Source organism: Nocardia sp. NPDC004260 (assembly GCF_053603155.1).
In genome coordinates, this window is sequence record NZ_JBSGEZ010000029.1 from 1 (window position 1) to 56,418 (window position 56,418).

At 68.8% G+C, this 56,418-nt stretch carries 57 protein-coding genes and 2 pseudogenes (1 of these 59 only partly in view); 31 read left to right on the forward strand and 28 right to left on the reverse strand.

Translation table 11 applies throughout. From position 1 onward, the window contains the following. The 7 genes and pseudogenes from ACWEO7_RS18450 to ACWEO7_RS18480 all read left to right on the forward strand — a co-directional run. Positions 1–810 (forward strand): annotated as a pseudogene (locus tag ACWEO7_RS18450) (lytic transglycosylase); the annotation flags it as partial. Between the two features lie 114 nt (positions 811–924). Next, a complete protein-coding gene (locus ACWEO7_RS18455; protein WP_452424706.1) occupies positions 925–1,785 on the forward strand; it encodes a lytic transglycosylase domain-containing protein in 861 nt (286 codons plus the stop codon). Positions 1,786–1,804: 19 nt separating this feature from the next. Then, complete coding sequence (locus tag ACWEO7_RS18460; RefSeq protein ID WP_452424708.1) at positions 1,805–2,941, forward strand: Mrp/NBP35 family ATP-binding protein; 1,137 nt, start codon at positions 1,805–1,807, stop codon at positions 2,939–2,941. A gap of 50 nt (positions 2,942–2,991) precedes the next feature. Then, a complete protein-coding gene (locus ACWEO7_RS18465) occupies positions 2,992–3,312 on the forward strand; it encodes a DivIVA domain-containing protein (RefSeq protein ID WP_039800550.1) in 321 nt (106 codons plus the stop codon). Next, the gene (locus ACWEO7_RS18470) at positions 3,309–3,902 is read left to right on the forward strand and encodes a DNA-3-methyladenine glycosylase I (protein WP_364435119.1); all 594 of its coding nucleotides are present in this window, start codon (positions 3,309–3,311) and stop codon (positions 3,900–3,902) included. Before ACWEO7_RS18465 ends, ACWEO7_RS18470 begins: the two co-directional genes overlap by 4 nt. A 140-nt stretch (positions 3,903–4,042) precedes the next feature. Then, positions 4,043–4,210 carry a DUF3117 domain-containing protein gene (locus ACWEO7_RS18475; protein WP_011211259.1) on the forward strand — a complete coding sequence of 56 codons (168 nt, stop codon included), beginning with the start codon at positions 4,043–4,045 and terminating at the stop codon, positions 4,208–4,210. Further along, positions 4,211–5,086 carry a putative RNA methyltransferase gene (locus ACWEO7_RS18480; protein WP_452424710.1) on the forward strand — a complete coding sequence of 292 codons (876 nt, stop codon included), beginning with the start codon at positions 4,211–4,213 and terminating at the stop codon, positions 5,084–5,086. A 9-nt stretch (positions 5,087–5,095) separates the two neighbouring features. Here the strand turns inward: ACWEO7_RS18480 and glgA are convergent, their stop codons facing one another. Further along, positions 5,096–6,250 carry a glycogen synthase gene (gene glgA, locus ACWEO7_RS18485; RefSeq protein ID WP_452424815.1) on the reverse strand — a complete coding sequence of 385 codons (1,155 nt, stop codon included), beginning with the start codon at positions 6,248–6,250 and terminating at the stop codon, positions 5,096–5,098. A 137-nt stretch (positions 6,251–6,387) separates the two neighbouring features. On the opposite strand from glgA, the gene glgC reads away from it, so the two are divergent. After that, entirely contained in the window at positions 6,388–7,602 is a 1,215-nt protein-coding gene (gene glgC / locus ACWEO7_RS18490) for a glucose-1-phosphate adenylyltransferase (protein WP_452424712.1), read from the forward strand. A 16-nt stretch (positions 7,603–7,618) separates the two neighbouring features. Here glgC and ACWEO7_RS18495 read toward each other — a convergent pair whose 3' ends face one another. The 3 genes from ACWEO7_RS18495 to ACWEO7_RS18505 form a co-directional block, all read right to left on the reverse strand. Next, positions 7,619–7,849, reverse strand: coding sequence for a hypothetical protein (locus tag ACWEO7_RS18495; protein ID WP_356966614.1), 231 nt, complete (start codon positions 7,847–7,849; stop codon positions 7,619–7,621). A gap of 227 nt (positions 7,850–8,076) precedes the next feature. Continuing rightward, the gene (locus ACWEO7_RS18500; RefSeq protein WP_355080416.1) at positions 8,077–8,277 is read right to left on the reverse strand and encodes a hypothetical protein; all 201 of its coding nucleotides are present in this window, start codon (positions 8,275–8,277) and stop codon (positions 8,077–8,079) included. Between the two features lie 109 nt (positions 8,278–8,386). Then, positions 8,387–9,019 (reverse strand): O-methyltransferase, encoded by a 633-nt coding sequence (locus ACWEO7_RS18505; protein ID WP_452424715.1) that lies wholly within the window; start codon positions 9,017–9,019, stop codon positions 8,387–8,389. Positions 9,020–9,306: 287 nt separating this feature from the next. Here ACWEO7_RS18505 and sigE point away from each other — a divergent pair, with 287 nt between their 5' ends. The 7 genes from sigE (at position 9,307) to ACWEO7_RS18540 (ending at position 14,980) form a co-directional block, all read left to right on the forward strand. Beyond that, positions 9,307–9,966: an RNA polymerase sigma factor SigE gene (sigE, locus tag ACWEO7_RS18510; protein WP_452424716.1), complete on the forward strand. Its 660-nt coding sequence runs from the start codon at positions 9,307–9,309 to the stop codon at positions 9,964–9,966. A 61-nt stretch (positions 9,967–10,027) separates the two neighbouring features. Continuing rightward, entirely contained in the window at positions 10,028–10,426 is a 399-nt protein-coding gene (locus ACWEO7_RS18515) for a hypothetical protein (protein ID WP_452424717.1), read from the forward strand. 10 nt (positions 10,427–10,436) lie between these two features. Further along, positions 10,437–11,975 carry a S1C family serine protease gene (locus ACWEO7_RS18520; protein WP_452424719.1) on the forward strand — a complete coding sequence of 513 codons (1,539 nt, stop codon included), beginning with the start codon at positions 10,437–10,439 and terminating at the stop codon, positions 11,973–11,975. A gap of 33 nt (positions 11,976–12,008) precedes the next feature. After that, positions 12,009–12,425 (forward strand): Sec-independent protein translocase protein TatB, encoded by a 417-nt coding sequence (gene tatB, locus ACWEO7_RS18525; protein WP_067804157.1) that lies wholly within the window; start codon positions 12,009–12,011, stop codon positions 12,423–12,425. Between the two features lie 51 nt (positions 12,426–12,476). Continuing rightward, positions 12,477–13,334: a hypothetical protein gene (locus ACWEO7_RS18530; protein WP_355080407.1), complete on the forward strand. Its 858-nt coding sequence runs from the start codon at positions 12,477–12,479 to the stop codon at positions 13,332–13,334. 341 nt (positions 13,335–13,675) lie between these two features. After that, positions 13,676–14,032: a hypothetical protein gene (locus ACWEO7_RS18535; protein WP_452424721.1), complete on the forward strand. Its 357-nt coding sequence runs from the start codon at positions 13,676–13,678 to the stop codon at positions 14,030–14,032. Between the two features lie 612 nt (positions 14,033–14,644). Continuing rightward, positions 14,645–14,980, forward strand: coding sequence for a hypothetical protein (locus ACWEO7_RS18540; RefSeq protein WP_452424722.1), 336 nt, complete (start codon positions 14,645–14,647; stop codon positions 14,978–14,980). Positions 14,981–15,008: 28 nt separating this feature from the next. On the opposite strand, the gene ACWEO7_RS18545 is transcribed toward ACWEO7_RS18540, so the two are convergent. The 7 genes from ACWEO7_RS18545 to ACWEO7_RS18575 all read right to left on the reverse strand — a co-directional run bounded on the left by ACWEO7_RS18545 (position 15,009) and on the right by ACWEO7_RS18575 (position 21,732). Beyond that, entirely contained in the window at positions 15,009–15,947 is a 939-nt protein-coding gene (locus tag ACWEO7_RS18545) for a glucosyl-3-phosphoglycerate synthase (protein ID WP_452424724.1), read from the reverse strand. Beyond that, positions 15,944–16,828: a dihydropteroate synthase gene (gene folP, locus ACWEO7_RS18550; protein WP_379255963.1), complete on the reverse strand. Its 885-nt coding sequence runs from the start codon at positions 16,826–16,828 to the stop codon at positions 15,944–15,946. The genes ACWEO7_RS18545 and folP overlap by 4 nt, the downstream gene beginning before the upstream one ends. Before the next feature lie 229 nt (positions 16,829–17,057). Beyond that, on the reverse strand, positions 17,058–18,827 hold the full coding sequence (locus ACWEO7_RS18555; RefSeq protein WP_452424726.1) for a long-chain-acyl-CoA synthetase: 1,770 nt from the start codon (positions 18,825–18,827) through the stop codon (positions 17,058–17,060). A gap of 4 nt (positions 18,828–18,831) precedes the next feature. Further along, positions 18,832–19,401, reverse strand: coding sequence for an LOG family protein (locus ACWEO7_RS18560; RefSeq protein WP_452424728.1), 570 nt, complete (start codon positions 19,399–19,401; stop codon positions 18,832–18,834). Next, positions 19,395–20,204, reverse strand: coding sequence for an LOG family protein (locus tag ACWEO7_RS18565; protein ID WP_450022846.1), 810 nt, complete (start codon positions 20,202–20,204; stop codon positions 19,395–19,397). Before ACWEO7_RS18565 ends, ACWEO7_RS18560 begins: the two co-directional genes overlap by 7 nt. Positions 20,205–20,398: 194 nt before the next feature. Further along, positions 20,399–21,502, reverse strand: a complete 1,104-nt coding sequence (gene dapE / locus ACWEO7_RS18570; RefSeq protein ID WP_452424730.1) for a succinyl-diaminopimelate desuccinylase — start codon at positions 21,500–21,502, stop codon at positions 20,399–20,401. A 20-nt stretch (positions 21,503–21,522) separates the two neighbouring features. After that, a complete protein-coding gene (locus ACWEO7_RS18575; protein ID WP_452424732.1) occupies positions 21,523–21,732 on the reverse strand; it encodes a hypothetical protein in 210 nt (69 codons plus the stop codon). A 101-nt stretch (positions 21,733–21,833) separates the two neighbouring features. Here ACWEO7_RS18575 and dapD point away from each other — a divergent pair, with 101 nt between their 5' ends. Continuing rightward, entirely contained in the window at positions 21,834–22,781 is a 948-nt protein-coding gene (dapD, locus tag ACWEO7_RS18580) for a 2,3,4,5-tetrahydropyridine-2,6-dicarboxylate N-succinyltransferase (protein WP_379255967.1), read from the forward strand. A 77-nt stretch (positions 22,782–22,858) separates the two neighbouring features. Here dapD and ACWEO7_RS18585 read toward each other — a convergent pair whose 3' ends face one another. Together ACWEO7_RS18585 and ACWEO7_RS18590 are read right to left on the reverse strand one after the other, a co-directional pair. Continuing rightward, complete coding sequence (locus ACWEO7_RS18585) at positions 22,859–23,245, reverse strand: PPOX class F420-dependent oxidoreductase (RefSeq protein WP_452424734.1); 387 nt, start codon at positions 23,243–23,245, stop codon at positions 22,859–22,861. 46 nt (positions 23,246–23,291) lie between these two features. Further along, entirely contained in the window at positions 23,292–24,710 is a 1,419-nt protein-coding gene (locus ACWEO7_RS18590; protein WP_452424736.1) for an acyl-CoA synthetase, read from the reverse strand. A 22-nt stretch (positions 24,711–24,732) separates the two neighbouring features. On the opposite strand from ACWEO7_RS18590, the pseudogene ACWEO7_RS18595 reads away from it, so the two are divergent. From ACWEO7_RS18595 to ACWEO7_RS18605, 3 genes and pseudogenes are all read left to right on the forward strand, one after another. Next, a pseudogene (locus tag ACWEO7_RS18595) lies at positions 24,733–24,840 on the forward strand (glucosyl-3-phosphoglycerate synthase); the annotation flags it as partial. Positions 24,841–25,104: 264 nt separating this feature from the next. Then, a complete protein-coding gene (locus ACWEO7_RS18600) occupies positions 25,105–25,956 on the forward strand; it encodes an oxygenase MpaB family protein (protein WP_452424738.1) in 852 nt (283 codons plus the stop codon). A gap of 111 nt (positions 25,957–26,067) precedes the next feature. Then, the gene (locus ACWEO7_RS18605; RefSeq protein WP_452424740.1) at positions 26,068–26,787 is read left to right on the forward strand and encodes a hypothetical protein; all 720 of its coding nucleotides are present in this window, start codon (positions 26,068–26,070) and stop codon (positions 26,785–26,787) included. 2 nt (positions 26,788–26,789) lie between these two features. Here ACWEO7_RS18605 and ACWEO7_RS18610 read toward each other — a convergent pair whose 3' ends face one another. Next, the gene (locus ACWEO7_RS18610; protein ID WP_450022858.1) at positions 26,790–27,422 is read right to left on the reverse strand and encodes a TetR/AcrR family transcriptional regulator; all 633 of its coding nucleotides are present in this window, start codon (positions 27,420–27,422) and stop codon (positions 26,790–26,792) included. 168 nt (positions 27,423–27,590) lie between these two features. On the opposite strand from ACWEO7_RS18610, the gene ACWEO7_RS18615 reads away from it, so the two are divergent. Beyond that, positions 27,591–28,454: an oxygenase MpaB family protein gene (locus ACWEO7_RS18615; protein WP_452424742.1), complete on the forward strand. Its 864-nt coding sequence runs from the start codon at positions 27,591–27,593 to the stop codon at positions 28,452–28,454. On the opposite strand, the gene pruA is transcribed toward ACWEO7_RS18615, so the two are convergent. The 4 genes from pruA to ACWEO7_RS18635 form a co-directional block, all read right to left on the reverse strand. Next, positions 28,455–30,089: an L-glutamate gamma-semialdehyde dehydrogenase gene (gene pruA / locus ACWEO7_RS18620; RefSeq protein WP_452424744.1), complete on the reverse strand. Its 1,635-nt coding sequence runs from the start codon at positions 30,087–30,089 to the stop codon at positions 28,455–28,457. Between the two features lie 120 nt (positions 30,090–30,209). Next, positions 30,210–31,331 carry a succinyldiaminopimelate transaminase gene (gene dapC, locus ACWEO7_RS18625; protein ID WP_452424745.1) on the reverse strand — a complete coding sequence of 374 codons (1,122 nt, stop codon included), beginning with the start codon at positions 31,329–31,331 and terminating at the stop codon, positions 30,210–30,212. Beyond that, positions 31,328–31,651, reverse strand: coding sequence for a ferredoxin (gene fdxA / locus ACWEO7_RS18630; protein WP_014987978.1), 324 nt, complete (start codon positions 31,649–31,651; stop codon positions 31,328–31,330). The genes dapC and fdxA overlap by 4 nt, the downstream gene beginning before the upstream one ends. A gap of 307 nt (positions 31,652–31,958) precedes the next feature. Then, positions 31,959–34,574 carry a bifunctional FO biosynthesis protein CofGH gene (locus tag ACWEO7_RS18635; RefSeq protein ID WP_452424747.1) on the reverse strand — a complete coding sequence of 872 codons (2,616 nt, stop codon included), beginning with the start codon at positions 34,572–34,574 and terminating at the stop codon, positions 31,959–31,961. 428 nt (positions 34,575–35,002) lie between these two features. Here ACWEO7_RS18635 and ACWEO7_RS18640 point away from each other — a divergent pair, with 428 nt between their 5' ends. From ACWEO7_RS18640 to ACWEO7_RS18650, 3 genes are all read left to right on the forward strand, one after another. After that, positions 35,003–35,500 carry a PH domain-containing protein gene (locus ACWEO7_RS18640; RefSeq protein WP_450022868.1) on the forward strand — a complete coding sequence of 166 codons (498 nt, stop codon included), beginning with the start codon at positions 35,003–35,005 and terminating at the stop codon, positions 35,498–35,500. Beyond that, positions 35,497–37,101, forward strand: coding sequence for a PH domain-containing protein (locus tag ACWEO7_RS18645; protein ID WP_452424749.1), 1,605 nt, complete (start codon positions 35,497–35,499; stop codon positions 37,099–37,101). The genes ACWEO7_RS18640 and ACWEO7_RS18645 overlap by 4 nt, the downstream gene beginning before the upstream one ends. A 61-nt stretch (positions 37,102–37,162) precedes the next feature. Further along, complete coding sequence (locus ACWEO7_RS18650; RefSeq protein WP_452424751.1) at positions 37,163–38,995, forward strand: APC family permease; 1,833 nt, start codon at positions 37,163–37,165, stop codon at positions 38,993–38,995. 1 nt (position 38,996) lies between these two features. On the opposite strand, the gene ACWEO7_RS18655 is transcribed toward ACWEO7_RS18650, so the two are convergent. The 6 genes from ACWEO7_RS18655 to typA form a co-directional block, all read right to left on the reverse strand. Next, the gene (locus tag ACWEO7_RS18655) at positions 38,997–39,434 is read right to left on the reverse strand and encodes a hypothetical protein (protein ID WP_452424753.1); all 438 of its coding nucleotides are present in this window, start codon (positions 39,432–39,434) and stop codon (positions 38,997–38,999) included. Beyond that, on the reverse strand, positions 39,431–39,589 hold the full coding sequence (locus ACWEO7_RS18660) for a hypothetical protein (RefSeq protein WP_169332723.1): 159 nt from the start codon (positions 39,587–39,589) through the stop codon (positions 39,431–39,433). The genes ACWEO7_RS18655 and ACWEO7_RS18660 overlap by 4 nt, the downstream gene beginning before the upstream one ends. Before the next feature lie 36 nt (positions 39,590–39,625). After that, entirely contained in the window at positions 39,626–41,095 is a 1,470-nt protein-coding gene (locus ACWEO7_RS18665; protein WP_452424754.1) for an amino acid permease, read from the reverse strand. A 189-nt stretch (positions 41,096–41,284) separates the two neighbouring features. Beyond that, a complete protein-coding gene (gene mshB / locus ACWEO7_RS18670; RefSeq protein WP_379255986.1) occupies positions 41,285–42,169 on the reverse strand; it encodes an N-acetyl-1-D-myo-inositol-2-amino-2-deoxy-alpha-D-glucopyranoside deacetylase in 885 nt (294 codons plus the stop codon). After that, positions 42,166–43,944: an ABC transporter family substrate-binding protein gene (locus tag ACWEO7_RS18675; RefSeq protein WP_452424755.1), complete on the reverse strand. Its 1,779-nt coding sequence runs from the start codon at positions 43,942–43,944 to the stop codon at positions 42,166–42,168. Before ACWEO7_RS18675 ends, mshB begins: the two co-directional genes overlap by 4 nt. A gap of 870 nt (positions 43,945–44,814) precedes the next feature. Next, positions 44,815–46,713, reverse strand: a complete 1,899-nt coding sequence (gene typA, locus ACWEO7_RS18680; RefSeq protein ID WP_355080358.1) for a translational GTPase TypA — start codon at positions 46,711–46,713, stop codon at positions 44,815–44,817. Positions 46,714–46,943: 230 nt separating this feature from the next. Here typA and ACWEO7_RS18685 point away from each other — a divergent pair, with 230 nt between their 5' ends. Together ACWEO7_RS18685 and ACWEO7_RS18690 are read left to right on the forward strand one after the other, a co-directional pair. Next, complete coding sequence (locus tag ACWEO7_RS18685) at positions 46,944–47,120, forward strand: hypothetical protein (protein WP_452424756.1); 177 nt, start codon at positions 46,944–46,946, stop codon at positions 47,118–47,120. Positions 47,121–47,172: 52 nt separating this feature from the next. Beyond that, positions 47,173–47,460: a 4a-hydroxytetrahydrobiopterin dehydratase gene (locus ACWEO7_RS18690; RefSeq protein ID WP_452424758.1), complete on the forward strand. Its 288-nt coding sequence runs from the start codon at positions 47,173–47,175 to the stop codon at positions 47,458–47,460. A gap of 186 nt (positions 47,461–47,646) precedes the next feature. Here the strand turns inward: ACWEO7_RS18690 and ACWEO7_RS18695 are convergent, their stop codons facing one another. Beyond that, entirely contained in the window at positions 47,647–48,981 is a 1,335-nt protein-coding gene (locus tag ACWEO7_RS18695) for a mannosyltransferase (protein ID WP_450022591.1), read from the reverse strand. A gap of 215 nt (positions 48,982–49,196) precedes the next feature. On the opposite strand from ACWEO7_RS18695, the gene ACWEO7_RS18700 reads away from it, so the two are divergent. Both ACWEO7_RS18700 and ACWEO7_RS18705 read left to right on the forward strand, forming a co-directional pair. After that, entirely contained in the window at positions 49,197–49,997 is an 801-nt protein-coding gene (locus ACWEO7_RS18700; protein ID WP_355078659.1) for an Rv1157c family protein, read from the forward strand. 129 nt (positions 49,998–50,126) lie between these two features. Beyond that, positions 50,127–50,504: a hypothetical protein gene (locus ACWEO7_RS18705; RefSeq protein WP_452424760.1), complete on the forward strand. Its 378-nt coding sequence runs from the start codon at positions 50,127–50,129 to the stop codon at positions 50,502–50,504. 75 nt (positions 50,505–50,579) lie between these two features. On the opposite strand, the gene ACWEO7_RS18710 is transcribed toward ACWEO7_RS18705, so the two are convergent. The 3 genes from ACWEO7_RS18710 to ACWEO7_RS18720 all read right to left on the reverse strand — a co-directional run bounded on the left by ACWEO7_RS18710 (position 50,580) and on the right by ACWEO7_RS18720 (position 53,430). Continuing rightward, positions 50,580–51,293: a DUF1906 domain-containing protein gene (locus tag ACWEO7_RS18710; protein ID WP_452424761.1), complete on the reverse strand. Its 714-nt coding sequence runs from the start codon at positions 51,291–51,293 to the stop codon at positions 50,580–50,582. Between the two features lie 177 nt (positions 51,294–51,470). Further along, positions 51,471–52,598: a hypothetical protein gene (locus ACWEO7_RS18715; protein WP_452424762.1), complete on the reverse strand. Its 1,128-nt coding sequence runs from the start codon at positions 52,596–52,598 to the stop codon at positions 51,471–51,473. A 229-nt stretch (positions 52,599–52,827) separates the two neighbouring features. Further along, on the reverse strand, positions 52,828–53,430 hold the full coding sequence (locus tag ACWEO7_RS18720) for a CHAP domain-containing protein (RefSeq protein WP_452424764.1): 603 nt from the start codon (positions 53,428–53,430) through the stop codon (positions 52,828–52,830). A gap of 197 nt (positions 53,431–53,627) precedes the next feature. Between ACWEO7_RS18720 and ACWEO7_RS18725 the strand changes: the two genes are divergently transcribed. The 4 genes in view from ACWEO7_RS18725 to ACWEO7_RS18740 are tightly spaced (each overlapping or abutting the next) and all read left to right on the forward strand, a layout consistent with a single transcriptional unit that may run on beyond the window. Then, complete coding sequence (locus tag ACWEO7_RS18725) at positions 53,628–54,278, forward strand: ABC transporter permease (protein WP_355078669.1); 651 nt, start codon at positions 53,628–53,630, stop codon at positions 54,276–54,278. Beyond that, positions 54,271–55,470 carry an ABC transporter ATP-binding protein gene (locus ACWEO7_RS18730; protein ID WP_452424766.1) on the forward strand — a complete coding sequence of 400 codons (1,200 nt, stop codon included), beginning with the start codon at positions 54,271–54,273 and terminating at the stop codon, positions 55,468–55,470. The genes ACWEO7_RS18725 and ACWEO7_RS18730 overlap by 8 nt, the downstream gene beginning before the upstream one ends. Further along, a complete protein-coding gene (locus ACWEO7_RS18735) occupies positions 55,467–56,231 on the forward strand; it encodes an ABC transporter permease (protein ID WP_452424767.1) in 765 nt (254 codons plus the stop codon). Before ACWEO7_RS18730 ends, ACWEO7_RS18735 begins: the two co-directional genes overlap by 4 nt. Further along, positions 56,228–56,418 carry the beginning of a glycine betaine ABC transporter substrate-binding protein gene (locus ACWEO7_RS18740; RefSeq protein WP_452424769.1) on the forward strand. Its footprint extends 784 nt past the window's final position, so the window shows 191 of its 975 coding nt (coding positions 1–191); the start codon lies at positions 56,228–56,230; the stop codon falls past the right edge of the window. Before ACWEO7_RS18735 ends, ACWEO7_RS18740 begins: the two co-directional genes overlap by 4 nt.

Here is a 56,418-nt window from a genome sequence, read left to right on the forward strand (position 1 = left end):
TCGGGGGGTTTGGATCTGCGGGATCCGGCGCAGGAGTTGCGGGCGGTGTTGCGGTACAACAACTCGATGGCGTATGCGGCGAATGTGTTGAGCTGGGCTCGGGCGTATCGGTCGGGTGGTTCGCCGACGCAGGTGCGGGTGTCGCCGGATCTGGTGGCGCCGGGGTCGTTGCCGCCGGTGGGACCGGGCACGGACATGACCGCGGTGCGCACCACCACCCCGACCACCGATCCGGCCGGACAGTATCGAGCGCCCCGGCCGCGGCCGCAGCCGACGCAGGTGATGATCACGCTTCCCGGTCTGCCGCCGATCCCGTGCGGGATCTTCTGCCCGCCTCCAGCGCCGGTGAATCCCTGTGTCGGGCAATCGGTTCCCGCTCCGATGCCCTTCCCGGACCTACCCGGGACCGCCCGCGTACCGCTCGCACCGCAGCAGCCTTACGGCGCCGCACCGGCCGAGCCGCGCAACCCGGGTTCCACCGATCCCGCCGGGGCGGACAAACCCGCGGAGGCCGCCACAGCGGGACAACCCGCCCCCGCAGGGCAACCCGGCACACAGGACCAGCTCGCCGCCGGATGCGGACAGCCGGACACCACGCTCGCCACCGCCGAACCTGCCCCCATCCCGGGTGACCTACCCGCCCGCGAGAACGAGTCTCGCGCCGAATCCGAACCCGCCACCACCACACCACCCGCACCGGAACCCGAATCGGCGACCGCCGCCGAACCCACACCCACGCCGCCGCCCGGAATCACCCTGCCGTTCGGCATCGTCATTCCCCTTCCCGCGCCACCCGCGCCCCAGCAGTGATTCAAACCTGACATCAGATCACGAAGCAGTAACAAACAGATCTCGGATGCGGTACCCTTCCTCTTGGTTCCATAACAACGGGCTCACAGCGAGCCATGGGAGGGTCACCACACCGTGGGGCGTCATCGAAAACAACCGCCTGCCACCGTTCGACGGAGTTCCGTCATCGCGTTGACCGGATTGGTTCCCGCAGGGCTCGTATCCGTCACGGCCGCCTCCGAGGTAGGCGAGGCAGCGCCTCTCGCGACCGCCGTCCATACGCCGGAAGGCCAGGACGTTCAGGGCGCCGCGCAATCGGTGGTCGAGCCCGTCGCGGGGACCGAATTCCTCGCTCACGCAATGGCCAAGGCCGCGCCCACAGCGACGCCCGTGGTGAAAACCGTTGCGCTGCCCAGTGGTCGGCAGGCCGCCGCCATGCAGGCCGGGCCGCTGGGCGTCCCCGGCATCGCCGTCGCCGCCTATCAGAACGCGGAACGGGTCCTGGCCGCCGAGAACCCGGTGTGCGGCATGCCGTGGTCGCTGCTGGCCGGTATCGGCCGGGTCGAGTCCACCCACGCGTACGGCGGCAAAGCCGACGCCGACGGCAACCCGCTCAGCCCCGTCTACGGCCCCGTGCTGGACGGTTCGCTCAACGGCAACCACGTCGTCCGGGATTCCGACGACGGCGCGCTGGACGGCTTGGACGGCTACGACCGCGCGATCGGCCCGATGCAGTTCCTGCCCGACACCTGGAAGCGCTACGGGGCCGACGGCAACGGCGACGGCATCGCCGATCCGCAGAACCTCTTCGACGCCGCGCTGACGGCGGGGAGGTACCTCTGCGACGGCGGCCTGAACATGCGCGACCTGGCACAACAGTCCAAGGCGATCCTGCGCTACAACCACTCCATGGCGTACGTCGCGAACGTCATGGCATGGGAGACCTCCTACAGCACGGGGGTCGCACCCCGGGCCGGAGACCTGCCCAAAATTTGACACGCCTAAAATTTCGGCCATGCCAGTGGTTACGGAATCGGATGTGCGGGGTGCCCTCGCGAAGGTCGACGACCCGGAGATCCGCAAGCCGATCACCGAGCTGGGCATGGTGAAAAGCGTCGTCATCGGCGCCGATAGCGATGTCCACGTGGAGATCTATCTGACGACGGCGGGCTGCCCCCTGCGCACCGAGATCACGCAGCGGGTGAGCAAGGCCATCGCCGACGTGCCTGGTGTGGGCGCCGTCAGCGTCGACCTCGACGTGATGGACGACGAGCAGCGCACCGCACTGCGCAAGCAGCTGCGCGGCGACTCCGCCGATCCGGTCATCCCCTTCGCCCAGCCCGGCTCGCTGACCCGCGTCTACGCCGTCGCCTCCGGAAAGGGCGGCGTCGGCAAGTCCAGCGTGACGGTGAACCTCGCCGCGGCCATGGCCGCGCGTGGCCTGTCGGTCGGCGTGCTGGACGCGGACATCTACGGTCATTCCATCCCGCGCATGCTCGGCACCGACGCCAGGCCGACGCAGGTGGAGCGGATGATCATGCCGCCGGTCGCGCACGACGTGAAGATGATCTCGATCGCGCAGTTCACCCAGGGAAACACCCCCGTGGTCTGGCGCGGCCCGATGCTGCACCGGGCGTTGCAGCAGTTCCTCGCCGACGTGTTCTGGGGCGACCTCGACATCCTTTTGCTGGATCTGCCGCCGGGCACCGGCGACGTGGCGATCTCCATCGCACAGCTGATCCCGAACGCCGAGATCCTGGTCGTCACCACCCCGCAGCCCGCCGCCGCGGAGGTGGCCGAGCGGGCGGGCGCGATCGCGTTGCAGACCCGGCAGCGCATCGCGGGCGTGGTGGAGAACATGTCCTGGCTGGACCTGCCCGACGGCACCCGGATGGACCTGTACGGCTCCGGCGGCGGGCAGGCCGTCGCCGACCGGCTCACCCGCGCCGTCGGTGCGACCGTGCCGCTGCTCGGCCAGATCCCCATCGAACAGGCGCTGCGCGAAGCGGGCGACGAAGGCACTCCGATCGTGCTGCGCGATCCGGACAACCCGGCCGCCAAGGCCCTGCTGGAGGTCGCCGACAAGCTCGCCGTCCGCCGCCGCGGCCTCGCGGGCATGTCGCTCGGCATCGACACCACCCGGCATTCGTAGGGGGCCACGCCTGAGCCCGCCTGTCGGTGCTCGCGAATAAGCTCGGTCCCATGCTCACCATGCTGTTGTACGTGCTGATCGTCGGCTTGGTCGCCGCGGTGCTGTTCCTACTGGCCAGTGCGGTGTTCGGGCGTGCGGAGGAACTCGGGCCGCTGCCGGAGGGTACGACGGCCACCGTGCTGCCGGTGGAAGGGATCACCGGGGCGGACGTGCGCGCGTTGCGATTCCAGCAGGTGGTGCGCGGCTACAAAGCCGGAGAGGTGGATTGGGCGCTGGCCCGGCTGGCCGCCCGGATCGATGAACTCCAGCACCAGCTGGCCGAGGCGCAGGCCGCGCGATGGCAGACGCCGATCGCGCCGGAGTCGAAATGAGCGCCCTCGCCGACGACGGACTGATCCGCTGCGCGTGGCCGCTGGATTCCCAGCTCTACCGGGACTATCACGACTACGAGTGGGGCAAGCCCCTGCACGGCGACGACGCCTTGTTCGAGCGGCTCTGCTTGGAGGCGTTCCAATCCGGGTTGTCCTGGCTGACCATCCTGCGCAAACGCCCGGCCTTCCGCGCGGCGTTCGCCGATTTCTCGATCGCGCGAGTCGCGGAGTTCGGTGACGACGACGTCGCCCGGCTGATGGCCGACGCGGGCATCGTCCGCAACCGCCTCAAGATCGACGCGGCCATCGCCAACGCACGCGTCGCGCGTGACCTCGACGTCGGCTTGGACGAGTTGCTCTGGTCGTTCGCCCCGCTGCCGCGCCCGCGCCCCCGCTCCGGCGCAGAGGTGCCCGCCACCACGCCCGAATCCACCGCTATGGCAAAAGAATTGAAACGGCGTGGATTCCGGTTCGTCGGACCGACCACGGCGTACGCCCTGATGCAGGCGACCGGAATGGTCGATGATCATGTGGCCGACTGCTGGGTGGGCAGCGCCCGGCCCGAGACGGGCCGACCGGTCACTTTTTGAACTCAGCTATCCGTCCCTATCGGCGATAGGGAAGAATGGGACGGGTGTAGCTCGCCAAACGCCGGCGAGCTCGCTGGTTGGTGACAACTGGAGTTCCAAGAAAGTGCGCAAGGACCGCGCAGATCTGGAGGGAGCAGAGGATGGCGGCCATGAAGCCCCGTACCGGGGACGGTCCCCTCGAGGCAACCAAAGAAGGGCGTGGAATCGTAATGCGGGTTCCACTCGAGGGTGGCGGGCGTTTGGTCGTCGAGCTCACGCCGGACGAAGCAGCGGCGCTCGGTGACGAACTGAAGAGCGTCACGAGCTGAGTGGCCCCGGCTGAGCACTCGGCCCTCGCCGACGCGGCCGACGTCTTGGCCTGCCCGGAATGCCTGCGGGCGCACCGGGACGCCGCGTCGCTCGCGCTCGAACCGCGGGATCGAGCACTGCGCTGCGGTCGCGGCCACAGTTTCGACGTCGCCAGGCAGGGTTACGTCAGCCTGCTGACCGGTGCGTCGACCAAGATGACCGGGGACACCGCGGCCATGCTCGACGCCCGCGCCGCCTTCCAGAGCGAGGGCCACTTCGGGCCGATCGCGGACGCTGTGGCGCGCGCCGCCACGGCGCGCCGGATGGACGGTCCGGTGCTGGAGGTCGGTGCGGGCACCGGCTACTACCTCGCCCGGGCACTCGACGCCGCTCCCCCGGCTGTCGGCATCGGGCTGGACGTGGCCAAACCCGCCGTCCGGCGGTGCGCCCGCGCGCACCCGCGCGCCGCGGCGGTGCTGGCCGACGCGTGGCGCGGGTTGCCGGTCCGCGACGGCGCGCTGGCCTGCGTGCTCTCCGTCTTCGCTCCGCGCAACCCCGGCGAGATCGCCAGGGTGCTCACCGAGGACGGTCGCTTCGTGGTCGCCACACCCACCGAGCGCCATTTGGGCGAACTGATCGAGCCGCTGGACATGGTGCGGGTCGACCCCGACAAGAACAGCAGGCTCGACGCCGCGATGACGGGACATCTCGAACCCGTGGACCGGACATTGATCGAGTATCCGATGACGCTCGCCAGAACCGATGTCGAACATGTGGTCGGCATGGGTCCGTCCGCGCATCACGCGGCCGCGGGAGCGGAGCGTCTCGCGCGGCTGCCGGAGACCGTCGAGGTCACCGCGTCGGTCGTCGTCGGCACCTACCGCCGGGCGGCCTGAACGCCCGGCTCAGCCTTTCCTGACCTCGTCGTAGACCGCGACCGTGCGCGCCGCGATGCGTGACCAGTCGAATTCGGAGATCGCGCGCTCGCGCCCCGCGGCGCCCAGCCGGGCGGACAGCTCCGGATCGCCGGCCACTTCGTTCACGGCGGCGGCGAGTCCGTGCTCGTAGTCCTCGGCGGCGCCCGCGTCGTAGTGCACCAGTCGGCCGTTGCGGTCGTCGACCACCTCGGGGATGCCGCCCACGTCGGAGGCGACCACCGCGGTCGCGCAGGCCATCGCCTCCAGGTTGACGATGCCCAGCGGCTCGTACACCGACGGGCACACGAACAGGGCCGCCGCGGCGAGAATCTGCCGGATCCGCTCGGTCGGCAGCATCTCGCGCACCCAGAACACCCCACCGCGCCGCTGTCGCAGCTCCTGGACCGCCGCGGCGACCTCCTGCGCCAGCTCCGGCGTGTCCGGCGCACCCGCGCACAGGACGAGCTGGATGTCGGGGTCGAAGTCGCGGGCGGCGGCCAGCAGGTGGCCGACGCCCTTCTGGCGGGTGATGCGGCCGACGAAGGCGACGAGGGGAAGGTCGGCCCGCACGCCGAGTTCGGCGAGCACCGACGGCTCATCGCCCGCCGGGGGGCCGGGATGCCAGACCGCCCCGTCGATGCCGTTGTGCACCACGTGCACACGGTCCGGGTCCACCGCGGGGTAGGCGTCGAGCACGTCGTGGCGCATGCCCTCGCTCACCGCGATGACGGCGTCGGCGTGCTCGACGGCGTTGCGCTCCGACCAGGACGAGAGCCGGTAGCCGCCGCCGAGTTGCTCGGCCTTCCACGGCCTGCGCGGCTCCAAGGAATGGGCGGTCAGCACGTGCGGGATGCCGTAGAGGGCCGCGGCCAGATGACCGGCCAAGCCGCTGTACCAGGTATGCGAGTGCACCACGTCCACATCGCCCACCGCGTCGGCCATCCGCAACTGGGCGGACATCATCTGCAGCGCGGCGTTGGCGGCGTAGAGCGACGGATCCGGTTGGTGGACCACGGCATCGGCGCGGTCGACACCCATGCAATGCACGGTCACCTCGCACAGTTGACGCAAATGCGCCGTCAACTGCGTGACGTGCACCCCGGCCCCGCCGTACACCTCGGGCGGATACTCGCGGGTCAGCATCGCGACGCGAAGCCGGTCCCGTTCGCCGGAATCCACCGGCGAACCTCCGCCACTCGTGCCGAAACTCACCGATCCAAACTAAACGTTCGCGTCCGCGGCGGCCACTCACGGGCGCTCCACCCGGTAGTTTGGCAGGTGTGAGGAGCCAGCCGCACGTACTCGGAATCGTGCTCGCCGGTGGTGAGGGCAAGCGACTCTTTCCACTCACGGCCGACCGCGCCAAGCCCGCCGTCCCGTTCGGCGGCGCCTACCGTCTCATCGATTTCGTACTCAGCAATCTGGTCAACGCGGGTTTTCTGCGGCTGTGCGTGCTCACCCAGTACAAGTCGCATTCGCTCGACCGGCACATCTCGCAGACCTGGCGGTTGTCCGGTTTCGCGGGCGAGTACATCACCCCCGTGCCCGCCCAGCAGCGGCTGGGACCGCGCTGGTACACCGGCAGCGCGGACGCGATCCTGCAATCGCTGAACCTGATCTACGACGAGGACCCGGAATACATCGCGGTTTTCGGCGCCGATCACGTCTACCGGATGGACCCGGAGCAGATGGTGCGCCATCACATCGATTCCGGCGCCGGCGTGACCGTGGCAGGCATCCGGGTGCCGCGCAGCCAGGCGAGCGCGTTCGGCTGCATCGACAGCGACGAGTCCGGCCGCATCACGCAGTTCCTGGAGAAGCCCGCGCATCCGCCCGGCACCCCGGACGACCCGAACGTCACGTTCGCGTCCATGGGCAACTACGTCTTCACCACCAAGGTGCTGGTGGACTCGATCCGGGCGGACGCGGACAACTCCGACTCCGACCACGACATGGGCGGCGACATCATCCCGGCCCTCGTCGCGGCGGGGCAGGCCGGTGTCTACGACTTCGCCGACAACGACGTGCCGGGCGCCACCGACCGCGACCGCGGCTACTGGCGCGATGTCGGGACCATCGACGCGTTCTACGACGCGCACATGGACCTGGTCTCGGTGCATCCGGTGTTCAATCTCTACAACCGTCACTGGCCGATCCGCGGGGCGGCCGAGAACCTTCCTCCCGCCAAGTTCGCCCAGGGCGGGCTGGCGCAGGAATGCATCGTGGGCGCGGGCAGCATCCTGTCGGCCGCCACCGTCCGCAATTCGGTGCTCAGCGGCAACGTCATGGTCGACGACGGCGCCACCGTCGAGGGGTGCGTGCTCATGCCCGGCGTGCGGATCGGGCGCGGCGCGGTGGTGCGGCACGCCATTCTGGACAAGAACGTCGTCGTCGGCGAGGGCGAGATCATCGGGGTGGACCTGGCGCGCGACCGCAGCCGCTTCGCCGTGAGCAACGGCGGTGTCGTCACGGTCGGCAAGGGCGTCTGGGTGTAGTACCGCCTGGACTGGGCTAGGGCGCGCCCGGCTCGGGCGCGGGCGAATTGATGCAGAACGGCGCGCAAGGACCCGGGGTGCGTGGCACGGTGGATTTCGAGGCGCCACCGAAATCGGCGGTACTCACCAAATAGACCACCAGCACGGCGAACAACAGCACCGCGGCGAAAGCGATCATGGTCCGGCCCCAGTGAATCGGCTTCGGACGACGCTCGTCTTCGTCCCAGAGAAACATCATCATCACCATGCCGCACCCGCCTCCGGATCCACTCGGAACATGACTTCCACCAGTATCGGGGATCTTCGGTCTTTCGCGGCATCATGCGCCGAACCGTGCTCGTTCGGTGGCTGTTTCGCGCATGCCGCCGGGTGGTGCGGTTGCGATGAGAAACGGCACCGCGGCCAGGGATTCCGGAAAAGCTTCGGCAGCAGGCCTATTCGGCCGGATTACGCGCGCGGGCGACGGCGGCGGGATTACGGGGCCGGCGGGGCGACGTTCTGGGTGCAGAACGGCTCACAGGGACCGGGCGTCGGCGTGGTTTTCGCCGGGCCGGTGTCGAAATCGGTGTTGCTCACCACCACCATCACCAGCACCGCTCCCAGAATCACGAGCAGCAGGGCCATCATCGTCGGCCGCAACCAACTCGTGCGCCGTTCGGTCACGACTTCCCCCATAGCCGCTACTTCGAGGGGTGTTAGTTCACGCATAACTGTTTTCCTCACTGAGTTCTTTCTCAGCGCATACCCCGGATTCCGGGGTGGAATCAGACTGCCGCGCGAATCGCTAACCGCGTGAGGCACAGAGCAATCCGTCGCCGACCGGAATCAGCACACAGGTGAGTTCCGGATTCTCCGCGATGGCGCGGGTGGCGGCGCGCACCGCCTGTGTGGCCGGATCACGTTGCGCCGGATCGGGTACGCGCCCGCCCAGCAGCGCGTTGTGCAGCAGGATGGCGCCGCCGTCGCGCAACAGCCGCACGGCCTGAGCGACGTACTCCGGGTGCTCCAGCGGCGCGGCGTCGATGAAGACCAGGTCGTAGGCGCCGTCGGCCAGCCGGGGCAGCACGTCCAGCGCCCGCCCGTTGATCAGGCGGGTGCGCGCTGGCGGGACGTCGGCGGCGCGGAACGCCTCCTTGGCCGCGCGCTGATGTTCCGGCTCCCAATCGATGGTGGTGAGCGTGCCGTCCTCGCGCATGCCGTCGAGCAGCCACAGACCGCTGATGCCCGCGCCGGTGCCGACCTCGACCACCGCGCGCGCACCGAGCAACTGCGCGTACATGCTCAGCAGCGCACCCACCGAGGGCGGCACGGGTATCGCGCCGAGTTCGGCGGCCCGTTCCCGCGCGCTGACGAGGATTTCGTCTTCCACGACGGATTCCTCCACATAGGCGAGATTCCGCTCCAGATTCGATGCCACGGGTATGAGGCTAACGCCGGGCGGGTGATCTCGGCGTTCCGGACAACACGCGCCGCCCGCCATTTCCGCCGCCGGTTTTCTCAGGTGACCCTCAGCATCTCCATAACCCGGCCATATCAGGACCAGAAAGAGTATGGGCAACGCAAGACCACCGACCGTGCCTTAACACGGGAGCGGGAACAACGACATACCGGTTGTCGGTTGTATCCGTACGTGACGGACCGTAGACCCGGCCCCGAGCGAGTTCCCGACGTTTGCGGTCCCTAGTAGGAGGTAGCCCCATCCACATGGTCGATGCGGCGCGCGAATACGCCACCCTGCCCGAGCAGATCCTGCCGGTCGAGGCCGAGTCCGCCGAGGACGCGGTCGAGCTGACCGGGACTGCTGCCTTCGATGCCACCGGTGACCGGACGGCGATGCCCACGTGGGACGAACTCGTCCGCGAGCACGCGGACCGGGTCTATCGCCTGGCCTACCGACTCTCCGGCGACGCACAGGACGCGGAGGACCTCACCCAGGAGACGTTCATCCGGGTGTTCCGTTCGCTGTCGAATTACCAACCGGGCACCTTCGAGGGATGGCTGCACCGCATCACCACCAACCTGTTCCTGGACATGGTGCGCCGCCGCAACCGGATCAGGATGGAAGCGCTGCCCGAGGACTACGACCGGGTGCCCGCCGAGGGCCCGGGGCCGGAACAGGCCTACCACGATGCCCGGCTGGATCCCGACCTGCAATCGGCCCTGGATTCGCTCGCGCCGGAGTTCCGCGCGGCCGTGGTCCTGTGCGATATCGAGGGGCTGTCCTACGAGGAGATCGGCGCTACGCTCGGCGTGAAACTGGGCACTGTGCGCAGTCGGATCCACCGTGGACGCCAAGCCCTGCGCGACTACCTTGCGCATAATGGAAGTGAGCAGCGGTTCGCCGCTGACGCGAACATAGGGTGATTCGTCGGAAGCCGGTATCGCCCGAACATCGGTCGATGTCGGTTGGAAGGGTGAGCACCGAATGAGTGGCGACTTCAGCACGTCCGGTCGTCGTCCGCCCCGTTTTCGCCCCACCGAGCATCTGGCGAGCGAGGCGATCGCGGCGTACGTGGACGGTGAGTTGCGGATGAACGCCTACCTGCGTGCCGCTCAGCACCTCTCGCTGTGTCCAGAATGCGCGGCCGAGGTCGATGCCCAGCAACAGGCGCGCATCGCACTGCGGCATGCAGACCAGGTCGCGATTCCGACCGGGCTGCACGACAGCCTGACCAGGATTCCCCTCGCGGAGTTGCCGGGCGGCGCGTCCAGTGGTCGGACGCCCTCCTCGACCTCCGGTCAGTCCGGGCGTAACGAAGCGGTTTTCGGGTTTCTGACCGATTCGTTCACCGCGACCCGGTGGACCACGTGGTGGCGCAAGTAGAGTTTCCCGAGTGACCACCGAATCGACGAATTCCGGATCGGCCGACACCTCGGATTCGGCGGCCAACCGCGGGAATCTCCGTCCACCGGACGCGCCCGTGCTCGGTCCGCGCCCGGTCTACCGGCCCCATGTCGACACGCACACGGCGCGGGCCTTCCGCAGACCGTCCGGCCTGTCCGGTTCGTTCGCCGAGCCGCTGCCACTTCGTAAGGCGGGCGCGGCGCCGCAATCCGGTCCCGAACTGCAGAACCGTCCGCCCGACGCGGTGCTGGCCGAGGCTTTCGGCCGTCCAGAAGGCTCCAGCGAGCTCCTGCAGCGCGATCCCGACGCGGCCGGTGGCCAGGCTCCCGCCGCCGGACCGGCCGATCCATGGCGTGACCCGGAGGCGGTCGCGCGCCTCGGAGCCCCCGCGGTGCCCACACCCAAACCGCAGGCGCTGCCGCGGGCCGAGAAGCTCAGCGCCCGCGAAGTGCTGTTCGGCTCCCGTGTCGCGCCCAAGGCGCTGGCCATGCTCGCGCTCGTCGCACTCGTCATCGGCCTGCTCGGCGGGCTGGTCGGCCGCCTGACCGCGGAAACCGCCTCGACGCTCACCTCCCGCAAGGTGGCCCTCGAACAGGGCGGCGACGGCACCCGCCCGCACGGCCTGATCGCACAGGTCGCCAACGCCGTGCTGCCCTCGGTCGTCTCCATCCGCGTGACCGTCGGTGAGAACGGCGCGACCGGCTCCGGCGTGGTGATCGACGGCGGCGGCTACGTCGTCACCAACAACCACGTCGTCTCGATGGCCGCCCAGGACAAGACCAACCGATCCGCGATCCAGGTGCAGTTCTCCGACGGCACCAGGGTGCCCGCCCAGATCGTCGGCCGCGACCCGAAGACCGATCTGGCCGTCCTGAAGGTCGATGTGAAGAATCTCACCGTCGCCCAGCTCGGCAAATCCGGCAACGTGCAGGTCGGCGACGACGTGCTGGCCATCGGATCGCCGCTCGGCCTGAGCAAGACGGTCACCTCCGGCATCGTCAGCGCCTTGCACCGCCCGGTGAAACTGGAGGGCGAGGGCAGCGACACGAAGGCCGTGATCGACGCCGTGCAGACCGACGCGTCGATCAACCCGGGTAACTCCGGTGGCGCTCTGGTGGATATGGACGGCCGCGTCATCGGCATCAACACCGCCATCCGCAGCGAGACCGGCGGCTCGGTCGGCCTCGGCTTCGCCATCCCGGTCGACAAGATGATCGAAGTCGCGCAGACCTTGATCCGCGACGGCGTCGTGCACCATCCGACCATCGGTCTGAGCGCGCGCACCAAGCAGGTTGCCAACGAGGTCATGAGCGGCGCGGCGGTGGCCGATGTCGCGCCGGGCGGCCCCGCCGCACGGGCCGGGATCGTCGAGGGTGACGTGATCGTCAAGGTCGGCGACCGCGAGGTCACAGGTCCGGACGAACTGGTCGTCGCGGTGCAGTCCCGGAAGATCGGCGAGACGGTGAACGTGCAGTTGATCCGAGATGGCAGGCAGGTGGACGTGCCGGTGACCCTGGAATCCGACTGAACCGCTGGTCGGAGCGCCAGGTAGCCTGGTTACGTGTTCAGCAACATCGGCTGGAGCGAGATGGTCATCCTGCTCGTCGCCGCCCTCGTGATTCTCGGCCCGGAGCGCTTGCCCGGTGCCGTGCGCTGGACCACGCGCAGCCTGCGGCAGGTGCGCGATTACGCGAGTGGCGCCACGTCCCAGCTGAAAGAGGAGTTGGGGCCGGAGTTCGAGGATCTGCGTAAACCGCTGGCCGACCTGAACCAACTGCGCGGTATGACGCCGCGGGCGATGGTGACCAAACATCTTCTCAACGGCGATGATTCGCTGTTCCGGGATTTCGACAGCGCGCTGCCCGATCCCAAGGACCTGTACAGCACGAACAGCGGGATGCCGGACTATCCGATGCCCAAGTTGGATAAGCCGTTGGAGCGCAACGAACGTCCTCCGATCGACACCGACGCCACCTGAACGTCAAGAAGACTAGACGCATTGAGCTGTTCAGCTGTCTAGACTTCGCACATGTCGGCCGATGACGTGGCGCGCGTGTTCGCGATCGAGGACAAGGTCGAGCGACTGAAGGCGGCCACCGACGGGGTGGCGGCGGCCCAGCAGACCATCAACGAACTGACCAGGATTCGGCGTGCCGTGATCCGGGAGCTCCACGCCGAAGGCTGGACGTTCGCCAGAATCGGTGCGGCGGCCGGGCTTTCCCGAGCCCGTATCCACCAGGTGAGTACGCAGGGACCCGCGCCGGAAGGACTGTTCTTCGGGCACGGCTCGCTCACCGTGCTCGTCCCTGAGGTGCGTGCGGGGCGGGTGATCGGCGCGCCGGATCCCGCGGCGCCGCAACGATTGGCCGAGCTGCTACGCGAACTCGGTTTCAGCGTTGCGGTCGAGCATTTCCTACCGGGCCGTCCGGTCGATCTGCGGCGGGACGGCTTGATCGTGTTGGGCGGGCCGGAACTGTCCCCGAGCTTGCGTCAGTTGGTCGCCGCGGACCCACGATTGCGCCGCGCCGTGGCCAGAATGGGTGACGCGCGCCGGGGCATCGAGGACCGGGCGGCCCGGCGGGTCTACCGGCCGGGCGGACCCGAACCGCACGACATCGCCTACCTGGGCAGGCTTCCCAGGCCCGACGGGCGGGGCAGCGTACTGATGATCGATGGCATGCATCCGCCGGGCTCGCTCGGCGCGATCCGGCTGCTCGCCACCCGGCTGGCCACCCTGCACGAACGAGCGAGCAATCACCTGTTCTCCGTGCTGATCGCCTGTCGCTTCGACCGCGCCACCGGCGAACCGCTGGAGGCCGAGTTGCTCACGCCGGTCTACCGCCACGATCCCGAGAACAGGTCGCCCGCAACGGGTCTGCGCCGCTGATCCGCGACTGGGCAAAGGCGCTGCGGATCCGCCCCGAGCTGCCCGGCGCGTCGGACATACTGACACAACGGGTTTCAGCAAATATCTGGTCATCATGACCGAGCGCAGAACGCGCGCAATCAGTGCAGCAGCGGAAATGACTCGAGCCGCCGAACGGGTAGCACTGCCTCCGCTGATCACCTGGTCACAGCGGCTCCGTCGATTCAGGAAAGCAGCCGCACATTATGTGTCCCAGGTCACCACCCCTCTCCCGAGTGTGTTCATACGCGGATGATTGAATAGCTGGACGATAACCGCTCTCCGAGAAACGGCCGCGTGAGGCGTCCGGCAAGGAGGAAATCGTGAATCCGCTATTGCTGATCGGCGGGGCCGTCCTGGCGGTGGGCCTGGTCGGCCTGATCATCAGTGTGCTGCTGCGGCCGACCGGGTCGAAGGCTCATGTGACCGTCGCCGATCTCCAGGCCCGGCTCGCGCGGGAGCAGTCGGCTCCGTCACCCGAGGCGGACGGCCCGGTGGACGGTGAACCGGAATCCGGCTCGCCGGATACCGCCGACGCCGAGTCGGTCGATCCCGGGCGCGAGGAACGCGAGCAATCCGGCGCCGATGCCGACGAGCCCGGCGACGCAGCCGCGGATTCGGCGCCCGAGGACGAGGCGAACCAGGTACTCCTGCCGGATCATCGTCGCCGCAACCAATAGCCTCCGGTTAACCAGCGACCGGCACAGCGGAAATTCACCGATTTCTCGGGCTCAACGCGCTGCGGCCGGACCACATGCGCGAAGCACCGGCTCCAAGCGCGCGGTACTCGGGTAATTGCTCACCCTGCTGTCGCACGCGTCGGTCACGTCGGCACACGTAGTAGAACGATCAGCGCCGGACCCCGGGAGCTCGGAGCCGCGTCGACCGGTCCCGCGTCCACGGCCACAGGTCGTCGGATACGCCGAGGCAGTCGTTCTGACGTCGGGGCAAAAGTGCGGAACAGCGACGGGAACTCGACGCGCGGACGAGACGGCCATCTCCCTCGTCGCCCAGGTTCCGGCCGAGCGCGGCGGCACTCCACTTCCCCGACGCAGCGCATCGAGGGGACCCATCCACCGCTGATCAGGCGGGTTGGACCGCCGGTCGGCGGGAATAACCGGCCACAGAGCCGCACATACCGGTCGGCGCCGCGTCCAATCCCACTTGCACGACGCGCTCACTCGGCCCACACTTGATTTGCTGAAAATTAACTGCACGTTGGTGACGGTGCGTTGCGCTTCGGCCCCGCCACGTTCTGCCCCGGCCCGCCCCACCGAGAGGAGAAATGCGCCGTGACCGCCACCCAGATCGCCGTCCTCTGCTCGCTCGTCGGCGCGGCGAGCCTGCTCGCCACCGTCGGGTTGCTGCACGGACCGGCGAACCGGCGGCGCCGGGTCGGCGTCACCGAGCACGTGATCGCGGAACAACTGCCCGTCCCCGCGCTCCCGGTCTGTCCGATCGGCAGGCCGCAGCGACTACCCGTCGAGCCGTTGACGGTGGCGGAGGCGCACGAACTCATGCAGCGGCACCGGATCTGTGAACCCTCCGAGTGCGTCTACAAGTACGCGGCCTTCCGGACTCTGATCGAGGCGGGATACATGCGCGACCCGCATGCGGAAGGGGCCTGACCACATCCGCATGCGGCGCGAGAACGGATCAGGCCGCGGCGCAGGCGGGCCGGAGGGTGTTCATCGGCGGGCGGTCCAGCAGGGAGACCTCGGTGCGGTGCGCGGTGAACTCGTCGCCGACCAGCGGGAACTGGGTCAGTGCGGCGCCGGAGTCCTGGATACCGCTGCGACCGAGCACGGTGCCGATGATCTGGCGGCTCATCACCCCCAGGTCGGCCAGCGGGCGGTTGCGATGCGTGCGCACACCCAGGTTGACCTGACCGATCGCGGACATGCCGAGCCGGTCGTAGGTGTCGAGCAACAGCCCGATCTCCACCCCGTAGCCCGGGGCGAACGGCACCGAGGTGAGCAGTTCGCGGGTGCCCGCGTACTCACCGCCGAGCGGCTGCAACACCTGCGACAGCTCCGGTCGCAGCGCGGCCAGCAGGGGCCGGGCGACCAGTTCGGTGACGCGGCCGCCGCCGTGCGCGTCCACCGCGCCGCCTTGCCGCAACGGCCTGCGGTAATACGCTTTGGCCAGGTGCATGTCGTCCACCGTGAGCAGCGGACCGAGCAGCTTCGGCACGAAGGCGGGATCCGGGTCGATGAGGTCGGAGTCGACGAAGGCGATCAGATCGCCGCTGGTCACCGCCAGCGAGCGCCACAGCACCTCGCCCTTGCCCGCAACCGGCTCCAGCTCCGGAACCGCCTGCTCGCGGCTGATCACCTCGGCGCCCGCGGCGCGGGCCCGCTCCGCGGTGGCGTCGGTCGAGCCGGAGTCCAGCACGATCAGCTCGTCCACCAGCGTGCCGAGCAGCGGCCGGATGCTGGCCACCACGTCGGCCACGGTCCGTTCTTCGTTCAGCGCGGGCAGCACCACCGACACGGTGCGCCCGGCTTTCGCGGAGACGAGTTCGTCCACGCGCCAGTTCGGGGTGTCCCAGGTATTGGTCGTCGCCCAGGCGGGCTCACGGTGTTGAAATGTCATGCCAGACCTCGCAAGGTTCGCGCGGGGGGCCGGATGCCCTGGATAGCGGCGATCATGTCCACGACCCGCCGGGTCGCTGCGACTTCGTGGACACGAAAGACTCTGGCGCCTGCCGCCGCCGACCACGCTGTCGCCGCCAATGTGCCCTCCAGCCGTTCGGAAAGACCGACACCTAGAGTCTCCCCGATGAAATCCTTGTTGCTCAGCGCCATCAAGACTGGCCATCCGGTTTTAACAAGAACGTCGACTCGGCGCAACAGTTCGAGACCGTGATAAGTGTTTTTGCCGAAATCATGCGTCGGATCGATCAGGATCGAATCCCGGCGCACTCCCGCGGCGAGCGCTTCCTCGGCGGCCCGCACCACCGTTTCGGTGACCTCCTCCACCACGTCGGTGTAGCGGACGCGGTGCGGCCTGGTGCGCGGCACCGCGCCACCGGTATGGCTGCACACCACACCCGCACCGTGCGCGGCGGCCACCGGAACGAGATCGGGGTCGGCGCCGGCCCAGGTGTCGTTGATCAGATCCGCCCCCTCGCCCACCGCCGCCAGCGCAACATCGGCGCGCCAGGTGTCGACGCTGATCAGTAGCTCCGGGTACTTCGCGCGAATGGCCGCGACGAACGGCACCACCCGGCGCGTCTCCTCGGCCGCGTCCACCGAATCACCCGGCCCGGCTTTCACCCCGCCGATGTCGACGAGATCGGCGCCCTCGTCCACCGCGCGCGCCACGGCATCCATGGCCGCCGCATCGGTGAACGTGGCGCCGCGGTCGTAGAACGAGTCCGGGGTGCGGTTCACGATCGCCATCACGAGCGCCCGATCCGTCGCCACCGGCCGCCCGCACAGCGTGGGAAGCGGCGCCGCGGTCGAGCTGAACATGTCGCTCTCCCGCCTCTCCGCGAATCAGGCCGTACAAATCAGGAGACAGGGATCGCGGACAGGTCGTGTCGCCGGGGCATGGGCGGACCCGACGAGTAACCCGTGTGCTCGCGAAACCAGTGGTCTCCTAATTCTCAGACCGTACCAGTCGAGTGCCACAAGATCAGCCCGCAGTCCTGCGGCGGAGGTGGGGGAACCACCGCCACCAGGCTCTTTGCGGAGATGGCCGTCAGCTCTTCGGGGCGCGGCCCGCGGCTACGTCGGCGGCGTAATCGGCGTAGGCGGGGATGTATCCCTCGGTGCGGCCCGCGAGCACGTACAGCGTGCTGTCGGGATCGTCGGCGTAGCCCTGCTTACGCAGGTCCACCTTGCGGCTCTTGAACGTCGAAGTCTGTTCCAGCTCGTGCACGATGCGAATGAACAGCGGCACGGCGTAACCCGGCAACTGGTCGTAGGCCAGCTTCGCCACCGCCGCACCGTCGAATTCCGCGCCCGGATGCAGCGTCACCGCGGCCATGCCCGCCTTGCCGTCGGTTCCGGGGATGTCGACGCCGTAGACCACCGCCTGCTCGATCGACTCCGCCTTGCTCAGCGCGCCCTCCACTTCGGTGGTCGCCACGTTCTCCCCCTTCCAGCGGAACGTGTCGCCGAGCCGGTCCACGAACGCGATGTGGTGCCACCCCTGGTCGCGCACCAAGTCGCCGGTGTCGAACCAGACGTCCCCGGATTCGAAGCCGTCGCGCACCAGCTTGGCCTCGGAGGCGGCCTTGTCGGTGTAACCGTCGAACGGGGAGCGGTCGGTGACCTTGGCCAACAGCAGGCCGACGCCACCGGCGCCGACCCTGCGCAGGCGGCCGTTCTTGTCCCGCTTCGCCTTTCCGGTCTCCTCGTCGTACTCCACGACGGCATACGGCAGCGGACCGAAACCCGCCGTCCGGTCCACGCCGAATGCGTTGACGAAGGCGATGTTCGCCTCGCTCGCACCGTAGAACTCCACGATGCGCTCGATGCCGAACCGGGACTTGAACTCGTCCCACAATTCCGGACGCAATCCGTTGCCGACGGCGAGCCGGATCAGGTGCTGCCGGTCGGTCGGCTCGGCCGGCTGGTTGATCAGGTAGCGGCACAGTTCGCCGATGTAGATGAACGCCGTGGCCTGTTCGCGAATGACCTCGTCCCAGAACCGGGACGCGGAGAAACTCCGGCCGAGGGCGAACGTGCCGCCCGCGGCCAGGACCGCGGACAACGCGACCGTGAGCGCGTTGTTGTGGTAGAGCGGCAGGCAGCAGTACAGGGTGTCGTTGGCGCGCAGGCGGATTCCCAGGCCACCGAGTCCGCCCATGCTCTTGGTCCAGCGCAGATGGGTCATGACGCTGGCCTTCGGCAACCCGGTGGTGCCGGAGGTGAAGATGAGGAACGCCCGCTCGCGCGCGGTGACCTCCGCACAGCTCGGCGGGTCGCCGTCGTCGGCGTCGCGGGCCGCGTCGCGGAGTTCGTCGGCCGCGAGCACGTTGGTGGGCGGTTCGGGCAGCGAGTCGATCGCCTCGGCGCACTCCGCCCCCACCACGTTCAGCACGCTGTCGAGCAGGCCGAGGCTGTGCGCCAGCACCTGGTCGCGCTGATGGTGGTTGAGCAATCCGACGGTGGCCCCGAGCTTGACCGTCGCCAGCACGACGAACAGGGTTTCCGGCCGGTTGGTCATCAGCACGCCTACCACGTCGCCGCGCCGCACCCCGCGCCCCGCGAGCACGCTCGCGTACCGGTTCACCTCCGCGTTGGCCTCGCCGTAGGTGTAGCTCGCGCCCTCGAACCGCAGGAACAAGCGGTCCGGATGCCGGTGGGCGTTGCGCTGGAAATACAGCCCGACAGACGACTTGGAATCCGGCGTCACGAGCATGTTCAACGCGTTGCGGAGCATGCCGGGCGCGTCCAGGGCCATCGCGGGGAGATGCCGGGCGAGGTCGACCAAACTCACCGTCGAGCGGGCATCGGTGCTCACGTCTTCAGCTCTCCTCAGGGGGTAGGCGCGCCTCCAATGCCGCGAAAGCGGACGGGAGATCGGTCACCACGGTAATCCGGGACAACGCTGTCTGGGGCACGAACTTCCGCTCGTACAACTCGTCCAGCCAGGAGAACAGCCCGCGAAAGAATCCATTGGGATCCAGCACAACAACGGGTTTCTCGTGCTGTCCCAGGTAGCCGCCGGTCCAGGTCTCGAAGAACTCCTCGAGTGTGCCGATGCCGCCGGGCAGGGTGAGGAAGGCGTCGGCGCGGTCCTCCATCACCTGCTTGCGCTGGCGCATGGTGTCGGTGACGACGAGTTCGTCGGCGTCGACGTCGGCGACCTCCCGGTGCACCAGGTGCTTGGGGATCACACCGATGGTGTTCGCGCCGCCGGCGCGCGCCGCGGTGGCGATCGCGCCCATCATCGAGACGTGACCGCCGCCGGACACCAGTTGCCAACCGCGCCGGGCGATCTCGGTGCCGACCCGGGCGGCCAGCGAAAGATAGTCCTGGTCGGTCGTGCTCGCCGAACAGTAGACACAGACGGCGAAAGGCCGCTCGCTCACCACTGATCCTCCGTCCCGATCGCGTCCTCGGCGCCGCCCGCTATCGCGGCCGCCTGAATGATGTTCACGACCTCCTCGACGCTGTCGGTCACGTGCAGCAGTCCGAGGTCGCCCGGAGAGATCTTGCCGGACCCGCCCAGCGAATCGCGCAACCAATCGACCAGCCCGGACCAATACCTGGTGCCGAACAGGATGATCGGGAACCGGGTGATCTTGTGGGTCTGCACGAGCGTCAGCGCCTCGAACAACTCGTCGAGCGTGCCGAAGCCGCCGGGCAGGCAGATGAACGCCTGCGAGTACTTCACGAACATCGTCTTGCGGACGAAGAAGTACCGGAAATTGATGCCCAGGTCGACCCAGTCGTTGAGGCTCTGCTCGAACGGCAGCTCGATGCCGAGACCGATGGAGTAGCCGCCCGCCTCGCAGGCGCCTCGGTTGGCCGCCTCCATCGCGCCGGGACCGCCGCCGGTGATCACCGCGAAACCCGCCCGCGCCAGCGCGGCGCCGATGGCAAGTCCGGCCTGGTACTCCGGGTGGTCGGCGGAGGTGCGCGCCGAACCGAAGACCGTCACCGCTCGGGGCACCTCGGCGAGAGCGCCGAAGCCCTCGACGAACTCGGCCTGGATGCGCAGCACGCGCCATGGATCGGTGTGCACCCAGTCCGTGTCGCCGCGCCTGTCCAGCAAATTGCGGTCGGCGGTGCTGACGCCGTCGGCACGGTCGCGGCGGAACATGATCGGTCCGCGGAACTTCGGTGTCGACTTCGGCTGGTTGGCGACCTCACGGTCCGCGGCGTCGGTGGACATGCGTTCCACGCTACCGCCCGGCAAGAGCGTCTCACGGGCTGGACGGGAGAAGTCGTCCGACGTTCAGCCGGACGCGGGCGGGGCGAGACGCAGTCGCAATCTCGGCGGCCCGGGCGCACGGCACCGCGCGAATCGCGCGTGCGGCGAGCTGTGCCGAAGGCAGGAAGGCCCAAGACTCGTGTGCGCGCAGCCGGTCAGTCCCCAGTGCCGCTCAGGTAGCTGCGCAGCATGGCGGTTACGGCGGTGATCTGGTCGACCGGCACGTGCTCGTCGCGCTTGTGCGCGAGGTTGGGATCGCCGGGGCCGAAGTTGACGGCGGGGATGCCGCGAGCCGCGAAACGCGAGACGTCGGTCCAGCCGTACTTCGCGCGCACACCGCCGCCGCCGTGGCGCTGTACCGACGCGATCAGGTCCTTGGCCGCCGGAGCGGTCAGCCCCGGCAGCGCGCCCGGCGCCGAGTCGGTCACTTCGAAGGACAACTCCAGCCCGGCGAAGACCTCGCGCACGTGCTCGACGGCTTGGTCGACGGTGCGGTCGGGCGCGAAACGGAAGTTGACGTCCAGTTCGGCGGCGTCCGGCACCACGTTGCCCGCCACGCCGCCGGTGACCCGGACCGCGGACAGTCCCTCGCGATAGACGCAGCCGTCGATATCCACTTCCCGGGCGCGGTAGTCGGCGAGCCGCTGCAAGACCGGGGCCAAGCGGTGAATCGCGTTGTCGCCCAGCCATGCTCGCGCCGAGTGCGCGCGCACGCCCGAGGTGCTCAGCCGCACGCGCAGCGTGCCCTGGCAACCGGCCTCGATCCAGCCGCCGGACGGTTCGCCGAGCACCGCGAGGTCGCCGCTGAGCCAGTCGGGCAGGTCGCGCTCGATGTGCCCGAGGCCGTTGAACTCGGCGGCGATCTCCTCGCCGTCGTAGAAGATCAGGGTCAGGTCGTGCACCGGGTCGGCGACGGTGGCGGCCAGATGCAGGAAGACCGCGTCGCCGGATTTCATGTCCACCGAGCCGCAGCCGTAGAAGACCTGTTCGCCCGTCGGGCCCACCGCGAACCGGCCGGGCACGTTGTCGGCGATCGGCACGGTGTCCAAGTGCCCGGCCAGGATCACCCGGGTCGGCAACCCGCGGTGGGTGCGTGCCAGCACCACGTTCCCGTGCCGGAGGATCTCGAAGCCCGTCGTCTGCTCCAGCAGTGCCCGCTCCACCGCGTCGGTGATGGCGGCCTCGTCGCGCGAGACGCTCGGGATGTCGACGAGGGCGGCGGTCAGTGTGATCGGGTCCGCATGCAGGTCGATGGTCACGCGCTTCACCCTACGACCGCTCACCCGCCACGCCCGCACGCCAGTCCGCACCGGTCGGTGCGCCGCCCCTCGTCCGGGAACAGTCGTTGGTCGCGGCCGCACTCGGCCCGGACGCTCTTCAGCGCGGGAAAGGTGCGTGAGGTGGCGCGGGCCCGCGCGGACCACTCGGTGGACGCGGTGGTCGTCGTGAACCGCTGACCGTGCGGCAACGGCAGGTCTGACCGGTGCACTCGGCCGACCGGTCCCGGAGTTGCACGCGTATCGAGCCCGGTGATCGCGGTCTCCGGAGCAGCCGCACCATTGCCGGTCGCGGGTCGGTAACCTCTAGGCCGTGAGTATCCAGGGAGCAGCAGCAATCGGTATCGCCAACGTGACCGCGGACGGGACCGTGCTGGACACGTGGTACCCGAACCCGCAGCTGGGCGAGTTCGCCGAGACCGGCAGCAAGCGGCTGGACGAGGCGCCCGCGGAGTACGCGGCTCTGCTCGGCTTCGACGACGCCCGCGGAGTCGACGTGATCGCGGTGCACACCACGATCGCCGACCTGTCCGCCGCCCCGGTGGACGCGCACGACGTCTATCTGCGCCTGCACCTGCTCTCGCACCGCCTGGTCAAGCCGCACGAGGTGAGCTTGGACGGCCAGTTCGGCCTGCTCACCAACGTGGTGTGGACCAACCACGGCCCCGCCGCCGTAGAGGGCTTCGAGGCCACTCGCGCCAAGCTGCGCGCCCGCGGCCCCGTCACGGTGTACAGCGTGGACAAGTTCCCGCGCATGGTCGACTACGTGCTGCCCTCTGGCGTCCGCATCGGCGACGCCGACCGGGTCCGCCTCGGCGCGCACCTGGCCTCCGGCACCACCGTCATGCACGAGGGCTTCGTGAACTTCAACGCGGGCACCCTCGGCGCGTCCATGATCGAGGGCCGCGTCTCCGCGGGCGTCGTGGTCGGCGACGGCTCCGATATCGGCGGCGGCGCGTCCACCATGGGCACCCTGTCGGGCGGCGGCACCACAGTCATCTCCATCGGCGAACGGTCCCTGCTCGGCGCGAACTCCGGCCTCGGCATCCCCCTCGGCAACGACTGCGTCCTGGAGGCCGGCCTCTACCTCACCGCGGGCACGAAGGTCACCACCCCCGACGGCACCCTGGTCAAGGCCGCCGAACTCGCAGGCCGCGACAACCTCCTCTTCCGCCGCAACTCCACCACCGGCGCCGTCGAAGTAGTCCCCCGCAAGGGCACCGGCATCGAACTCAACGCCGACCTCCACGCCAACGACTGAACCGTTCCGCGAGCGGCCCATGGAGGAGAATCCTTCTCGCACTTCCGCGCAACCATGTGCCACTCACGGAGTTCGGATCAGGCCGAAGCCGCTTCCGAGAGCCCGAAGGCGATGACTCGCTGGGGATGGATGCGGATCATTTCGCGGGAGACGCCGGGGATGTACGGGTCGACGTCGGTGAGTGCTTCGGCGGTGCCGCGGATCTCGAGGCAGCGGACGCGCCACGGTTGGACCGACGCGACGTCGTCGACGACGAAGGCGACGTGGTCGTTGGTGGCGAGGTTGCGGAATTTCCACGAGTCGCCCATGTTCCAGCCCGCGATGTCGATGGTGCCCAGGTCGGCGTTGTAGCGGAAGCCGACCGGGTTGTTCTGCGGGGTGCCGTCGGGCCGGACGGTGGCCAGCCGGCCCAGCCGCTGGGTGTGCAGGTAGTCGATGTGTTCGGTGGTCAGAGTCGCAGTCATGCGCCGACCGTAGAACCTCTACCTAACTCGAGGTCAATCCCCGCGGTCAGCCCAGCTTCTTCTTCTGCACCTTGCCCATGGCGTTGCGCGGCAGCGCGTCGACCACCCGGATCTCGCGCGGGCGTTTGTGTACCGAAAGTTCTCCGGCCACATGATCGATCAACTCACGCTCGGTCGCGGCGCCGCGCAGCACGACGAAGGCGGTGATGCGCTGGCCGAGATCGTCGTCGGGCAGGCCGACCACCGCGGCTTCCGCGACCGCAGGGTGACCGAGCAGCACCGTCTCGACCTCGCCCGCGCCGACCCGGTAACCACCGGACTTGATCAGATCCACCGATTCCCGGCCGACGATGCGATGAAAGCCATCCGGGTCGATGGCGGCGACGTCGCCGGTCCGGAACCACCCGTCCTCGGTCCAGGTCCGCGCGGTCGCCTCCGGGCGATTCAGGTAACCGTCGAAGAGCATCGGTCCGGACACTTCCAAGCCCCCGATGCTCTCGCCGTCGTGCGGTACCGGAGCGCCGGACTCGTCCCGGATCCGGGTGCGCACACCGCGCACCGGCAATCCGACCCAGCCCGGTCTGCGCTCACCATCGGCCCGGGTGGACAGCGTGATCATGGTTTCGCTCATGCCGTAGCGCTCGACCGGCGCGTGCCCGGTCAACTCGCGCAGTCGCTCGAACACCGGCACCGGCAGCGGCGCGCTACCGGAGACCAGCAGCCGCGCGTCGGCCAATTGCTTCGCCGCGTCGGGGTCGTCGACCACCCGCGACCACACGGTGGGCACGCCGAAGTACAGCGAACCCTTGGCCGCCGCGTATGCCTGTGGCGTCGGCTTGCCGGTGTGGATCAGCGGACTGCCCACGCGCAGCGGACCGAGCAGGCCGAGGATCAGCCCGTGCACATGGAACAACGGAAGCCCGTGCACCAGCGTGTCACTCGCGGTCCAAGCCCATGCCTCGGCCAGGGCGTCCAGACCCGCGGCGATCGCGCCGCGACTGAGTAGCACACCTTTGGGCAGGCCGGTGGTTCCCGAGGTGTACAGCACGAAAGCCGTGGTGGCCGGGTCGGGTTCGGGATAGGTGTGCCAGGACCTGGCGTGCCGCCGCACCGGCACCACGGGTAGGTCGGCGCCCTCCGTCGCTTTCCCCAGCCACGCCTGAGCGCCCGAATCGGCCAGGATGTGCGCCCGTTCCGCGGTTCCGGAGTCCGGGGGGACCGGAACCACCGTGACGCCCGCGATCAGGCAGCCCACCACCGCGAGCACGGTTTCCACGGTCGGCTCGGCGAACACCGCCACCCGTTCCGCGCGCGCGACGCGTTCGGCCACCGAAGTGGCGGCGCCCAGCAGATCGCTGCGCGAGAGGGTGGCGCCGTCGATGGTGACGGCGTCGGGGATGTCCGCTCCGCCTGCGACGGCGAGCGGGTTCAGGGAGCTGAGCAGCAGCGGCGGACCGAACGGCATTCGCTCACGCTACTTCGGCGGATCAGCGGCGGCCGGGCGCACCGTGTCGGTGGTGCTGCCCGCGCTGAACGAAGAACGGACCGTGGCCGACGTGGTGGCCAGCATCCGGCCGCTGCTCGGCACGCTGGTGGGGTCGTGGACATGATCGCCGCTATCCAGGGCATCCGGCCCCCCGCACGAACCTTGCGAGGTCTGGCATGACATTTCAACACCGTGAGCCCGCCTGGGCGACGACCAATACTTGGGACACCCCGAACTGGCGCGTGGACGAACTCGTTTCCGCGAAAGGTGTCGCGGCATCCCACGCCGACCGGCGTCGAATGTGACGGTTGACACTCCCGCTGACGTGGTGAGAACGTTGGTGCATAGCTTTCTCAGCACTGCGAGGTCGACGATGACGAGGCCACTTCCCGCGACGCATCGTCCCGAATCGCCGGACTCCTTCGACATCGGGCGATACCTCGACGGCGTGGCCGGCCTGTTCGGCGGCGTCGCGAACGTCATCATGCAGCTGAGCGCTCCGCCGGTCGGTTACGGCGTGCTGGAGAGCACCGTCGACAGCGGAAACGTCATGTTGCATCCGGTCAAACGGCTGCGCACCACGTTGACCTACCTTTCCGTAGCGATGCTCGGCACCGACGAGGAACGCGCGGCCTACCGAGAAGCGATCAACGTCTCGCATCGTCCGGTCCACTCCACCGACTCGAGCCCGGTGCACTACAACGCCTTCGATCCCACATTGCAACTCTGGGTCGCGGCCTGCCTGCATTGGGGAGCGCGGGATCTGTACGAGCGCATGCACGGCCCGATGGACGAATCGACGGCCGACGCGTTCTACCGTCTCGGCGCCCGGCTCGGCACCACCCTCCAGATGCCCGCAGCGATGTGGCCTCCCGACCGCCGCGCCTTCGCCGAGTACTGGAGCGCGAATCTCGCCGCGACCAGCATCGATCCGACGGTCCGTGCCTACTTCGACGACCTCATCGACCTGCGCATGCTGCCGCGACCCGCGCAGCTGGCTTTCGGGCGCCTGCACCGCTTCTTCGTGACCGGATTGCTGCCCCGGCACCTGCGCGACGAGATGGGAATGACCTGGACCGACCGCGACGAACGCGTACTCGGCCACCTCCTGCGCGCCGTCGGGGCCGCCGAGTCCCGGCTGCCCCGACCGATCCGCGCATTCCCGCTGAACGCCTATCTCCTGGATATGCGCATCCGGCGTCGACTCGGCCTCCGTCTCGTCTGAGCCAACCCTCGTTTCATTCCAGTTACTGGTGGGCAATCGCATCTCGTATTGCTGATCGTGCCTGCACAGCGCCGTCCGACACGACGTGACGCCACCAGCCAGGAGGAGACGATGGGCTACCGAACGACGTTGACCGCGCTGATCGCCTGCGGGTTCCTGGCACTGGCCGCGCCGGTCGCCCGGGCCGAGGAATCCGCCGAAACCGAAGTGGCCGCGGTGCCGCCGCGCACAGCGATCTCCGTACGCACCTCGGTCGGCATCGGCTGGGGAACACCGAACGAACACGAGTCACGCTCGAGTCTGTCGCTGTCCAAGCTCTTCCTGGCCGACTACGCCCTGCGCCACGGCGACGGCTCGGCCGAGGACCGCATGCTGGGAGAGCAAATGATCCGCTACTCAGATGATGGAGCCGCGACCGTGATGGAGGCCAAGTATCCACAGGCCATCGCGGCCATCGCCGCCGAATACGGCCTCGCCCAGACGGTGCCGGGACCCAGTTGGGGCGCGGGGGCGACCAGCACGGCGAACGTGTCCGACTTCCTCGCCACCAAATTGCGCACCGATCCCGGATCACCGATCTTCGGATGGATGGCCGCAGCGGGATCGACGGCCCGAGACGGCACCGAACAGAACTGGGGCACCGCACGATGGCCCTTCGTCCAGGGCAGCAAATGGGGCTGGTCGGATTTCGGCGAGCCGGAGGTCGCCTCGACGTCCTACGGCCCCGGTTTCGCGGTGACCGCGCACACCCACGGCACCGCGGCCGAGCAGACCGCGGATGTCATGGCCGCGCTCGGGGCGATGCTCTTCGGCCTTCCGCAGCACCGCTGAAGTCAGCGCACCCGGAACGACACCACGACGTGATCGCGGGCGAACTGCCGGATCGACGCGTCGTCGCCGAGCGGTATGACGGTCTGCGGGGTCAGCGCCAGTGACAGCGCGGTGCGAGCGATCATCTCGGCCAGCGGCTCCGGATCGTATTCCGGCAACTTGCCTTCCCGCTGCAACCGCGTGACGAACTCGGCCAGGTAATCCCGGCCGAGTTCGATGACCGGCGCGCCCTGGGTGGTGAGGTACGGCAGCACGAGTTCGGGCTCGGTGGCCAGCAGCCGGTGGATCAGCTGGTTTCCTCGCAGGCCGTTGATGAACGCGGCGAACAGTTCGACGATCTGGTCCTCGGCGCTCGCGTCGCGATCGACCTGACGCTGGAGCGCGGCGTCGACCTCCTCGATGAAGTCGCGCGTCTGCCGCAGTCCGACGGCCCGGATCAGATCGGATTTGCTCGCGAAGCGGCGGTAGAGCGTGGCCAGCGACAATCCGCCGCGACGCGCCACTTCCACCATGCTGGTGCGCTTGATACCGAAGTCGAGGAACGCCAGCAGCGCCGCGTCCAGTACCCGCGCCTGGTTGCGATCCTCCGGGGCAGCGCTGCGCACCAGCGGCAGCAGCCTGGTCAGCCTGGCCATACCTCAACCCTATCCGCGACAGCGACACGATGACACTTTCAGCATTGCACGCCATCACCGCCTCCCCTCGGCGATTGACAGCCCACCGAGTCGATGAGAAAGATAAGACATTATCTTCTCATCGACCGATTCTCTGGGATCGGGCGAACACGAAAGACGAGGTCGACGATGACCGCGCCGCTGCGCACCGCCGAGCACGAACCGGATCCGAGCCAGACCCTCACCCCCGAGACGGTCGCGGAGTACGTCGACGGCGTCGCCGCCTTCCTCGGCGGCGCGGCGAACGTCATCATGCAGTTGAGCCTGCGCCCGGTCGGCCGCGGCGTGCTGGAGAGCACCGTCGACAGCGGCAAGGTCACGCTGCATCCGATCAAGCGGCTGCGTACCACCCTCACCTACATCGCCGTGGCGCTGCTCGGGTCGGATGACGAACGCCACGCCTACCGGGAAGCCGTCAACGTGTCGCACCGGTCGGTGCGCTCCACCGCCGCGAGCCCGGTCAAGTACAACGCCTTCGACCCGAATCTCCAGCTGTGGGTCGCCGCGTGCCTGTACTGGGGCATCGATGACCTCTACACCCGGATGCACGGCCCGATGGACGACGCGACCGCCGACGCCTTCTACACCTACGCCGCCCGCCTGGGCACCACCCTGCAGATGCGGCCGGAGATGTGGCCGGCGAATCGCGCGGAGTTCCAGCGGTACTGGGACGAGAACCTGAAGCGGCGCGGCATCGAGCCGGAGCTGCGGGACTACTTCAACGGCCTGGTCGACCTGAAGATGATGCCGCGACCGGTGCAGGTGGTCTTCGCCGGGCTACAGCGCTTCATGGTCACCGGTCTGCTTCCGCAGCACCTGCGCGACGAGATGGGCATGGCCTGGACCGACCGCGACCAGCGGCGGTTGGACCGGCTGCTGCGGATCCTCGGAGCCGTGCACGGCCGGCTGCCCGCGGTGGCACGCATGTTCCCGCTCAACGCCTATCTGTTCGACCTGCGCAGGCGCCTACGGCAGGGAAAGCCGCTGGTGTGATCACCTCTCCATGTGCGGGTAGCGGAAGTCGACAGGCGGCACGAAGGTCTCCTTGATCGTCCGCGGCGCGACCCAGCGCAGCAGGTTCAACGGGGAGCCGGCCTTGTCGTCGGTGCCGGAGGCGCGTGCGCCACCGAACGGCTGCTGCCCCACCACCGCACCCGTGGGCTTGTCGTTGACGTAGAAGTTGCCCGCCGCGAAACGCAGTGCGGCGTCGGCCTGTTCGATAGCGTATCGGTCCTGCGCGAACACCGCTCCGGTCAGCGCGTAAGGCGCCGCCGACTCGACTTCGGCGAGTATCGCACTGTAGGAGCCGGGTTCAGCGTCGTCGTAGACGTACACCGAAAGGATCGGGCCGAAATACTCGGTGGCGAACGATTCGTCGTGCGGATTGTCGGTCAGGAATACGGTCGGCCGGACGAACCAGCCTTCGCTGTCGTCGTAGGTTCCGCCGACCGGGATGGTGACGCCCGCGTCCGCGGCGCGCCGGATGGCCGCCGCATTCTTGTCGTACGCGCGCCGATCGATCAGCGCTCCACCGAAATTCGACAGGTCCGCGACGTCGCCATAGCTCAGCCGGTCGGCGTCGTGCAGGAACTCGTCGCCCATCGCGCGCCAGACCGACCGCGCGATGTAGGCACGCGAGGCCGCCGAGCACTTCTGACCCTGATACTCGTAGGCGCCGCGAATCAGGGCGGTGCGCAGCGCGCCGGGGTCGGCCGAGGAGTGCGCGACAATGAAGTCCTTGCCGCCGGTCTCCCCCACCAGGCGCGGATAGCCCTGATACCGACCGATATTCGTGCCCACTTGCTGCCAGAGGTACTGGAACGTCTTGGTGGAACCGGTGAAATGGATTCCCGCCAGCCGCGGATCGGCCAAGGCCACCTCCGACAGTTGCACCCCGTCGCCGGTGACCATGTTGATCACGCCGGGCGGCAAACCCGCCGCCTCCAACAGCCGCATCGTGTGGAACGCCGACAACGTCTGCGTCGGCGACGGCTTCCACACCACCGTGTTGCCCATCAGCGCGGGCGCGGTGGGCAGATTCCCGGCGATGGCGGTGAAGTTGAACGGTGTGATGGCGTAGACGAACCCTTCCAGCGGCCGATAGTCCATCCGGTTCCACACCCCGGCGCTGGAGCTGGGCTGTTGCTCCAGGATCTCCCGCGCGAACGCGACGTTGAACCGCCAGAAGTCGACCAGCTCGCACGGCGCATCGATCTCGGCTTGCTGGGCCGACTTCGACTGCCCGAGCATGGTGGCCGCGGCGATCGTCTCCCGCCACGGCCCGGCCAGCAGGTCCGCGGCGCGCAGCAGCACCGCGGCGCGCTCCTCGAACGGCAGCGCCCGCCAACCCGGGGCGGCGGCCATCGCGGCGTCGATGGCTCCGTGCGCTTCCGAGTGGGTGGTGTCGGTGTAGGTCCCCAGCACGTGCCTGTGCCGATGCGGTGTGACGATGTCGTGCCGTTCGCCGAGGCCGGGGCGATGCTTGCCGCCGACGACCAGCGGCACGTCGACGTGTTCTGCGGACAGCGCGGCAAGCTTGCCGAGAAGTAACTCCCGTTCGGGGCTTCCGGGCGCGTAGGAGTGCACCGGCTCGTTGCCGGGCGTGGGGACAACCGTGACAGCGTCCATACCTCAGGCTAGCTCGCCCGGCTGGGCGGGCGCGGACGCCGACACGCCCCGCTGTGCCTGTTGTGCGACCGCGGCCTCGAGCGATTGCCGCGCTCGCGCGCAGCGGCGACGAAGGTGGTGTCAGCCCGCGGCAAGCCGTTCGGCCGCCGCCGCGATCCGCTCGTCGGTCGCGGTCAGCGCGATCCGCACGTGCTCGCTCGCGCCGGGGCCGTAGAAGTCGCCGGGCGCGGCGAGGATGCCGCGATCGGCCAGCCATTCCAACGTGGTCCGGCACGGCTCACCACGCGTCGACCACAGATACAGGCCCGCCTCGGAGTGATCGATCCGGAAACCCGCGGCCTCCAGAGCCTTTCGCAACACCTCGCGGCGGACGCGGTACCGCTCGCGCTGGCGCGCCTCGTGCGCGTCGTCGCTGAGCGCGGCGGTCATCGCGGCCTGGATCGGGTACGGCACCATCATGCCCGCGTGCTTGCGCACTTCGAGCAGTTCCGCGACCAGCTCCGGGTCGCCCGTCACGAATCCGGCGCGGTAGCTGGCCAGGTTGGAGGTCTTGGACAGCGAATGCACGGCCAGCAGGTTGGTGTGGTCGCCGTCGCATACCTCGGGGTCGAGCAAGGAGACGCCGCGACCCTCCCAGGTCAGTCCCAGGTAGCACTCGTCGGAGGCGACGATCACGCCGCGCTCCCGCGCGAAGGCGACCACCTTGCGCAGATGTTCGATGCCGAGTATCCGGCCGGTCGGGTTGGACGGCGAGTTCACGTAGATCAGCGCGGGCGTCTGCGGACCGAACCGGGTCAGTCCGTCCGCGCGCAGCACCTGCGCGCCCGCCAGCAGCGCGCCGACCTCGTAGGTGGGGTAGGCGACCTCGGGGATGACGACCAGGTCGCCCGAGCCGAGCCCGAGCAGCCGGGGCAGCCCCGCGATCAGCTCTTTGGTGCCGATCGCGGGCAGCACGGCCGCGGGCTCGAGTCCGGTGATCCCGTAGCGCCGCTTCAGCGCGTCGACCGCGGCCGCGCGGAGCTCGGGGGTGCCATGCGTGGTCGGGTAACCGGGGACCGCCGCGACGGAGTTCAGCGCCGTCCGGATCAGCGGGTCGACCGGGTCGACCGGAGTGCCGACGGACAGGTCGATGATCCCGCCGGGGTGGGCGGCCGCCTTCACCTTCACCGAAGCGATGGTGTCCCAGGGAAAATCGGGCAGCAGACTGCTGACCCGGCCACGCGGTGACACGTCAGGTCTCACTCACTCGCCATCGGGGGCAGTTCCTTGATGAACGGCGGGTCGTAGTCGACCTTGCCGACCTTGGTCGCGCCGCCGGGCGAGCCCAGCTCATCGAAGAAATCGACGTTGGCGTTGACGTATCCGCTCCACTGGTCCGGGGTGTCGTCTTCGTAGAAGATCGCCTCCACCGGGCACACCGGCTCACATGCACCACAGTCCACGCATTCGTCGGGATGGATGTACAGCATGCGACCACCCTCGTAGATGCAGTCCACGGGGCATTCCTCGATGCATGCCTTGTCCTTCACGTCAACGCACGGTTCAGCGATGATGTACGGCACTGCCGCTCTCCTAGTCTGTCCTCGCCTGCGGGATAGTCCGCCCGGCGAAACCCTATCCCGGCAACCACACGTTACTACTGGTCAGCCTGCCCTAACTTCGGGGATCGCGCACGCCGACGCGAGGCCCGATTCGACTCCGCCACCCGATGTACGCGCTGGGGAGCGCGTTGTGGGAGGTAGCGGCGGAACGTGCCACGGCGGGTGCGGCATTGCGCCGGTCCGGGCTGCCCGCGGCCGACCGGAAATCCGATCGCACCGCGGGCTGGAACCTATCGCCGTCGCCGGACCGCCCGGCGCGGCTCCCTCGTCAGTCGACCAATACCGCCTGAAGCCCCGGAGCGCCGGACAACCGCTTGTGCTTCGGGACGCCGTAGGTCGTCGTCCGTTCCCGGGCCGGTCGTCCGATGCCGGAGGCGATCTCCACCAACTCGGCGACCGTCTTGGCCGAGCCGTGCTGCGAGCCCGCCATCCGGGAGATGGTCTCCTCCATCAACGTGCCGCCCAGATCGTTGGCGCCACTGTTGAGCATCACCCGCGTTCCGGTGATGCCCAGCTTGACCCAGCTGGTCTGGATGTTGTGGATCCGGCCGTGCAGCATGATCCTGGCCAGCGCGTGCGCGGCGCGGTTGTCCCGGTTGGTCGGCCCGGGCCGCGCGGCGCCCGCCAGGTACAGCGGCGCGCTCTGGTGCACGAACGGCAGCAGCACGAATTCGGTGAAACCGCCGGTCTCGTCCTGGATTCCACGCAGCACCCGCAGATGCCCGACCCAGTGCTTCGGGTTGTCCACGTGGCCGTACATCATGGTCGAACTGGACCGGATGCCCACCTGGTGCGCCGTGGTGATCACCTCGATCCACGCCGAGGTGGGCAGTTTGCCCTTGGTGAGCACCCAGCGCACCTCGTCGTCCAGGATCTCCGCGGCGGTGCCGGGGATGGTGTCCAGGCCCGCCTCCTTCAGCGCGACCAGCCACTCCCGGACGCTCTGGCCGCCGCGCGAGGCGCCGTTCACGATCTCCATCGGGCTGAAGGCGTGCACGTGCATCGACGGCACCCGCTGCTTGACCGCCCGCACCAGATCCGCGTACCCGGTGACCGGCAGGTCGGGGTCGATGCCGCCCTGCATGCACACCTCGGTGGCACCGTCGACATGCGCCTCCCAGGCCCGGTCGGCCACCTCGTGCGTGCTCAGGGTGAACGCGTCCGCGTCGCCCTTGCGCTGGGCGAACGCGCAGAACCGGCACCCGGTGTAGCAGATGTTGGTGAAGTTGATGTTCCGGTTCACCACGTAGGTGACGTCGTCGCCGACGGTGTCGCGGCGCAGTTGATCGGCCAGCGCGGCGACCGCGTCCAGCTCCGCGCCGTCCGCCGTGGCCAGCGCCAGATACTCGGCGTCGCTGAGCCCGGCCGGATCGCGTTCGGCGGCGCGCAGCGCGGCGAGCACGTCGGAGTCCAGCCGCTGCGGAACGGCGACGGCGAGATCGCGGGCCTGTTCACGAATGGTGTCCCAGTCGCCGAAGGCGCCTACGATGTCCTGCCCGAGGGCAGCGTCGCTGCGGGCCTCGGTGTTGCGGCCCTCGGTGTCGATGGCGGTGTTGAGGTCGACGCGTCCGGCCGACTCCCAGGACTCGTCCGGCTCCTGCCAGGGCAGGCCGACCGGGATCGCGTCCGGATTCGCCAGCCCCGTCACCGGGTCGGTGAGCGCGGCCACGTGCGCGCCGATCCGCGGATCGACCCACGGATTGCCCGCTCGCACGTACTTCGGGTGCGCGGAGGTCCGCTCGACCAGCTGATAGCCCGCCGCCTCGGTGATCTCCCGCAACGTGTCCAGGTTCGGCCATGGCCGCTCCGGGTTCACGTGGTCGGGCGTCACCGGCGAGACGCCGCCCCAGTCGTCGATGCCCGCCTCGATCAGCGCGCGGCACTCGGCGTGCGAGACCAGGTTCGGCGGCGCCTGCACCGGCACGTCCGGCCCGAGCAGCACGCGGGTGACCGCGATGGTGGCGAGGAATTCCTCCAGGCCCGCGTCCGGCACGTCCCGCATGGCGGTGTCGTCCTTGGCGCGGAAGTTCTGCACGATGACTTCCTGGATGTGTCCGAAAGCCTTGTGCTGCTTGCGAATCGCCATGATCGACTCGGCCCGCTCCGCCATCGTCTCGCCGATGCCGACCAGGATCCCGGTGGTGTAGGGCACCGAGAGACGTCCCGCGTCGGTGATCGCCCGCAGCCGCACGGCCGGGTCCTTGTCGGGGCTGCCGTAATGGCAGTTGCCCTTCTCGGTGAACAACCGGGCCGAGGTGGTCTCCAGCATCATGCCCATGGACTGCGCCACCGGCTTGAGCCGCGCGATCTCCTCCCACGACATCACGCCCGGGTTCAGGTGCGGCAGCAGGCCGGTCTCCTCCAGCACCATGATCGACACGGCGCGCAGGTAGTCCAGCGTGGAGTCGTAGCCGCGCTCGTCGAGCCACTGCGCGGCTTCCGGCCAGCGATCCTCGGGCCGGTCACCCAGCGTGAACAGCGCCTCTTTGCAGCCGAGGGCCGCGCCCCTGCGTGCGATGTCGAGCACCTCGTCGGGTTCGAGGAACATGCCCTTGCCCTCGGCGCGCAACTTGCCGGGCACCGTGACGAAGGTGCAGTAGTGGCACTTGTCCCGGCACAGCCTGGTCAACGGGATGAAGACGTTGCGGGAATAGCTGATCGTCTTCGGACGCCCCGCGGACGCCAGCCCGGCGTCGCGCACCCGCGCGGCGCTGCGACAGAGATCGGCCAGGTCGTCACCGGTCGCGTGCAGCAGCACCGCGGCCTCGTCCACGTTCAACGTGACACCGTCGCGGGCCCTGCGCAGCGCCCGGCGCATGGCCGATGGACTGGGCGGCGCGGATGGGACGCTCGGGTTCGGTAGGTCGGTCACGCCCTCGATCATGCGCTACACATCCGGAACTGTCTCCCTCCAGTGCTGGTTGCGACGAAGCGGACGAGTCACGGCTCCGCTCGCCACGGAGCCCACACGGGGACGTGGAGCACCGTTGAGCGTTGACAACTGTCCGGTACCCGAGGCTATTCCGGGGCACCCGAGCCGCGCGGCCCGCGCTCGGTCCTCGATCGTGGCCTCGGTGAGCGCCGCCGATTCGACTCGTTCCGGCACACGAGGCCCTCGCAGGTGAGGCCGGGCGCCAACTCATCGGCAACCGCCCGAGGCGCCCGAAACGGTTGTCGTACAACGAGGCTCGTTCCACGGTAGGAAGCCCCCTGCGGCCCTCGCGCTCACCCGTCCGACGGGTCCGCGCCCTCGCGGTGCGTCGCTCACCATCGACCCAACGGCGACCGCGTGATCGTGCAACGATTGGCGGCATGTCGCAGCCGCGCACGATCATGGCCGATCCGGCCTGGCGCCCCAGTCCGAAGGCGAAGCTCCTGTGGACTGTGCAGGCCGTCCTGACGTGGGTGATCCCGTTCGCGGCCCTGCTGGTGTGGGCGGTGGTCGACTCCGCGCATCGCGGGTGGCAGCTGGGATTCTTCCTGGTCGCGCTCGTGCCCGCCGCGCTGAACATCGGTGTCGCGCCGTGGTGGCGGTACGCGGTGCACCGCTGGGAGGTCACCGACGAGGCGGTCTACACCCGGGTCGGCTGGCTCACCCAGGAGAGCCGGGTCGCGCCGATCTCCCGCGTGCAGACCGTCGACACCGAACGCGGTCCGCTCGAACGCCTGCTCGGATTGGCGACCGTCACCGTGACCACCGCGTCCTCCGCGGGTGCGGTGCAGATCAGCGCGCTCGACCTTCCGGTCGCCGAGGAAACCGTGGCCCGGCTCACCCGGATCGCCGCCCAGCACCGTGGAGACGCGACATGAGCCCCGAGACGACCGGCGCCGAGCAGGACGGGCCGCCCTGGCAGCGGCTGGACAAGCGGATGCTGCTGGTCCATCCGATCACCGAAGTGGTGAAGTTCATCCCGGTGCTGATCGGTTCGGTGATCCTCGGGACCAGCAGCGGCAACCACGTGTGGAGCATCATTCCGCTCGCGTTGATCGTCGGGTTCGCGCTGACCCGCTGGTTCACCACGACGTATCGGGTCGGGCCCACGCACGTGGAGTTGCGCACCGGGCTGCTGGAACGCAAGAAACTGTCGGTGCCGCGGTCGCGGATCCGCTCGGTGGACATCGAAGCGGACCTGCTGCATCGGGCCCTCGGCCTGGCGGTGCTGGCGATCGGGACCGGCCGGCATGCGGAATCGGGCGAGAAGTTCAAGCTCGACGCCCTGGATGCCCGCGTCGTCCCGCCGTTGCGCGCCGCGCTGCTCGCCCATACGGCGGCCAGGGTGGGTCCGGGCGAAGAACGAAAAGAGCCGCGGCAGAACAGCTCCGATGGTTTCACGGCCCCGCGTACCCGGGCGCGGGAGATCGGGCACTGGAGTCCGGCGTGGGTGCGCTACGCCCCGTTGTCGCTGACCGGGTTCGCGATCATCGCGCCGATCGTCGGCTTCGCGCTGCAATACGGGCTCGGTGAGATCGTTTTCCGGTCCGACGCGGTGCACGACGTGGAAGACGGCGGCGTGCTCGTCCTCGCGCTCGCCGCGGCCGCGCTGCTGGGCGTCATCGTCGTCGTGGTCAGCGCTGCCGCGTGCGCGCACTATCTGACCACCTATTTCGGGTTGCGCGTCCGCGACGACGGCAAGACCTTGCAATTGCGCCACGGCCTGTTCACCACCCGCCAGATCACCCTCGACCGAGCCCGGCTGCGCGGAGCGACAGTCTCCGAACCGCTGCTGCTGCGGCTTGCGGGCGGCGCCGAACTCGAGGCGATCATGACCGGGCAGAACCCCCGGCAGCGAATCCTTCCGCAGGCCCCGCGTAGCGCCGTGGAGCACACCCTCGGCCATCTGCTCGCTCCAGAGGAAGTGCGAGACAACGAGTTTCCCGTCCGGCCGGAGGCGAGGCCCACCGGTTCCGGCGCGGCGGACGCGCACACCGTTCCGGCGCCGGGCAGCGCCCCGCTGACCGCGCACGGCCCGGCCGCACGGCGACGCAGGCATACCCGCGCGCTCGCGCCGGTCGTGCTCATCGCCGCGGCGATGGTCGTCAACTTCCTTGCTGGACAGCGCTATTCGCCGTGGTGGTGGCTACTGCCCGGCCTCACGCTCGCACTCGCACTCGCCCTCGCAGAGGACCGCTACCGCGGCCTTGGACACGCGGTACTTCCCCGCACAACCACCAGCCCCACCTGGCTGATCACCCGGGCCGGATCACTCGACCGCGACCGCGACTGCCTCGAGGCCCCCGGCATCATCGGCTGGACAGTGCGTCAAACCTTCTTCCAACGGCGCGCCGGGGTCGCCACGGTCGTCGCGGCCACCGCGGCGGGCAAGAAGCGCTACTCCGTGGTCGACCTTCCCGCCGACCGAGCATGGGAACTCATCCAAGCCGTCACACCAGGGCTGCCCGGGACCCGCTGAACCCACCCCCAAGTGTCGCTGATCGGTTGCCGAGCGGCGGCGGAGTTCAATGGACGCTGTGGTGACCAAGACCGAGCCGCACCATACGGAGCCGCGGATCGCCGACCGCCGGGTTCGGCAGATGCAGCGAGCGGACAAGTTCCGTTTGACCGCGGTGGGCGGGCTCGCCGCGCTCTCCCTGGACGCGTTGTCCAGCGTGGCCTACGGACCAGAGGCGATCGTGCTGGTGCTGGTCGCGGCGGGCGCGGCGGCCGTCTCCTGGACGTTGCCGGTTGCCTGCGCGATCGCCGCACTGTTGCTGGTGCTGGTGCTGTCCTACCGGCAAGTGATCGCCGTGCACCCGGACGGCGGTGGCGCGTACGCGGTCGCCAAGAAGCAGCTCGGCAGGCCCGCCGCGCTGCTCGCGGCCGCCAGCCTGGTCGTGGACTACGTGCTGACCGTCGCGGTGAGCCTCGCCGCCGGCGCGGCCAGCCTGGCCAGCGCCTTTCCCGCCCTGGCCCACGAACTGCTACCGATGACACTGATCGGCCTCGCGGCGCTGACCGTGATCAACCTGATCGGAGTGGCGGAATCCGCACGGGTGCTGATGGGGCCGACGATCCTGTTCGTCGTCCTGATCGGCGGTGTGATCGTTGTCGGGCTGCTGCGGCCGGAGCCGGTCGCGTTGATCGGCGGCGACCCGGGTCCGCTCGAGCCGGTCGAGGCGCTCGGAATCGTCTTGCTGCTCAAGGCCTTCGCGGCGGGATGCTCGTCGCTGACCGGTGTGGAAGCGATCGCCAACGCCGTGCCCGCTTTCCGCACCCCCGCGGTGCGCCGCGCGCAGCACACCGAGGTGGCGCTGGGCATCCTGCTCGGCGCGATGCTGCTCGGCCTGGCCGTGCTGATCCGCGAGCACCACGTCACGCCGCGCCCGAATGTGACCATCTTGGCCCAGCTGGCGGCGGCCGCGTTCGGCACCGGCTGGCTGTTCTATCTCACCAATCTCGCGGTCACCGCGGTGCTGCTGCTCGCGGCGAACACCAGTTTCGGCGGGCTCCCTGTGCTGCTGGCGCTGCTGGCCAAGGACCACAGGGCGCCGTCGCTGTTCGCGCTGCGGTCCGAGCGTCCGGTCTTCCGGTACGGGGTCACGGCACTCGCGTTATCGGCCGGGCTGGTGCTGCTGGCGGTCGATGCCGAAACCCATCGGCTGCTGCCGGTTTTCGCGATCGGCGTCTTCATCGGGTTCACCATCAGCCAGACCGGTCTGGTGCTGCACTGGTGGCGAGCGCGCGACCGCGGGTGGCTGCCGCGCGCACTGCTGAACGGATTCGGCGCGACGCTCACCGCCGTCGCGGGCGTCGTCCTGCTCGCGGAGAAGTTCACCGAGGGCGCGTGGCTGCTGCTGCTCGTCATTCCCGCGCTGGTGGCCCTCTTCTTCCGGATCGAGAATTACTACGCCGGCGTCGCGCGACAGCTGCGACTGCGGGAAATCCCGCCGCCGCCGCGACCGGCGCCGGAGGCCAAGGAGCTGGTGGTCGTCCCGGTGGTCACCATGAGCGAGGTGACCTATCGCGCCTTGGAAGCCGCGCTGCGCATGCGGGGCGAAATCGTCGCGGTGGCCGCGGACATCGATCCGGCCACGACCAAACGGCTCTGCGCCCAGTGGAAGGAGTGGGATCCCGGCGTGCCGCTCGTGGTGCTCCCCTGCCCGCATCGCAGCCTGGTGTCCACGCTCGTCGGCTACGTCCGCAAGCAGACCGCCGCCGGGCTCGGTGTCACCGTGCTGCTGGCGCATGTCGAAGCCCGGCACTGGTGGCAACGCCCGCTGCACAATCCGCGCGGACCGGTGCTCACAGCCGCGCTGCGCGTTCGCACCGAGGCCGTGATCGCGACCCTGGCGGTCCGGCTCGCGTGAGTCAGCGGCGGCCGAAGACGTGCGCGTTCGCCTGGATGTAGAGATAGGCCAGCGGCGGCAGCAGCCCGGCGAACAGCAACAGCGCCGTCCGCCAATCACTGCCGAGCAGAATGTCACCGCCGGGCCCGGCGCTCGCGCAGACCAGGAAGCCGAACGCCCACGCGACTAGCGGAAGGCCCAGCAGCGCGGGACGCCGGGTCACTGTTCGCGCACCCGCGACGAGCAGGACGTTCACCACTCCCGCCACCGCGGCGGAGACCGGGAAAACGACCGAGCCCAGATAGATCGGCAGGTAGAGCACCTCGAGCGCGAGGGTGAGCAGGGCGTCCACGATCAGGATCACGAGGATCGCCGAGCCGACGAGTCCTACGGGGATCCGGGTGGCGCCGGATGCCACGGGAGCGCGATCGCCTGCGTGGTCGTCGATCTTCGCCGTCACGGCACCGGCGGGTAGCCGAGGAGGGTCAACAAGTGGCTCTGCATGTCGGCGAACGCGTACAGCACCGTCATATACAGGTCGTGCTGCTCCTGCCAGTGCGGCCGCATGCTGTCGACGAACGCCGCGATCGCGTTCTGGACCTCCCAGTTGTACATACTGCCGAGTCTATTCCGGCGCGATCGGGCGCACGATCAGTTCTCCCGGTCGGCAGGCAGGGCGGCGACCACCGGAGGTTCGCCGGTCGGGTCGCCACGCTCCGCCGCTATGGCCAGCACTCGTTTACGCGCGGCGAACCAGCCGACGATCAGCGCGGGGACGATCAGGGCGATGGTCGCGACGGTCCACGTCCCCACCGGATAGTCGAACCCCGTCAGCACGACGACGAAAAACAGGAACACCAGCGTGAGCAGACCGGTATAGGGCGCGCCGAACATGCGGAAGGCGGGCCGCTGGATGCGTCCCCGGGTCGACCAGCGCCACAACTGCAGCTGGCACAACACGATGGTGGCCCAGGAGGCGACGATGCCCAGCGACGCCATGTTCAGCACGATCTCGAACGCCTGATCCGGGACGAGTCCGTTGAGCGCGATGCCGACCAGCGCGATCAGGCTGGTGAGCAGGATGCCGCCGTAGGGAACGCCGTTGCTGCCCATCACCCCGGTGAATTTCGGCGCGCTGCCGTTCATCGACATCGATCGCAGGATGCGGCCGGTCGAGTAGAGGCCGGCGTTCAGGCTGGAGAACGCCGCGGTCAGCACCACGAGATTCATCACGCTGCCGATGCCAGGGACGCCGAGCATGGTGAAGAAGGTGACGAACGGACTCTCGTCGGCCGTGTACCGCGTGTACGGCAGCAGCAATCCGAGCAGGACCAGCGAACCGACGTAGAAGACGGCGATCCGGAGGATCACCGAATTGATCGCCCGTGGCATGACCTGCTCCGGATGCTCCGTCTCCCCCGCCGCGGTGCCGACCAATTCGACGGCGGCATAAGCGAATACGACACCGGACACCACCACGACCAACGGCATGACGCCGGTCGGGAACAGGCCGCCGTGATCGGCGATCACGCTCGTCCCGGTCGCGGCGCCCCGCACGGTGAAGCGGCCGAGCAAGAAGATCGTGCCGACGATCAGGAACGCGCTGAGCGCGAAGACCTTCACCAGCGCGGCCCAGAACTCCATCTCACCGAACCACTTCACCGAGATCAGGTTGACGCCCAGCACGAGGACCAGCGCGATCAGCGCGAGCAACCATTGCGGAACGGCGGAGAACCCGGACCAATAGTGGAAGTACTGCGCGATCGCGGTGGTGTCGGCGATGCCGGTCATCGACCAGTTCAGGAAGTACATCCAGCCCGCGACGAACGCCGCCTTCTCACCGAAGAACTCGCGCGCGTAGGAGACGAACGACCCGGACGACGGCCGGTGCAGGACCAATTCGCCGAGCGCGCGCAGGATGAGGAACGCGAAGAACCCGCACACGCCATAGACCAGGAACAACCCGGGTCCGGCACTGGCCAGCCGCCCACCGGCGCCGAGGAACAGGCCGGTGCCGATGGCGCCGCCGATCGCGATCATCTGTAGCTGGCGCGGCTTCAGACTCTTGTGGTAGCCGTGGTCCTCGATGCTGAGGTGGGCGTTGTCGCCGCGCGCTGTCATGAACCGACGGATCCTCCGTTTCGATGTGCCGAGATCACGCCGAACCGTACCCGCCGCCCCGATACCGCCAACCGCCAGCCCTGGGGGTACAGGACCTCGCCGCCCGGACAAGTTCCGAAGAGGGCGGGCGAATTATGTGAAATGTCCGGCAATTGCGGGTAGCGTCCGCACTGCCGTCGGCGGGATCCGTCATTCCGGTGCGGCGAACAAATCGTGCTCCCGCCCGTCCGGACCGAGCGGACCGCGCCGACCCCGCACCAGGATGAAGTGCTCCTCGGGCAACACCGGCTGAGCGATACCGTTCGACAAGGCGAATTCCCGGCCGGACGGCGCGACCGTGACCTGTGTGGCATGCGCCCGCAGCGCGGCGCGCTTGGCCGAAAGCACCTCGGAGACGTCGATCGTGGTGGTCACCGCGTCGCTGGGCACACTCGCGAGTTCGCCCTCGGCGGGCAGTCGCCAACCGGGCGGCAGCGCGCCGGGCAGGCCAGCGGCCGTGCGCCGGGCCAGCGCCGCGGTGTGCAGACGCAGCATGTCGGCGTCGGTGACGGTCCAGTAGTACTTCGGGACATCCCAGCCCTCGCCCGCGGCGGCGTGCACCGCGGCCGTGGTGATCTCGTGCGCCCGGATGTGGTCCGGATGGCCGTAGCCGCCGTTCGGGTCGTAACCGACGACCACGCGCGGCCGCAGACGAAGGACGACGTCCGTGAGAGCCCGCACCGCCTCGTCTCCGGAGCGCACGAAGACGCGCGGCTTGTTCGCGGCGGGTGTGCCCGCCATCCCGGAGTCACGCCAGCGTCCCGCGCCCCCGAGCAAGTGCGGCGGCCCCGCGTCCAGCGCGTCCAGCGCGCGGGTCAGCTCGAGAATGCGATAGCCGCCGAGCTGGTCGGCGTGATCCGCCGCGAGCAGCGCCCAGTCGTCGCCGATCACCTCGCCCTCCTCACCGAGGGTGCAGGTGATCACGGTGACCGGCACGCCGCGACGGCGGTAGTGCGCGATCGTGCCGCCGGTGGTGATGGACTCGTCGTCCGGGTGGGCGTGTACCAGAAGCAGCCCACCGGTCCCCGCGGTCACGGGATCCTGCGCCACATGGACGCGTCGCCGAAGATGCCGACCTGGATCGCGCCGCTGAGCGAGGCGCCGTCCAGCCGAGGACCGGACGCGGCGACGGCGTTGTCCTGCACGATCGGCAGCACGGTCGCCATGGCCCACAGTTTGGGTTCGGCTTCGGCGAGCACCCGTCCCACGTCGCCGCCGCGCAGGGCGTCGTCGATCGCAGGTTGCAGGGTCGGATCGCACACACCGGACAGGTTGCTCGGCGCCCGCTGCGCCGCCTCGGCGATGGCCTGCGCCGGGCCGGTGACCCCTGGCAGCGCGGGCGGCGGGCAGCCATACCTGGAAGCAAGCACGGTCGCCGGATCGGAACCGGCCACCTCCCAGCCGACGATCGCGTCGACCGTGCCCTCCAGCAGTTCCTTGCCGTACAACTCGTCGGCGGCGACACTGCGCACCGTGGCGTCGATGCCCGCGCTGCGCAGCTGGTCGGCGGCGGTATTGGCCACGGCCAAGGCGGTGGCGTCCCGGTCGACCGCGCCGATGCGCACCGCCAGCGGCTTGCCGTCCTTGCCGACGGTGCGCGGCTGCGGGGCGGGCGAGGTCGGGGAAACCGCGGGCGGCGGCTCCGGCGCCCGGCCGTACCCCGCGGCGGCGAGCAGCGCGAACGCCTCCTCCGCCGACGGACGCGGCGGAGCGGTCGGTGCGTATCCGGGATCGGATGGTGCGAGCACCTGCGCGCGCGCCGGTTCCACCCAGTTGCCGGTCTGCGCGCCGACCGTGGCCAGCAGGGCAGGGTCCAGCAGGGCCAGCACACCCGAGCGGACCCGGGGATCGCTCAAGTCGCCCTTGCGTCCGTTGAGCGCCATCTGCAGCACTCGCGACTGCGGCATGATCGTGGTGCGCACGGAGGGAATCGCCCCCAGTTGCGCCTGGGTCGCCACGCCCCCGTGGACCAGCGCCATCTGCACGTCGCCGGTGCGCAGCGAGCCCGCCAGCTGCGCGGTCGTGCCGCCACGGCGGAGCAGGATCTGGCCCGGCATCGCCGGTGTGCCCCAGAAGCGGTCGTTGCGTTCCAGCAGCATCTCGTCACGGCCCGGGTCCGCCGAGCGGATCCCGAACGGCCCCCCGGACACTCGGACACCGTTGACCTGCCCGTTCATCCCCCTGGCGAACCCGCCGGGCGCGTCCTTGAGCAGATGAGACGGCAGCAGATCGGTGAACAGCTCCCGCCAGCCGGGGTAGGGCTGCGTCATCACGACGGTGACCGTCTTGCCGCCCGCCGACGAACTGACGTCCGAGATCATCCGGTAGCCGGCCGGGTCGACGACGCCCGGCTCGGAGATCATCTCCTGCCACAGGTAGCGGAAGTCCTCGGCCGCGATCGGCGCGCCATCCGACCAGGACGCCTCGTTGCGCAATTTGTAGGTGATCGTGAACGGTTCCTGCGCGGTGACTTCGGCGGAGACCAGCAGCGACGAATCCGGCACCCAGGCCGTCGCCCCTGGCCGCGCCGGATCGAGCACCGGCCGGAACGGACTCGGCAGCACCAGGGAGGCGATCGCCGAGGTCGCGGCGGACTGGTCCGAGCGCAGATGTGGATTGAACGCGGTGCCGATGGTGTCCAAAGCGACGACGACGGTCGTCTCCGCGGGCTTGACCGGTGTGGTCTTCGGACTGTCGGTGCTCTCGATGGGCGGCGGCGGATTCGCCGCACAGCTACTGATCAAGGTCAGCACTGCCACGGCCGGCAACAACGTGCGCCACGCTGCGCGTTTTCCTGCGCCCACTTTCACGCTCGGGAACTCTACCGTACGGTCGAGGCCGTTCCCAGATTCCTGCTGACCAGCGCGGAAACAACGCGGTCGAACGGATATGCGTAGTGTGGAAACACAGCGGCGGCGCAGGGCCGTGACATCACCCATACATACCGTGTCGAACCTCGGCAAATATTCGGCGTACCGTCGCGGAACAATAGGCTGCCGCACCCGAGGCACTACAATCCGCATGCGCATCCGTGTCGTTTGCGCAATCACACGCGCCGCCGACTCGGACATGAAGTGAACATTTGCGCCGACACGCCGAACGGGAGACGAATTCTATTCGTCTACGCACCATCCGGCCGACACGGCGACAACTCACACATGTGCTGGCACAACCACTCGCCGAGGCCCCTGGAGAGCCGGGAAAGCTCATCGCGTGCACGGCTCTGGATGACCACGGGTGCCGACAATATAAAGCAGGCGCACGACACAGCCAATTATTTTCACCCCCCACCACTACCCGCATGACGGAAAGTGGTCGAAAATTATCAAAATTTTCCCACCAGCCGTCGCCGCAGGAACATATTCCACGCGACCGAACTGATTTCGGACCTGCATACCGAGGGCTGAGCCGGTCACGGATCGAAATTACAGACAACGCAACCGATCAGCCCTCGAATATGTGGCACCCGACTTCACCACGGCACGCATCACAGGGCCGTCTCGAATTTCTTCCCATTGCACCATGCCTGGTGATGCCGAGGAATTGCGATCACACCCGAGGCGAACGCGAGGCTCGCGGTACACCCGCACGATGCGAGCGCCCGCGACTGCCCGACCAGCGGTCCGGCCCGGTATTCGGTGTCACCCGCGGTGACACCGAATACCGTGGCAGACAAGTTATTACAGCGCCGCGCGGTCGCGCGCCTTGCGCCGGGACAGTTCCCGTGCGCGCTCGTTCTGCCCGAGGACCACCTTGCGCACCCGGACCACCTCCGGGGTGACCTCCACGCACTCGTCGGCGGCGCAGAACTCCATGGCGCCTTCGAGATCCAGCTGCAACGGCTTGGCCAAGGTCTCGATCACGTCGGCGGTGGAGCTGCGCATGTTGGTCAGCTTCTTCTCGCGCGTGACGTTGATGTCCAGATCCTCCGCGCGCGGATTGACGCCGACGACATGCCCCTCGTAGGTGTCCGCGCCCGGCTCCACGAAGAACTGCCCGCGGTCGGCCAGCTGGATCATCGCGAACGGCGTCACCGAGCCCGACCGGTCGGAGACCAGCGAGCCGGTGTGCCTGGCCCGGATCTCGCCCGCCCACGGCGCGTAGCCGTGCGACACGGCGTTGGCGATGCCGGTGCCGCGGGTCTCGGTGAGGAAGTCGGTGCGGAAACCGATCAGGCCACGGGAGGGAACGATGAACTCCATCCGCACCCAGCCCGCGGCGTGGTTGCTCATCTGCACCATCTTGCCCTTGCGTGCGGCCAGCAACTGGGTGATCGCGCCGAGGTACTCCTCGGGGCAGTCGATGGTCAGCTCCTCGTACGGCTCGTGCACCTTGCCGTCGACCTGCTTGGTGACCACCTGCGGCTTGCCGACGGTCAGCTCGAAGCCCTCCCTGCGCATGGTCTCGACCAGGATGGCCAGCGCCAGCTCACCGCGGCCCTGCACCTCCCAGGCGTCCGGGCGCCCGATGTCGAGCACGCGCAGCGACACGTTGCCGACCAGCTCCTGGTCCAGGCGCGCCTTCACCATGCGGGCGGTCAACTTGTGCCCCTGCACCCGGCCGACCAGCGGCGAGGTGTTGGTGCCGATGGTGACCGAGATGGCGGGCTCGTCGACGGTGATGCGCGGCAGCGCGACCGGATCATCGATGTCGGCGAGGGTGTCGCCGATCATGATGTCCGGAATGCCCGCGATGGCGACGATGTCGCCCGCCACGGCCAGCTCGCCCGGCTTGCGCTCCACGCCGACGGTCTGCAGCAGTTCGGTGATCTTCACCTGCTTGACGCCGTCGGCGTGCATCCACGCGACGTTCTGTCCCTTGCGCAGTTCGCCGTTGTGGATGCGGACCAGCGCGAGACGACCGAGGAACGCCGAGGCGTCCAGGTTGGTGACGTGCGCCTGCAGCGGCGCGGACGCATCACCCTTCGGCGCGGGAATGTATTCCAGCAGCACGTCGAACAGCGCGTCGAGATTCTCCGCGGCCGGGGCGTTGCCGTTCTCCGGACGCTCCTTGGACGCCTTGCCCTCACGACCGGAGGCGTACAGCACCGGAAGGTCGAGCGCGAGCTCGGCGGCCTCGGCGGCGGCGTCGTCGAGATCGGAGGCCAGGTCCAGCAGTAGGTCGTGGCTCTCCTCGACGACCTCTTCGATGCGGGCGTCGGGGCGGTCGGTCTTGTTCACGACCAGGATCACCGGCAGCGACGCGGCCAGCGCCTTGCGCAGCACGAACCGGGTCTGCGGCAGCGGCCCCTCGGACGCGTCCACCAGCAGCACCACGCCGTCCACCATGGACAGGCCGCGCTCGACCTCACCACCGAAGTCGGCGTGGCCGGGGGTGTCGATGACGTTGATCACGGTGACCGAGCCGTCCGGGTGATGCCGGTGCACCGCCGTGTTCTTGGCGAGAATGGTGATGCCCTTCTCGCGTTCCAGGTCGCCGGAGTCCATCACACGATCGACGGGCTCGGCCCGCTCGGCGAAGGCGCCCGACTGGCGCAGCATGGCGTCGACCAGGGTCGTCTTGCCGTGGTCGACGTGAGCCACGATGGCGACGTTGCGAAAATCGCGTGCAGACGACACGCCTGAATCCTCCTGCTGTTCGGTGTTGGAGCCGACGGTGCTCGGTGTCCGGCGTGCACGGACCTTCCGTGATTACGCAGGCTGCCGCCTCCGGGGCCTGACGCACACGCCCGGCTCCCTGCGAATAGGTGGAGAATCGAAACTCACCAGGCATCGCGGCGAGCTATACCCTACCGGCAGTCGGTTCGAGGCACCGTTTCAGCCTTTGTACTAAGGGTATGCTAACCGCCGTGGGCAAGGTCAAAGCCAAGAAGGTTTCGAGCCTGAAACCGAAGAAGAAGTGCTGTCGGAAGAAGACGCGCTGCGTGAAGTGCCCCGTGGTCATCATGCGGATGAAGAAGTTCGAAGCGGCCGGTGTCACCGGCAAGGATCTGAAGAAGGCACTCAAGCAGGCGCGCGCTGCCTGACCCCCGCCGCCACCCTTTCCGGGGCGGCCCGAGGCGAGTAGTAAGGAGTGTTATGGCGCAGCAGGCACTGCTCTCCGAACCCGAAATCGCCGAAGCTCTCACCGAATTGCCGGAGTGGTCCAGGTCAGGGGACAACCTGACCCGCACCGTCGAGGCGGCCACCTTCCCCGCGGGCATCGAACTGGTGCGCCGCGTCGCCGAAGTCGCGGAGGAGGCGAACCATCATCCCGACATCGACATTCGCTGGCGCAAGGTCACGTTCAGCTTGTCGACGCACTCGGCGGGCGGGCTCACCGCGCTGGATGTAGCACTGGCCCACGAGATAGACCGGCTCTGTTGATCGGCAGCGCCTGCGGCGCTGCGTGTTCGCGGCCCTCTTGTGGCTCGCGAACGGCACATGCTCGGTCTCGCTTCGCTCGAAACCCGGAGTCGGGCCGTCGTATCGCGTTCCAGCCAGAAGGTCGAGTCTTCGCTGATCGCCGCTCGAGGCTGACCACAGCAGAGTCGGGCGAGTGCGGGCGAGTACTTATGCGGTGCGCGCGGGGCCCTCGGTGGTTGCGCGCGTTTCTTCCCCGTCGGCCGATCGCGTGTACCTGGCTCCGAAGCGGATCACCCAGAGGTAGAACGCCAGGACGCCGAGCACGTCGACGGCGCCGAGCCAGGCCAGTACGCCCGGGCGCGAGATGGTCCAGATCGAATCCTGGAAGAACGACAGCACCCACGGCACGCCGACGAGCATGGTCACCAGCCAGTACCCGGCGATCACCCGCGCGCCGGGCGCCCGGCGCAGCGGCCCGTACACCACCCAGAGCACCGTCGGCAGCAGCCACACCCAGTGATGCGACCACGAGATGGGCGAGACCATCAGTCCGAACAGTTGCACCACGATCAGCGTGCCGAGCCGGTCGTCCGCGCCGAGCGCGCGCCAAGCCAGGAACGCCAGCACTGCCACCACGAGCACGGCCGCGATCCACCACGGGCCGGACTCCACGTCGTAGCCGAGGATGCGGCTCAGTGTGCCCCGCAGCGACTGGTTCCACACCGACCCCACCGGACCGATCCGGTCGGCGTCACCGAGCAGTGTGCCGAAATACCGACGCGCCTCGACCGGCGCGATCAGGAAACTCAGCCCTACGGTCGCGCCGAAGACCACGGCCGACCACGCCACCGTCGCCCACCGCTTGCGCGCGACGAAGTACAACCCGGTGATCGCAGGCGTCAGTTTGATGCCCGCGACTATTCCGACCAGTCCACCGGACAGCCACCACCGCGAACTGCGAACCGCCAGCATCCCGCCGAGCACCAGGAAGACATTGACCTGGCCGTAGTCCATCGTGGTCCGGACCGGCTCCAGCCACAGCCCGAGCGCGGTCCACCCGACGGTGGCGGCCCGCCACTGCGGCGTGCGCAGCCGCTGCGCGCCGAACAGCAGCTCGAGACTGATGTGCACCACCGCGTACAGCGCCGCGGCGATGGCCAGCAACCAAGCCACCGCGACCAGGGTGAACGGCAGATAGTGCAGCGGGAAGAACACCAATGCCGCGAAAGGCGGATAAGTGAACGGCAAGGGGAAGTCCGGAGTCTTCTCCGCATAGGTGAAGTCGTAGAGCTGATCGGTCAACAACGCGGCCGACCCGCCGACGTAGACATGCAGGTCGACGAGGTTCATCCCATTCGGGGACAGCAGCATCCAGAGCAGCCGGGCCAGCACGGACAGGCCCAGCACCGACACGGCCCATCGGAGGTGACGATTCAAATCGCTGGCTTTCGGCTCGGGTGCGGTGCGTCGGTAGGCGCGCCCGGAGTTCGATGTCGAGGCGACAGCGCGGACGGCACCGATTAGATTAGCCGCAGCGCGAATCCGGTCGGTTCCACCCTCGAACCACCGATAACATTTGCATCAACTTTCACATCAGTAACATCTGGGCGCGGTATCTTCTGCTAACACTGATCGTCCACGGCGCTTTCCGGACGCCGCAGCTGTACACATAGCCGCAATGTCCCTAGAGTGACCCCCGAAACGATGGCTTTTAGCAATCGAACCCAGATGTACCCGAGGTAAGGACGGCCAGACCAGTGCTTCGCACCCGAGGATCGCGGATCGCATTGTCCGCACTCGCCGTCGCGGCGAGTGCCACGCTCGCCGCGCCGACGACAGCAATCGCGGCCCCCGCGACCGCCCCCGTGGCGACTACGAACAGCGTTCCCATGGTGCCCGAGGGCGTTCCGGTGGACGCGCTGGCCGCGCTCGCCCCAGCCATCGTCGGCGCCGTCGCGGGCCCCGCGGATATCGCGAGCCCGGCCGGCGTCGCGGGTCCGCAGTCGGCCATCCTCGATCAGGCCCGCAGGCTGCTGGCCACCTTGAACCTTCCGCCGCAGATCAAGTCGACGCTGGAACGGATCATCACCTTCCTGGACGGCAGCGGCGGCGGAGGCCCCGAGGTGCCGCAGGACGGACCGGTGATCGCCCAGTTCCTCTACCCGAGCATCGGCAAGGGCTGCATCGGCCCGTCCGCCGACTCGGTGGGCACCGCCCTCGCCGTGCCCGGGCCCGCCACGCTGCCGCCACCCGGCCCGCAGGCGGGCCAGACCGGGTTCGTCTTCACCGCGCTCGGTACCAAGGGGCCGACGCCGGTGCAGAACCCGCCGATGACGGTGCAGTGGCTGAACCTCGACACCCGCCAGTCGGGCGTCCTGCCGCTGACCGACGAGGCCAAGATCAACCCGGACGGCCCCGCCACGCTGTCCGCGATCGCCGACACGGGCAACGGCCGCGTCGTCGCGGTCGTCTCCGGCTCGCTGACCACCCAGTCCGGTGACGCGGAGGCGCGGACCTGCTCCTTCCTGCCGACACTCGGATTCTTCACCGTAGGCTGAGCTTCCGGTCGAGGGCGGCGACTCCATCGGGGTCGTCGCCCTTTTGGCGTTGCGATGACTCGGCGAATACCTGGTCTCGATCTGCCGCGCAGCCACACGAGGTGGCCGGACTGTGGTAGACCGCTATCTATGGCGACCACCGATTTCTCGAAATCCGCGGACGGTTCGAGACAGCCGGGTCATTCGATCCGGAGCAGGCGCTCGCACCGTTCCATCCTGTCGATCCGATCGGAGGGTTCCATCCTATCGATCGGCTCGGCATACTCGGTCCTGTCCATCGGCAGCGTGGGCTCGGTGCTGTCGATCGGATCTGTGGGATCGTTCGGGTCGGCGATCTCGTCGTTCTCGTTCGCCAGCCTCGGCTCCGCGTTCTCCGGCCTGTCCCGGTGGTCGTTGCTCTCCTGGCTCGGCGATCACGAGGCTCCGGACAGCCGCCCCTCCCTGCGGGTCGTCCCGGACGACGAGCCCGACCTGCGCGTCACCCCGATAAGCCACTGCCAGACGTAATATTCGGCAGCTGCTCGGTCTCGCTTCGCTCGAAAGACGGGATAGAGGCGAGCAGGCACGTACTGCGTCAGCCGCTCACCACTGCCCGTATTCGGGCGTGAGCACGTTGTTCACATCGATCCCCACACCGTCGATGGATTGCTTGTCGATCTCGACCTGGTGCAGGTTGGCGGCGGGGTGCACGAAGCCCTTGGGCGTGCCCCAGTTGTGCTGCCAGTACCAGGAAGCCAGGCTCGCGGTGCGGGCCAGCTCGATGGTCGGGGTGTTCGCGTAGACGCCGGTGTTCTCCCTGCCGAGCACGGCCTGCCAGCCCAGTAGGTACGGCGCGATCATGGTGGCGAAGTCGACCGGGGAGGGGTTGTCATCGATGGACGCGTAGATGGGCACGTTGTCCGGGCCACCGGCGGCGCGGTGCAACGCGAGCCCGCGCTCGGCGTGCCGCTTGCCCGCCTCCAGCCCGCCACGCCAGTCCGCGGTCGGTCCCTTACCGAATTGGTAGCACGAGACGATCTGCAGACCAGCCGCTTTGAGATCGTCGACTTCTGGCGATCGCAGCGGTTTGCCCGCCATCCACTCGGCGCCGGGCCTGCGATCGGACACGTAGCGGATCACGCCGATATGTCCGGCGTCGCGGATCGCCGCAGCGGACGGAACGCCTCCGGCGTAATCGATGAGGGTGCCCAGAGCTGGTCGCGCGGACGCGGGAGCTGCGGCGGCGGTCATGCCGACCACGGCCGCGGCGGCCGTGTAGGCGAACAGATCACGCCGGGATACCGAATTGGAACGCATCGTCGACTCCTTCGCGCAACCCGACATGGATGGCAGCGTGCCCGGCGCACCTTCCCCAAACCACCGCGCGCCGGGAGCCTCGAACGTGAACTCATTTCACCATATTCACACTGGAACCGCTAGACCCAGGAGAACCACGTTTCACATTCGCCACATAGGCTCGACGACGCGACCGGTTCACACAATGCCGTCGATGCGCGCGCCGACATCGATGGTGCGCATCGCCGGGTCGGCCAGTTCTTTGCGGATCACCGCCGCCACCTGCGCCACGACCTGCTTCTTTATCCCGGCGAGCGCACCGAGTGCGGCCGCGCGGGCACCCTGCGCGGTGAATTCCATCCGAATGTCGGCCGGGTCGGGCGGCGGCACGTCGATCACCACCCGCAAGGGGTCGGCAGCCCGGGCGGTGAGTGCCAAAGGCACCTCGACGTCAGCGCGATAGCGATTGGATTTCAGCACATCGACCGTGATGTCCAGGCTCACCGGCAGGGTCAGATCGAACGCGACCGGCTCCGTCGACCGGTCCGTCAGCCGCGGCATCCGTACCGTTCCCCGAACGGTCACGACGGCGCTCGCGCGCGGTCCGGTCCGCAGCGGACCGACCTCGATCAGCCTGCCCGCCAGTCGTTCCACCACGTCACACACTCGCTCGCGCGTCACGATGCGGGAGAAGAACCGATGCCCGAACTCGTCGTAGCCGATCCAAGCGAACGCGAGCTCGTCCCGATACGGCGAACGCTTGCCCGCGACCATGGCCTCGACGTCGAACACCAGCCCCCTGCGGGTCTGCGGGTCGGCAAGCATGGCGTTCACCCGGGAGGCGACCTCTCGCTGCACCACGCCCGCGATCGGGTCGAGCAACCATTCCCACGCCGAATCCACCGCCTGGGCGCGCAGGACGAAGCTGATGTCCCGCTGGGTGATCGGCGGGATATCGATGATGACGAGCACGGGTTCGGCGGTGCGGGCGTGCAGGGTCAAATCGATCTCCACCCTGGCCTCCAGCCGCAGTTTCCGGCCGCCGAGCAGCACCTTCAAGGTGAGCGACACCGGAACGGTGACGTCGAAGGTGACCTTCGGGCCGCTGCGCAGGACGCGCGGGGCGCCGACCTTCCCCTCGGCGACGAATCCGGCGAGCCCGGCCGGACCGATCGAGACCGGGCCGATGGTCATGCCGCGGCCCGCCATGCCGGAGATCGCGGACTCGATACGAGCGGCGTTCACGGCGTGCGTGACGAAACGCTCGCCGAATTCGGCGTAGTCGATCCAGCCGGGCGCACTACTCGGTTCGTCGGTCGGATGCATCGCTAGTTCCGCAACCCTCACCTCTCGATGGACACCCGACACGGTACGCGACCGGTCTCGTCCCACCCCGGAACGCACTGCGGCCCGAGATCCCCGTCCTGCCGATGAGGGGGAAGCAGGGCGGGGACCGGCGGCGGCGCTGCCGGGCACCGCCGCCTTCCATCGTAGGACTATCCGGCACCCCGTTTCACCCGCATATCGGTCGAATCCTGTTCGATGGAAGTGATCTTCACAATCGACCGAAACCGACCACCCCGGTCATGTCGCCCAGCACGAACCGGTGGATGCGCACCTCGCCGTACTCGTTGCCGCCGATCGTGGTCACCTGGCCGCCCTCGACTCGCAGGACGATGTTCGTATGCTGTCCGAACGGACTGGGCTCTCCGTACAGCAGCACGTCACCGGTGCGCGGTCGATAGTTCGAGCCGCTCGGGACGAACCGGCCGACGCTCTCGTAATACTCCCGCAAGGTATAGACGCCGGGAATCCGCCACGAACCCGAATTCGGGTTGGCCAGCGGCACACCGGCCTCGCGCAGCACCCAGCTGACGAAATCGGCGCACCACGCCTCCTCGGCTCCTTCCGCGTATTTCGTCCCCGCGCCGGGATCGGCGAACTCATGCTCGGCGACCGCGACGATTCCGGCCTGGGCCGCGTCGAGTGCCGAACGGTCCAGCGCGGGGAACTCGGTGAGGCGCTCGCCCGCGATCGCCCTGTGGTCCGTGCGGTCCTGCCACCAGAGACCACCGGCGATCCCGGCGGCGGCCACGCCGAGCACCACCAATGCGAGCGAGGCCCACCGCCCCGATCGCGATCCCAGTTGTCGTGTCATCGCTCCCCCGATTCGTTCGTGTGACGTTGTCGTCGAGCTTATGGAATTCGACGCGCGAGCACGCCGAACGGTTCCCGCGCCATCCGCCTGATTTCGGCGACCTAGCGGAGGGGCAACCCGGTGGAGCCGAAATCATGGACGGCACCGGGAAAATCGCGCTAGTCTCCGGAGAGACCAGCCGATGGGGAGGTACGGCCCTGGACACGCTGTGGACATTCATCGTGCACCGCCGGCACCAGTTGCTGGTCGACTCCTACCTGCACGTCTCGGCCGTGGTGCAATCGGTGCTGCTGGCGACGGTGGTCTCGGTTCTGATCGGAATCCTGGTCTACCGCAGCCCGTTCGGCTCGTCGATCGCCTCCGCGCTGGCGGGCGCGGTGCTCACCGTTCCGTCGTTCGCGCTGCTCGGCCTGCTGATCCCGGTGCTCGGTCTCGGTGTCGCACCGACGATCACCGCGCTCGTGGTGTACGCGCTGCTGCCGATCATGCGCAACACCATCATCGGACTCGCCTCGGTGGATCCGGCCGTGACCGACGCGGCCCGCGGCGTCGGGATGAACCGGCTGCGGGTGCTCGCCCGGATCGAACTGCCGCTGGCGTGGCCGGCGATCCTGGCCGGTATGCGGGTGAGCACCCAGCTGATCATGGGGATTCTCGCCCTCGCGGCATACGCCAAGGGCCCCGGACTCGGGAACCTGATCTTCTCCGGACTCGCGCGCCTCGGCAGCCCGAACGCGGTGCCGCAGGCGCTGGTCGGCACGATCCTCGTCGTCGTCCTCGCACTCGTCCTCGACGGGATCTACGTCCTGGTCGGGCGGCTCACCACCTCCAGGGGGATTCGTGACTGAAACCGAAACCAGCGACGGCCGCGCGGCATCCGTCGTCTCCGGCGTCGAGATCGTGCTGCACGCGGTGACCAAACACTATCCGGGACAGCGTGATCCGGCCGTGGACAGCGTCTCGCTGACCATCCCGGCCGGCGAGATCGTGGTCCTGGTCGGGCCGTCCGGCTGCGGCAAGACCACCACCATGCGAATGATCAACCGGCTGATCGAGCCCACCTCCGGAACCATCACGATCGACGGCCGCGACGCGGCCACGATCCAGCCCGACCGGTTGCGCCGCGGCATCGGCTACTCGATCCAGCAGGCGGGACTGTTCCCGCACCTGACCGTCGCGAAGAACGTCGCGACCGTACCGGGCCTGATCGGCTGGGATCGGCGGCGCGTCGCGGCACGGGTCGACGAGATGCTCGAGCTGGTCGGTCTCGATCCCGGCACCTTCCGCGACCGCTATCCCCGCCAGCTGTCCGGCGGCCAGCAGCAGCGCGTCGGCGTGGCCAGGGCATTGGCGGCAGACCCGCCCGTGCTGCTGATGGACGAGCCGTTCGGCGCGGTCGATCCGATCACCCGGGGATCGCTGCAGGACGAGTTGCTGCGGCTGCAAGGCGAACTCGGCAAGACGATCGTCTTCGTCACCCACGATTTCACCGAGGCGGTCAAGCTCGGCGACCGCATCGCCGTGCTCGGCGACCGGTCTCGGATCCTGCAATACGACACACCCGCTGCGATCCTGGCCGACCCGGCCGACGAGACGGTCGCCGGTTTCGTCGGCGCGGACGCCTCGCTCAAACAGCTCACCCTGACCCGGGTCGGGGATGTCGAACTCGGCGACTGCCCCACCGCCACCGAACAGGACACCGTCGACGAGTTGCGCGCCGCGCTCGCGGACCGCGACTGGCCGTGGGCGCTGGTACTGGACGGTCAGGGCAGGCCACGCCGCTGGGTCTCGGCCGAACAACTGGCCAACGCCGATTCGCTGCGCGATCTGGGAACGCCGGTGCCGGAGACGCTGGCGCTGAAATCGACGCTGCAGGACGCGCTCGAAGCCCTGCTCACCCATCAGAGCGCGACGGCGGTGGTGACCGGCGCGCGCGGCGACTACGCCGGGCTGATCACCATCGACACCCTGGTCGGCCACCTGTCGGCCCTGCGCGCCGAGCACGGAGCCGGGCGCTCCGCGACGGACGGCGCACCATGACCACTGCCGCCGCGTCACCCGCCACCCAGCGCAGGGCCGAGCGCATCCGGTTGGTCGTGCAGCCGGTGGCCGTGCTCCTGCTCACCGCGGGCGTGCTGGTGTGGGCGTTCGCCCGCGACCTGACCGTCACACAGCAGGCGAGCCTGAACGCGGGCAACGTCGCGACCGTCACCTGGCAGCACGTGCGGATCACCGCGACCGTGGTGCTGATCGTCGTCGCGGTGGCCGTCCCGCTCGGAACCCTGCTCACGCGACCGGGATTCCGACGGCTCACACCCGTTTTCGTCGGTATCGCGAATATCTGCGCGGCCGCGCCGGCCATCGGCCTGATCGTGCTGTTCTACCTGGCCACCCGCACCACCGGCTTCTGGATCGGCGTGGCGCCGATCGCGTTCTATTCGCTGCTTCCGGTGCTGCGCAACACCATTCTGGGCTATGAGCAGGTGGATCGGATGCTCATCGATGCGGGGCGCGGCCAGGGCATGTCGGCCGTGACGGTGTTGCGGCGCATCGAATTCCCGCTCGCGGTGCCCTACATCCTGGCCGGGCTGCGCACTTCGCTGGTGCTCGCGGTCGGCACCGCAACGCTGTCGTTCCTGGTGAGCGCGGGCGGGCTCGGCATTCTGATCGACACCGGCTACAAGCTGCGCGACGACGTCACCCTGGTGGTCGGCGCGGTGCTCGCGGTGGCGCTGGCCCTGCTGGTGGACTGGCTCGGCGCGCTCGCCGAAGCGTTTCTCGGGCCGAAGGGGCTGAAATGATCCGGGCGTGGCGCGCGCTGGCCCTCGGCCTGGGCTTGACGTTGCTGGCCGCCTGCGGGCTGCAATCCGGCGGCGCGGTGCCGCTGCGAGTCGGCCCCGGCAGCATCCGACCCGTGCCCGAACTGGAGGGTGTGCAGGTCACGGTGGGTTCCAAGGACTTCACGGAGCAGAACATCCTCGGCTATTT

Excerpts from the sequence above, each read along its gene's own strand:
- ACWEO7_RS18735 (WP_452424767.1), top strand. The coding sequence starts at position 55,467 with ATGACCACTGCCGCCGCGTCACCCGCCACCCAGCGCAGGGCCGAGCGC.
- ACWEO7_RS18710 (WP_452424761.1), bottom strand. The coding sequence starts at position 51,293 with ATGCGTTCCAATTCGGTATCCCGGCGTGATCTGTTCGCCTACACGGCC.
- ACWEO7_RS18470 (WP_364435119.1), top strand. The coding sequence starts at position 3,309 with ATGAGCGCCCTCGCCGACGACGGACTGATCCGCTGCGCGTGGCCGCTG.
- ACWEO7_RS18600 (WP_452424738.1), top strand. The coding sequence starts at position 25,105 with ATGACGAGGCCACTTCCCGCGACGCATCGTCCCGAATCGCCGGACTCC.
- ACWEO7_RS18495 (WP_356966614.1), bottom strand. The coding sequence starts at position 7,849 with ATGGTGATGATGATGTTTCTCTGGGACGAAGACGAGCGTCGTCCGAAG.
- ACWEO7_RS18460 (WP_452424708.1), top strand. The coding sequence starts at position 1,805 with ATGCCAGTGGTTACGGAATCGGATGTGCGGGGTGCCCTCGCGAAGGTC.
- ACWEO7_RS18660 (WP_169332723.1), bottom strand. The coding sequence starts at position 39,589 with ATGTACAACTGGGAGGTCCAGAACGCGATCGCGGCGTTCGTCGACAGC.
- ACWEO7_RS18635 (WP_452424747.1), bottom strand. The coding sequence starts at position 34,574 with ATGATCGAGGGCGTGACCGACCTACCGAACCCGAGCGTCCCATCCGCG.
- ACWEO7_RS18515 (WP_452424717.1), top strand. The coding sequence starts at position 10,028 with ATGAGTGGCGACTTCAGCACGTCCGGTCGTCGTCCGCCCCGTTTTCGC.
- glgA (WP_452424815.1), bottom strand. The coding sequence starts at position 6,250 with ATGCTGACCCGCGAGTATCCGCCCGAGGTGTACGGCGGGGCCGGGGTG.
- folP (WP_379255963.1), bottom strand. The coding sequence starts at position 16,828 with ATGTTCAGCTCGACCGCGGCGCCGCTTCCCACGCTGTGCGGGCGGCCG.
- ACWEO7_RS18475 (WP_011211259.1), top strand. The coding sequence starts at position 4,043 with ATGGCGGCCATGAAGCCCCGTACCGGGGACGGTCCCCTCGAGGCAACC.
- ACWEO7_RS18665 (WP_452424754.1), bottom strand. The coding sequence starts at position 41,095 with ATGACAGCGCGCGGCGACAACGCCCACCTCAGCATCGAGGACCACGGC.
- ACWEO7_RS18585 (WP_452424734.1), bottom strand. The coding sequence starts at position 23,245 with ATGACTGCGACTCTGACCACCGAACACATCGACTACCTGCACACCCAG.
- ACWEO7_RS18465 (WP_039800550.1), top strand. The coding sequence starts at position 2,992 with ATGCTCACCATGCTGTTGTACGTGCTGATCGTCGGCTTGGTCGCCGCG.
- ACWEO7_RS18690 (WP_452424758.1), top strand. The coding sequence starts at position 47,173 with ATGGCGCAGCAGGCACTGCTCTCCGAACCCGAAATCGCCGAAGCTCTC.
- ACWEO7_RS18705 (WP_452424760.1), top strand. The coding sequence starts at position 50,127 with ATGGCGACCACCGATTTCTCGAAATCCGCGGACGGTTCGAGACAGCCG.
- ACWEO7_RS18500 (WP_355080416.1), bottom strand. The coding sequence starts at position 8,277 with ATGGGGGAAGTCGTGACCGAACGGCGCACGAGTTGGTTGCGGCCGACG.
- ACWEO7_RS18720 (WP_452424764.1), bottom strand. The coding sequence starts at position 53,430 with ATGACACGACAACTGGGATCGCGATCGGGGCGGTGGGCCTCGCTCGCA.
- ACWEO7_RS18530 (WP_355080407.1), top strand. The coding sequence starts at position 12,477 with ATGTCGGCCGATGACGTGGCGCGCGTGTTCGCGATCGAGGACAAGGTC.
- ACWEO7_RS18605 (WP_452424740.1), top strand. The coding sequence starts at position 26,068 with ATGGGCTACCGAACGACGTTGACCGCGCTGATCGCCTGCGGGTTCCTG.
- ACWEO7_RS18565 (WP_450022846.1), bottom strand. The coding sequence starts at position 20,204 with ATGTCCACCGACGCCGCGGACCGTGAGGTCGCCAACCAGCCGAAGTCG.
- pruA (WP_452424744.1), bottom strand. The coding sequence starts at position 30,089 with ATGGACGCTGTCACGGTTGTCCCCACGCCCGGCAACGAGCCGGTGCAC.
- ACWEO7_RS18645 (WP_452424749.1), top strand. The coding sequence starts at position 35,497 with ATGAGCCCCGAGACGACCGGCGCCGAGCAGGACGGGCCGCCCTGGCAG.
- ACWEO7_RS18640 (WP_450022868.1), top strand. The coding sequence starts at position 35,003 with ATGTCGCAGCCGCGCACGATCATGGCCGATCCGGCCTGGCGCCCCAGT.
- ACWEO7_RS18715 (WP_452424762.1), bottom strand. The coding sequence starts at position 52,598 with ATGCATCCGACCGACGAACCGAGTAGTGCGCCCGGCTGGATCGACTAC.
- ACWEO7_RS18545 (WP_452424724.1), bottom strand. The coding sequence starts at position 15,947 with ATGACATTTCAACACCGTGAGCCCGCCTGGGCGACGACCAATACCTGG.
- ACWEO7_RS18590 (WP_452424736.1), bottom strand. The coding sequence starts at position 24,710 with ATGCCGTTCGGTCCGCCGCTGCTGCTCAGCTCCCTGAACCCGCTCGCC.
- sigE (WP_452424716.1), top strand. The coding sequence starts at position 9,307 with ATGGTCGATGCGGCGCGCGAATACGCCACCCTGCCCGAGCAGATCCTG.
- ACWEO7_RS18615 (WP_452424742.1), top strand. The coding sequence starts at position 27,591 with ATGACCGCGCCGCTGCGCACCGCCGAGCACGAACCGGATCCGAGCCAG.
- ACWEO7_RS18610 (WP_450022858.1), bottom strand. The coding sequence starts at position 27,422 with ATGGCCAGGCTGACCAGGCTGCTGCCGCTGGTGCGCAGCGCTGCCCCG.